The organism is Pseudarthrobacter linnaei (genome assembly GCF_055412825.1).
Genome location: NZ_JBVAYX010000011.1, coordinates 1 through 57493, shown reverse-complemented (window position 1 = coordinate 57493; position 57493 = coordinate 1). Strand labels below are relative to the sequence as shown.

44 protein-coding genes, 2 tRNA genes and 1 pseudogene (1 of these 47 cut by a window edge) are annotated in these 57493 nt (G+C 69.3%); 16 read left to right on the top strand and 31 right to left on the bottom strand.

Features of this window, described 5'->3' with window-relative positions; translation table 11 throughout:
* Window positions 1-519, bottom strand: partial view of a tRNA 2-thiouridine(34) synthase MnmA gene (gene mnmA / locus ACZYZ3_RS11925; protein WP_463964073.1) — the beginning only. Its footprint begins 636 nt before the window's first position; the window shows 519 of its 1155 coding nt (coding positions 1-519); the start codon lies at window positions 517-519; its stop codon lies off the left edge, out of view.
* 378 nt (window positions 520-897) lie between these two features.
* On the opposite strand from mnmA, the gene ACZYZ3_RS11920 reads away from it, so the two are divergent.
* Window positions 898-2142, top strand: coding sequence for an NAD(P)/FAD-dependent oxidoreductase (locus ACZYZ3_RS11920; protein WP_463964072.1), 1245 nt, complete (start codon window positions 898-900; stop codon window positions 2140-2142).
* A gap of 16 nt (window positions 2143-2158) precedes the next feature.
* Here ACZYZ3_RS11920 and ACZYZ3_RS11915 read toward each other — a convergent pair whose 3' ends face one another.
* Complete coding sequence (locus ACZYZ3_RS11915; protein ID WP_463964028.1) at window positions 2159-3391, bottom strand: cysteine desulfurase family protein; 1233 nt, start codon at window positions 3389-3391, stop codon at window positions 2159-2161.
* 50 nt (window positions 3392-3441) lie between these two features.
* Here ACZYZ3_RS11915 and ACZYZ3_RS11910 point away from each other — a divergent pair, with 50 nt between their 5' ends.
* Window positions 3442-4338, top strand: coding sequence for a DMT family transporter (locus ACZYZ3_RS11910; protein ID WP_463964027.1), 897 nt, complete (start codon window positions 3442-3444; stop codon window positions 4336-4338).
* Here ACZYZ3_RS11910 and ACZYZ3_RS11905 read toward each other — a convergent pair.
* From ACZYZ3_RS11905 to ACZYZ3_RS11895, 3 genes are all read right to left on the bottom strand, one after another.
* Entirely contained in the window at window positions 4335-5084 is a 750-nt protein-coding gene (locus tag ACZYZ3_RS11905) for a helix-turn-helix domain-containing protein (RefSeq protein ID WP_463964026.1), read from the bottom strand. The two genes, ACZYZ3_RS11910 and ACZYZ3_RS11905, sit on opposite strands and share 4 nt — an antisense overlap.
* 58 nt (window positions 5085-5142) lie before the next feature.
* Window positions 5143-5877, bottom strand: coding sequence for a hypothetical protein (locus tag ACZYZ3_RS11900; RefSeq protein WP_463964025.1), 735 nt, complete (start codon window positions 5875-5877; stop codon window positions 5143-5145).
* A 120-nt stretch (window positions 5878-5997) separates the two neighbouring features.
* Window positions 5998-6900: a diacylglycerol/lipid kinase family protein gene (locus ACZYZ3_RS11895; protein WP_463964024.1), complete on the bottom strand. Its 903-nt coding sequence runs from the start codon at window positions 6898-6900 to the stop codon at window positions 5998-6000.
* A gap of 124 nt (window positions 6901-7024) precedes the next feature.
* On the opposite strand from ACZYZ3_RS11895, the gene ACZYZ3_RS11890 reads away from it, so the two are divergent.
* From ACZYZ3_RS11890 to ACZYZ3_RS11875, 4 genes are all read left to right on the top strand, one after another.
* A complete protein-coding gene (locus ACZYZ3_RS11890; protein WP_463964023.1) occupies window positions 7025-7981 on the top strand; it encodes a J domain-containing protein in 957 nt (318 codons plus the stop codon).
* Window positions 7982-8002: 21 nt separating this feature from the next.
* Complete coding sequence (locus ACZYZ3_RS11885) at window positions 8003-8470, top strand: tRNA (cytidine(34)-2'-O)-methyltransferase (RefSeq protein ID WP_463964022.1); 468 nt, start codon at window positions 8003-8005, stop codon at window positions 8468-8470.
* Window positions 8471-8701: 231 nt separating this feature from the next.
* Entirely contained in the window at window positions 8702-9307 is a 606-nt protein-coding gene (gene sigK / locus ACZYZ3_RS11880; protein ID WP_463964021.1) for an ECF RNA polymerase sigma factor SigK, read from the top strand.
* A gap of 1 nt (window position 9308) precedes the next feature.
* Window positions 9309-10199, top strand: a complete 891-nt coding sequence (locus tag ACZYZ3_RS11875) for an anti-sigma factor (protein ID WP_463964020.1) — start codon at window positions 9309-9311, stop codon at window positions 10197-10199.
* A gap of 112 nt (window positions 10200-10311) precedes the next feature.
* Here ACZYZ3_RS11875 and ACZYZ3_RS11870 read toward each other — a convergent pair whose 3' ends face one another.
* The 5 genes from ACZYZ3_RS11870 to ACZYZ3_RS11850 all read right to left on the bottom strand — a co-directional run bounded on the left by ACZYZ3_RS11870 (window position 10312) and on the right by ACZYZ3_RS11850 (window position 15456).
* Window positions 10312-10938 (bottom strand): gluconokinase, encoded by a 627-nt coding sequence (locus ACZYZ3_RS11870; protein WP_463964019.1) that lies wholly within the window; start codon window positions 10936-10938, stop codon window positions 10312-10314.
* A 70-nt stretch (window positions 10939-11008) separates the two neighbouring features.
* Window positions 11009-11788, bottom strand: coding sequence for a PIG-L deacetylase family protein (locus ACZYZ3_RS11865; protein WP_463964018.1), 780 nt, complete (start codon window positions 11786-11788; stop codon window positions 11009-11011).
* A gap of 4 nt (window positions 11789-11792) precedes the next feature.
* A complete protein-coding gene (locus ACZYZ3_RS11860) occupies window positions 11793-12746 on the bottom strand; it encodes an electron transfer flavoprotein subunit alpha/FixB family protein (protein ID WP_463964017.1) in 954 nt (317 codons plus the stop codon).
* Window positions 12747-12760: 14 nt separating this feature from the next.
* A complete protein-coding gene (locus ACZYZ3_RS11855) occupies window positions 12761-13561 on the bottom strand; it encodes an electron transfer flavoprotein subunit beta/FixA family protein (protein WP_463964071.1) in 801 nt (266 codons plus the stop codon).
* A gap of 230 nt (window positions 13562-13791) precedes the next feature.
* Window positions 13792-15456 (bottom strand): S1C family serine protease, encoded by a 1665-nt coding sequence (locus tag ACZYZ3_RS11850; protein WP_463964016.1) that lies wholly within the window; start codon window positions 15454-15456, stop codon window positions 13792-13794.
* Between the two features lie 295 nt (window positions 15457-15751).
* Here ACZYZ3_RS11850 and ACZYZ3_RS11845 point away from each other — a divergent pair, with 295 nt between their 5' ends.
* From ACZYZ3_RS11845 to ACZYZ3_RS11835, 3 genes are all read left to right on the top strand, one after another.
* Complete coding sequence (locus ACZYZ3_RS11845) at window positions 15752-17791, top strand: TPM domain-containing protein (RefSeq protein ID WP_463964015.1); 2040 nt, start codon at window positions 15752-15754, stop codon at window positions 17789-17791.
* A 137-nt stretch (window positions 17792-17928) separates the two neighbouring features.
* Complete coding sequence (locus ACZYZ3_RS11840; protein ID WP_463964014.1) at window positions 17929-18714, top strand: PspA/IM30 family protein; 786 nt, start codon at window positions 17929-17931, stop codon at window positions 18712-18714.
* A gap of 165 nt (window positions 18715-18879) precedes the next feature.
* Window positions 18880-20319 carry a cryptochrome/photolyase family protein gene (locus ACZYZ3_RS11835; RefSeq protein WP_463964013.1) on the top strand — a complete coding sequence of 480 codons (1440 nt, stop codon included), beginning with the start codon at window positions 18880-18882 and terminating at the stop codon, window positions 20317-20319.
* A gap of 122 nt (window positions 20320-20441) precedes the next feature.
* Here the strand turns inward: ACZYZ3_RS11835 and ACZYZ3_RS11830 are convergent.
* The 4 genes from ACZYZ3_RS11830 to ACZYZ3_RS11815 all read right to left on the bottom strand — a co-directional run bounded on the left by ACZYZ3_RS11830 (window position 20442) and on the right by ACZYZ3_RS11815 (window position 25277).
* Window positions 20442-20515 (bottom strand) — tRNA-Met (locus tag ACZYZ3_RS11830).
* Between the two features lie 156 nt (window positions 20516-20671).
* Window positions 20672-20745: transfer RNA gene (locus tag ACZYZ3_RS11825), tRNA-Met, on the bottom strand.
* Window positions 20746-20935: 190 nt separating this feature from the next.
* A complete protein-coding gene (locus ACZYZ3_RS11820; RefSeq protein WP_463964012.1) occupies window positions 20936-23956 on the bottom strand; it encodes a UPF0182 family membrane protein in 3021 nt (1006 codons plus the stop codon).
* Between the two features lie 172 nt (window positions 23957-24128).
* Window positions 24129-25277 (bottom strand): YlbL family protein, encoded by a 1149-nt coding sequence (locus tag ACZYZ3_RS11815; protein WP_463964011.1) that lies wholly within the window; start codon window positions 25275-25277, stop codon window positions 24129-24131.
* A gap of 236 nt (window positions 25278-25513) precedes the next feature.
* Here ACZYZ3_RS11815 and ACZYZ3_RS11810 point away from each other — a divergent pair, with 236 nt between their 5' ends.
* Window positions 25514-27022 carry a zinc-dependent metalloprotease gene (locus tag ACZYZ3_RS11810; RefSeq protein ID WP_463964010.1) on the top strand — a complete coding sequence of 503 codons (1509 nt, stop codon included), beginning with the start codon at window positions 25514-25516 and terminating at the stop codon, window positions 27020-27022.
* A gap of 164 nt (window positions 27023-27186) precedes the next feature.
* Here ACZYZ3_RS11810 and ACZYZ3_RS11805 read toward each other — a convergent pair whose 3' ends face one another.
* The 3 genes from ACZYZ3_RS11805 to nudC all read right to left on the bottom strand — a co-directional run bounded on the left by ACZYZ3_RS11805 (window position 27187) and on the right by nudC (window position 31178).
* Complete coding sequence (locus tag ACZYZ3_RS11805) at window positions 27187-27810, bottom strand: M48 metallopeptidase family protein (RefSeq protein WP_463964009.1); 624 nt, start codon at window positions 27808-27810, stop codon at window positions 27187-27189.
* Complete coding sequence (locus tag ACZYZ3_RS11800; RefSeq protein ID WP_463964070.1) at window positions 27810-29900, bottom strand: ATP-dependent DNA helicase UvrD2; 2091 nt, start codon at window positions 29898-29900, stop codon at window positions 27810-27812. The genes ACZYZ3_RS11805 and ACZYZ3_RS11800 overlap by 1 nt, the downstream gene beginning before the upstream one ends.
* Before the next feature lie 210 nt (window positions 29901-30110).
* Complete coding sequence (gene nudC, locus ACZYZ3_RS11795) at window positions 30111-31178, bottom strand: NAD(+) diphosphatase (protein ID WP_463964008.1); 1068 nt, start codon at window positions 31176-31178, stop codon at window positions 30111-30113.
* Between the two features lie 190 nt (window positions 31179-31368).
* Here nudC and ACZYZ3_RS11790 point away from each other — a divergent pair, with 190 nt between their 5' ends.
* Complete coding sequence (locus ACZYZ3_RS11790; RefSeq protein ID WP_463964007.1) at window positions 31369-32802, top strand: macrolide 2'-phosphotransferase; 1434 nt, start codon at window positions 31369-31371, stop codon at window positions 32800-32802.
* On the opposite strand, the gene ACZYZ3_RS11785 is transcribed toward ACZYZ3_RS11790, so the two are convergent.
* The 3 genes from ACZYZ3_RS11785 to ACZYZ3_RS11775 form a co-directional block, all read right to left on the bottom strand.
* The gene (locus ACZYZ3_RS11785) at window positions 32799-36353 is read right to left on the bottom strand and encodes an ATP-dependent helicase (protein WP_463964069.1); all 3555 of its coding nucleotides are present in this window, start codon (window positions 36351-36353) and stop codon (window positions 32799-32801) included. The genes ACZYZ3_RS11790 and ACZYZ3_RS11785 overlap by 4 nt on opposite strands.
* Before the next feature lie 29 nt (window positions 36354-36382).
* A complete protein-coding gene (locus ACZYZ3_RS11780) occupies window positions 36383-39649 on the bottom strand; it encodes an ATP-dependent helicase (RefSeq protein ID WP_463964068.1) in 3267 nt (1088 codons plus the stop codon).
* 125 nt (window positions 39650-39774) lie between these two features.
* A complete protein-coding gene (locus ACZYZ3_RS11775) occupies window positions 39775-40191 on the bottom strand; it encodes an MGMT family protein (protein ID WP_463964006.1) in 417 nt (138 codons plus the stop codon).
* Between the two features lie 153 nt (window positions 40192-40344).
* On the opposite strand from ACZYZ3_RS11775, the gene ACZYZ3_RS11770 reads away from it, so the two are divergent.
* The 4 genes from ACZYZ3_RS11770 to ACZYZ3_RS11755 all read left to right on the top strand — a co-directional run bounded on the left by ACZYZ3_RS11770 (window position 40345) and on the right by ACZYZ3_RS11755 (window position 43865).
* The gene (locus ACZYZ3_RS11770; RefSeq protein ID WP_463964005.1) at window positions 40345-41055 is read left to right on the top strand and encodes a 3'-5' exonuclease; all 711 of its coding nucleotides are present in this window, start codon (window positions 40345-40347) and stop codon (window positions 41053-41055) included.
* Window positions 41056-41427: 372 nt separating this feature from the next.
* Window positions 41428-42363, top strand: coding sequence for a substrate-binding periplasmic protein (locus tag ACZYZ3_RS11765; protein WP_463964067.1), 936 nt, complete (start codon window positions 41428-41430; stop codon window positions 42361-42363).
* 3 nt (window positions 42364-42366) lie between these two features.
* Window positions 42367-43131, top strand: coding sequence for an amino acid ABC transporter permease (locus ACZYZ3_RS11760; RefSeq protein WP_463964004.1), 765 nt, complete (start codon window positions 42367-42369; stop codon window positions 43129-43131).
* Complete coding sequence (locus tag ACZYZ3_RS11755) at window positions 43128-43865, top strand: amino acid ABC transporter ATP-binding protein (protein WP_463964003.1); 738 nt, start codon at window positions 43128-43130, stop codon at window positions 43863-43865. The genes ACZYZ3_RS11760 and ACZYZ3_RS11755 overlap by 4 nt, the downstream gene beginning before the upstream one ends.
* Window positions 43866-43985: 120 nt before the next feature.
* Here ACZYZ3_RS11755 and hemL read toward each other — a convergent pair whose 3' ends face one another.
* The 10 genes from hemL to hemE all read right to left on the bottom strand — a co-directional run bounded on the left by hemL (window position 43986) and on the right by hemE (window position 54977).
* The gene (gene hemL / locus ACZYZ3_RS11750) at window positions 43986-45317 is read right to left on the bottom strand and encodes a glutamate-1-semialdehyde 2,1-aminomutase (RefSeq protein ID WP_463964002.1); all 1332 of its coding nucleotides are present in this window, start codon (window positions 45315-45317) and stop codon (window positions 43986-43988) included.
* 18 nt (window positions 45318-45335) lie between these two features.
* Window positions 45336-46439 (bottom strand): LLM class flavin-dependent oxidoreductase, encoded by a 1104-nt coding sequence (locus ACZYZ3_RS11745; RefSeq protein ID WP_463964001.1) that lies wholly within the window; start codon window positions 46437-46439, stop codon window positions 45336-45338.
* The gene (hemB, locus tag ACZYZ3_RS11740; protein WP_463964000.1) at window positions 46439-47419 is read right to left on the bottom strand and encodes a porphobilinogen synthase; all 981 of its coding nucleotides are present in this window, start codon (window positions 47417-47419) and stop codon (window positions 46439-46441) included. The genes ACZYZ3_RS11745 and hemB overlap by 1 nt, the downstream gene beginning before the upstream one ends.
* On the bottom strand, window positions 47416-48381 hold the full coding sequence (locus tag ACZYZ3_RS11735) for a uroporphyrinogen-III synthase (protein WP_463963999.1): 966 nt from the start codon (window positions 48379-48381) through the stop codon (window positions 47416-47418). The genes hemB and ACZYZ3_RS11735 overlap by 4 nt, the downstream gene beginning before the upstream one ends.
* 20 nt (window positions 48382-48401) lie before the next feature.
* A complete protein-coding gene (hemC, locus tag ACZYZ3_RS11730; RefSeq protein ID WP_463963998.1) occupies window positions 48402-49400 on the bottom strand; it encodes a hydroxymethylbilane synthase in 999 nt (332 codons plus the stop codon).
* Window positions 49397-50719 carry a ferrochelatase gene (locus ACZYZ3_RS11725; protein WP_463963997.1) on the bottom strand — a complete coding sequence of 441 codons (1323 nt, stop codon included), beginning with the start codon at window positions 50717-50719 and terminating at the stop codon, window positions 49397-49399. The genes hemC and ACZYZ3_RS11725 overlap by 4 nt, the downstream gene beginning before the upstream one ends.
* Complete coding sequence (gene hemQ, locus ACZYZ3_RS11720) at window positions 50716-51429, bottom strand: hydrogen peroxide-dependent heme synthase (RefSeq protein WP_463963996.1); 714 nt, start codon at window positions 51427-51429, stop codon at window positions 50716-50718. The genes ACZYZ3_RS11725 and hemQ overlap by 4 nt, the downstream gene beginning before the upstream one ends.
* Window positions 51430-51559: 130 nt before the next feature.
* Complete coding sequence (locus ACZYZ3_RS11715; protein WP_463963995.1) at window positions 51560-52285, bottom strand: hypothetical protein; 726 nt, start codon at window positions 52283-52285, stop codon at window positions 51560-51562.
* Window positions 52286-52395: 110 nt separating this feature from the next.
* On the bottom strand, window positions 52396-53874 hold the full coding sequence (locus tag ACZYZ3_RS11710; RefSeq protein ID WP_463963994.1) for a protoporphyrinogen/coproporphyrinogen oxidase: 1479 nt from the start codon (window positions 53872-53874) through the stop codon (window positions 52396-52398).
* Window positions 53875-53879: 5 nt separating this feature from the next.
* Window positions 53880-54977 (bottom strand): uroporphyrinogen decarboxylase, encoded by a 1098-nt coding sequence (hemE, locus tag ACZYZ3_RS11705; protein ID WP_463963993.1) that lies wholly within the window; start codon window positions 54975-54977, stop codon window positions 53880-53882.
* A gap of 204 nt (window positions 54978-55181) precedes the next feature.
* Here hemE and ACZYZ3_RS11700 point away from each other — a divergent pair, with 204 nt between their 5' ends.
* A complete protein-coding gene (locus ACZYZ3_RS11700) occupies window positions 55182-56519 on the top strand; it encodes a glutamyl-tRNA reductase (RefSeq protein ID WP_463963992.1) in 1338 nt (445 codons plus the stop codon).
* Between the two features lie 204 nt (window positions 56520-56723).
* Here the strand turns inward: ACZYZ3_RS11700 and ACZYZ3_RS11695 are convergent.
* A pseudogene (locus tag ACZYZ3_RS11695) lies at window positions 56724-57493 on the bottom strand (hypothetical protein); the annotation flags it as partial.

Genomic DNA, 57493 nt, shown 5'->3' with positions numbered 1-57493 from the left:
GCGGACCTCGGCCTTGGACGGCGTGTCCGCGAGCGGGAACATGGAGTGTTTGAGCTGCTCATGTGTGAGGACACCGAGAACGTAGCTCTGGTCCTTGGCCCAGTCAGCGGCCCGGTGCAGTTCGGGATTGCCCTTGGAGTCGTTGATCACTTTGGCGTAGTGGCCGGTGCAGACGGCGTCGAACCCCAGGGCGATTGCCTTCTCCAGCAGCGCGGCGAACTTGATCCGTTCGTTGCAGCGCATGCAGGGGTTGGGCGTGCGTCCGGCGGCGTATTCGTCGATGAAGTCCTGGACCACGTCCTCCTTGAAGCGCTCCGAGAAGTCCCAGACGTAATAGGGAATTCCAAGCACGTCGCAGGCCCGCCAGGCGTCGCGGGAGTCCTCGATGGTGCAGCAGCCGCGGCTGCCGGTGCGCAGGGTACCCGGCATCCGGGACAGCGCGAGGTGGACGCCGACGACGTCGTGTCCCGCCTCGACGGCGCGGGCGGCGGCAACGGCGGAATCGACGCCGCCGCTCATGGCTGCAAGAACTCGCATACTGACTTTCTTTGGGGTTCGGGGGGCAGTTACCGGCACCGGCTGCTGCTGCTGCTGCTGCTGCTGCTGGACGCAGAAATAACACAATGCCTGACATGCAAGTCTATCGCCACGCCGAATTCTCACCCAAAAGCCCTTGACGGCCCGGGCACTCCGCTTCTAAAGTCAAGAATAGCTATTTTAGATTCACTGCGGTGATGGATTCACTGCGGTGATGGATTCACTAAGGTGTTGGATTCACTAAGGTGTTGGATTCACTGCGGTGTTGGATTCACTGCGGTGTTGGATTCACCGAGATTTTAAATCCACTACATGGACCGCGGTGCCCCGGTTGTCGGCGGCCCAGGAACCGAGGGCATGATGGCCACTGAAAACATCGTGATCGTGGGCGGAGGACTCGCCGGCGCCACCGCGGCCAGGACCCTCCGCGCCGAAGGGCATGGCGGGCCGGTGATCCTGCTGGCAGCGGAGCGGCACCAGCCGTACCTGCGCCCGCCGCTGTCCAAGGAGTACCTGCTGGGCAAAGCCGGCGACGACGACCTGCCCGTGGTTCCCGCCGGCTGGTACGCGGAGAACGGCGTCGAACTGCGGCTGGGCGCCCCCGTCACGGGAATCAATCCGGCCGCCCGCACCGTGGCGTTTGAGGACGGCCAGACCCTGGGCTACGCCTCACTGCTGCTGGCCACCGGGGCACGTCCGCGGCGCCTTACGCTGCCCGGCAGCGGCCTGGCGGGAGTGGGGACGTTCCGGACCGTGGATGACAGCCTTCAACTGCGCGCCGGCCTGGCCGGTGGCGGCAAAAACGTGGTGATGATCGGTTCGGGCTGGATCGGCCTGGAACTGGCCGCGGCGGCGAGCGCCTATGGAAACTCCGTAACCCTGATCGGGCTGGAAGACGTGCCGTTGGGCGCGGCGATCGGGCCCGAACTGGGCGGCTTCTTCCAATCGCTGCACGAGGCGCACGGCGTCCGGTTCCGGCTCCCCGCCTCCGCCGCCGGGATCACGGGAGAGTCGGGGCGGGTCACCGGTGTTGTCACGGATGCCGGGGAGGTCCTGCCCGCGGATCTGGTGGTCGTCGCCGTGGGAGTGATCCCCGAGGTGTCGCTGGCCGAAGCGGCGGGCATCACGGTGCGGAATGGCATCCTCACGGACCCCTCGCTGCGGACCTCCGCGCCCGGTATCTTTGCGGCCGGCGACGTCGCCAACGCGCTGCATCCCTTCACCGGCGAGCACCACCGCAGCGAGCACTGGTCCAATGCCCTCAACGGCGGCAAGGTGGCTGGCAGGGCCATGCTCGGGCTGGACGCCGCGCTGGACACGGTCCCCTACTTCTACACCGACCAGTTCGACGTCAGCATGGAGTACTCCGGCTTCCCGACACTTACCGCCGGCTGGCCCACGATCCGCGGTTCGCTTGAGGAGAAGGAGTTCCTCGCCTTCTGGCAGCGCGACGGCCAGGTGGTCGCGGGAATGAGCGTTAACTGGCCCCGTTCCGCCAAGCCCCAAAAGGCCATCAAGCAGCTCATTTCAGCGAAAATCCCCGTGCGCCCCGATATCCTCGCTGACCCCGGCGTCCCGCTGGACCGGCTCCTGCCGGACGCCTGAAGGCGCTTGCCCGTCCCTAGTTTGTGCCGCCGGCGGCGTGGCGGGAGAGGGTTCCGGCGGTCTGGATGCTGGACTCGTGCCCGGCCATGCCGGCCTGGCGCGCGCGGGCGAAGGCGCCGGGCAGGGCCGCCAGCAGCGCATCGACGTCGGCGCCGGTGGAGGAATGCCCCAGGCTGAAGCGCTGGGCGCCGCGGGCGGTGTCCTCGTCCAGTCCCATCGCCAGCAACACATGGGACGGCCGCGGAACCCCCGCGGTGCAGGCCGATCCCGTGGAGGATTCCACTCCGGCCAGGTCCAGCAGGAACAGCAGCGAGTCGCCTTCGCAGCCGGGGAAGGTGAAGTGCGCGTTGCCCGGCAGCCGTCCCGCGCCGGGAGCCCCCCGCAGTACGGCGTCGGGCACGGCTGCCCGGACGCCGTCGATCATCCGGTCCCGGAGCCCGGCGATGCGCGCTGCTTCCTCCGGAAGGTTGGCCGCGACGGCTTCGGCGGCCGCGGCAAACGCTGCAACCGAGGCGGTGTCGAGGGTTCCGGAGCGGACGTCCCGTTCCTGTCCCCCGCCGTGCTGGACCGGGGTCAGTTTCACGGCGCGGCCCAGCAGGAGGGCCCCGACGCCGACCGGGCCGCCGATCTTGTGCCCGGAGATGGACATGGCGTCGAGTCCGGAGGCACGGAAATCCACAGGCACCGAACCGAACGCCTGGACCGCGTCGGAGTGGACGGGGACGCCGGCCCGGTGCGCCAGTTCCACGATCTCCGCGATGGGCTGGAGGGTGCCGACTTCGTTGTTGGCCCACATCACCGTGACCAGGGCGATCGATGCCGGGTCCCGGGAGAGCTCTGCCGCCAGCACGGCCGGGTCGACGACGCCTTCTGCATCCACCGGCAGCCAGCAGACCTCGGCACCCTCGTGCCGCTCAAGCCATTCGACGGTGTCCAGCACGGCGTGGTGCTCGACGGCGGAGCACAGGATGCGGGTACGGGCCGGGTCCCCGGCGCGCCGGGCCCAGTACAGGCCCTTAACGGCAAGGTTGTCGGCTTCGGTTCCGCCTGAGGTGAAGATGACTTCGGAGGGATGCGCCCCGGCCGCGGCCGCCAGCACCTCGCGGGCGTCCTCGACGGCGCGCCGGGCGCGGCGGCCGGATCCGTGCAGTGAGGACGGGTTGCCGGTCCGGGCCAGTTCGCGGGTCAGCGCAGCCAAGGCTTCCGGGGCGAGGGTGGTGGTGGCAGCATGATCAAGGTAGACAGGCACAGGGCAATTCTACCTGCGGGCGCTCCGCGGTACTGGTGTAGATTCGAGCGGTGAAAGCGTCCCTGTACCTGGTCCTGGCCACCCTGTTCTGGTCCGGGAATTTCATCGTCGGCCAGGCCGCCGTCGCCTCGATGACCGCCCTGGACCTGACGTTCTGGCGCTGGACCCTGGCCGCCGTGCCGTTGCTGCTTTTGGCCCACTTCGCGGAGAAACCCGACTGGCGCGCGGTCCTGAGCCGCTGGCCGGCGCTGCTGCTCCTGAGCGTGCTCGGCATGAGCGGGTACACGCTCCTGCTGTACGGGGCGCTCGGCCACACTTCCGCCGTGAACGCCGCCCTGATCACGGCGGCCAACCCGGCCCTGATCGTTGTCATGGCCATCGTGCTGCTCGGCGAGAGGACCACCCGGCTGGGCTGGCTCGGCATCTGCCTCGGCCTGCTTGGCGTGCTGCTGGTGCTGACCCGAGGCGAGCTGCAGCGAGCACTGAGTGTTTCCCTCAATATTGGTGAACTCATGATGATCGGCGCGATCATCGTCTGGGGCCTTTACACGATCATTGCCCGCAGGCTGGGCGTCCCCGCCATCACGGCCACGGCCGTGCAGGTGGCAATGGCGGCCGTCACGCTGGCGCCCTTCGCCCTCGCCCTCAATGTGCGGCTACCGGAGACGACGTCCGAGGCCTGGTCGCTGGCTTACATCGTCGTCTTCCCGTCGCTGGGCGCCTACCTGTTCTGGAACATCGCGCTGAAGACCACCCCGCCCGGGATAGCCGGGAACTACCTCAACCTGATCGTTGTGTTTACGGCGGTTATCACCGTGACGCTGGGGACGCCGCTCACCTCCGTCCAGATCGGCGGCGGCATCCTGGTGATTGCCGGCGTGCTGCTGACCGGTCGGAACGGGCAGCCAAAACCCGCGGTCGCCGCCCCGTCGGGCCTTGCAGCCTAGGCTCCGGGTTCCTGGCGCCTGACCCGGGCACAGCACTGCGCCGGCTGCGCGGTTCCCTGCGCGCGGAGGTCTTTGATGGCAAGCGCCTGGACCCGGTCCGGGTCGATGCCGCAGCCGGCCGCGGCCCCGGCCAGGAAGGCCCCGTTCATGGCGCAGACCACGTCGGCGTGGCCCTCGGCAATCCGGTGGAATGGGCAGTTGAGCAGCACCAGGCCACCTGCGCCGTCGTCCTCGGGACGGTAGCCCTCCGCGGCGAGGAAGCCGGCGAACCCGGCTCCCCCGGCTGTCGCCCCGGGATTACCCGGCGCTGCAGCCCCGCCCGCGGCCCGGGCGGCGGCCTCCCCCCGCGCGTAGGCCGTGCGCACCAGCGCGTCGCGCGCGGTACCGCCGTCGGCCGTTGACTCCTCGATGGCCGAGACGAGAAGCTCGGCGGCCAGATCGTAGTTCCGGTCCGGTACCGAGGCCGCGACCTCCCGGACAGCTGCCAGATACAACTTGGCCGGGCGGCCCGAACCAGGCCCTCCCCTGCCGGCCAGTTTCCGGAATTCCACTGCCAGGAGCCCGTCGTGCACCAGCCGGTCCAGCTGGAAGGAAACCGTGCTCCTGGGCAGCCCGAGCGCGCCGGCGGCATCGTCGCGGCTGACCGCGCACCCCGCCGAGGCGACGAAGTCGAACAGCTTGCGGCGGTTCTCGTCCCCCAGCGACGCGACGGCCGCGATCCTGCGGTTCCAAGGGGTACGGATCATGACTTCAGCCTATCTCTAAAAACAAGATCGGCTGCTTAACTGCCGCCCGGCGGCTGGGTCAGCCGGACGGCGGGACGACGGCGATCCACGCCTCGGCGTCGATCCGCGCCGCGGCCAGAGTCGCGGCGTCGGGGCAGGAGGCGGACAGGTACACGGACGAGCCCGAGGTGCTGAACAGTCGCGCGTAGATTGCCGTGGCCCGGGCCCCGGCCCGCTCTCCGCCCGTATACACAAGGACCTCGACGCGCGGAGCCGGCTTGCCGGGTTCTCCGCCCCAGCGCAGGGTCGCCGGTTTCAGGTAGGCCGGAAGAATGCTGGCATCAAGGTACTGGAAGAGCACCTCCGTGGACGCCCTGTCGTCGCCGGAAACAGCGAGGGCCGCTTGGTTGCCCCGGACCTTCGCCGAGACCACACAGCCGTCCTCCTTGACGTACTCACTGGTCCCGGCCACGTTTTCCTTGCCCGGTTTCCACCGCGGCACCTCGCGCAGCCCGTCGGACAGCCGGACGGGCACGCCGGCCGCCAGCGTCCCGCCGGCGGCGAACGGCATGTCCCGCGCCGCAACCGCAGCGGCATCGTGGCCGGGTGTGATGGTGGGCGTGGCCAGGGTCGGTGTCGCCGGCGCCGCCTTCGGTGCGGACGGGTCCGGAACGCCGACGCTGCAGCCGGCCAGCGCTGCCGCGACCGCGAGCGCCAGGAACGCGCGGCTCCCGCGCTTTGTGCGGAGGGCGCGACGGGAGCCGGAGCCCATGCCCGCCATTGCCGTGACGCCGGTTTCCCGCTTGCTTCCCATGCCTCGCTCCGCCCCAATTCGCCATCCCGGCTCCGCATTCCTGCCCGGGCCCCCGCACGAGTCTAGACTCTCGCCGGAAGCATCGCCGGGTGCCGCGGCGACCGGCCCCCAGCCACCGGGCTAAGCCAGGACCCGCACGGCCCCAGGAACCACCTCGATGGTGAGAGGCAACGGCCCGATCCGCTCCCCGTCCGCATAGGCCACCACCGCGTCCGCGGACAGCTCGACCTTGCGGACCCGCCGGATGCGCACGGCCGGATGCCCGAGGTGGCCGCCGGAAAAAACCTTCGGAAAGACCCTCAGCAGGCCCAGCCGGGACAGCGGGCCGACGATGAAGAGGTCCAGGTTGCCGTCGTCGAGCACGGCGTCAGGGGTGATTTTCATGCCGCCGCCGATCGATTGGCCGTTGGCGACCGAAATGAGCATCGCGTCCTGCTGCCAGCGCTCGCCGTCGGCCGTCACGGTGTAGGTGATCGCCCGGAACGAGGCGAGTTCGCGGAGCATGGCAAGGTGGTAGCGGGCCTTTCCGACGGGCCACCGCCAGGCGTTGGCCCGTTCGTTGACGGCGGCGTCGAACCCGGCGGACACGACACCGGCAAACCAGCGGGATGTCCCGGGCGAAGACGCCCGTCCGGCGTCGATCAGCCGCCCGCCGGAGGCCAGGGCAGCGAGCACCACCGCGCAGGCGCCGGGGACGTTGTGCGCCGGCACGCCGAGCGCCCGCGCCATGTCGTTTCCGGTGCCGGTCGGAACAATCCCGAGCGGGACCGTGCCAAGGGGCAGGCCCGATCCGGCGAGGGCATTGACGCCGAGGTGGACCATACCGTCGCCGCCCACCACCACGAGGGCGTCGATTCCTGAGGCCACGGCCTTGTCCACAACCCGGGCCAGCGCGTCGTACGAATCCTCGCTAAGGACCATGACCTCCGCCCCCGCAGCCCGGAAGTACGCGGCGGCTTCGTTGCCGGCGTGCCGCCCGCGGCCGAAGGAAGCCCGCGGGTTGACGGCGACGGCGATCATCATGCGCTGAATTATGCCAGTGGTCGGGAACCTTCCGTGCCGGTACGCTCGTTCTTCCCATGCCGGTTAAATCGGCCAGGCCGGACGTCCAGGATGGGCTTGCACCACCGAGGCAAAGGATTCTTGCTTGACGCAGGGCAACAGCTCGCATTACCAGGTCCTACGAATCCCCGTCACGGCGACGGAAAAGGAAATCAAAGTGGCCTACCGCAAGGCCGCCCGCACCGCGCACCCGGACCACGGTGGCGACCCGGCTGCATTCCGGCGCGTCACACTCGCGTACGAGACGCTGATCGATGCCAAGAGCCGGGCCGACTACGACCGGTCCTACGGCAGCGGCCGCGGCACTTTCGCCGGGCCCGCACCTGACGAAGGGGCCCACTTCGATGCACCGGCGGCCGGCAGCCGCGCCTCGGCCAATGTCCGGCGCCCCAACACGCCACAGAACACGGCCTCCGACGCCCCGGTCTACCTCCCGCCCTTCGAGCAGTATGCCGGGACAGGCGAGGTGCCGCTGATCCCGCAGCGCCTGGCCAGCCAGCAGGTCCACGGGCTGCCCCGCAAGCGCGGCATCTTCGGGGCCGAGGCCCGGATCCAGCGGGAGATGCGGACGGTGCAGCTCATCAGCCGGCAGATCCTCCCCGCCATCCCGGCCGCACGGCTCATCAACGGGCTGCAGTCCCCGGCGGACAACAGCCACATCGACCATGCCGTGCTCGCCGGCTACCGCATGGCAATCATTGGCTCGATGCTGCTGCCGCCGGGGGCCTATGCCTGGAACGGCAGCGCCCTGACCCACGGCGGACGGTCCATCGCACCGCCCCAGCTGGCCCACGTGGTGCGCCGCATGCAGGACATCTTCCCGGAACTGAACGTCACCGGCTGGACCGTAGTCCACAGCAGCGACGGCAACCTGCACGAACCGGTGATCGACCGGCACCGCCGCTCGGGGTCGCACGAGACCGTGCAGGTGGTCAACGCCGCCGGGCTCGCCCGGGGCCTCAAGCAGTTCCTGAGTTCAGGACCGGCCCCCAACACCGTCATCGTCCCGGTGCTGGCCCGGCTGCTGCGCGGGATGCACTAGCTGGCTCGCTAGGATGGGACCGTGTTCCGCATCCTCTTCCACGCCCCAGAAATCCCCGGCAATACCGGCAACGCCATCCGCCTGGCCGCCATCACCGGAGCCGAGCTGCACCTGGTCGAGCCCTTGGGGTTCGATTTCTCCGACGCCAAACTGCGCCGTGCAGGTCTCGACTACCACGACCTCGCCGTCGTGACCGTCCATCCGGACATCAACGCCGCCTGGGCCGCCCTCGCTCCGGAGCGCGTCTTCGCGTTCACCTCCGACGGCGAGGCGTCCTACACCGACATCAGTTACCGGCCCGGGGACGTACTGCTGTTCGGCCGGGAATCGGTGGGCCTGCCGGAGGAACTCAAACACGACCCCCACGTCACGTCCCGCGTCCGGCTGCCGATGCTGCCCGCGCTGCGCTCGCTGAACCTTGCAAACGCAGCTTCGATCGCGGTCTACGAGGCGTGGCGCCAGAACGGATTCGCCGGCGCCAGGCTGTAGGCGCCGCGACTTTTCTCCCCGCCCGGCCCATCCGGTTGCCCGGCCGTCCCGAATCACTGCTGAAGCCCAGTTCCATCCACGGGCGCAGCTTACGGGGGAGGGAGCGAGGAACGGCAGGTGACAACCATGCAGGTGGATAGACGTCCGGCCCGGCTTGCTGCGGGTGGCCACGACCCAGCAGCAGCCCGCCCTGACCCGCGATCGGCGGAGGGCACCTTATGCTTGAAGGTGATGGACACTCCCAACGCCCCGATTCCCGAGGCCGCCGCTCCCCCTGGCACGCCGGCCGACGTGAACCGCCGTCTCGGCGCACTGCTGCAGCAGATTGCCGCCGGCGACCAGGCAGCCTTCGCCGAGTTCTATGAACTCACCTCCCGGCGCGTCTTCGGCATGGCCCGGCGGGTACTCATCGATGTGGAACTCAGTGAGGACACCACCCAGGAGGTCTTTCTCCAGGTCTGGCAGAACGCCTCCAAGTTCAATCCCGACGTCGGCAGCCCGCTCGCCTGGCTCATGACCATCTCGCACCGCAGGGCTGTGGACAAGGTCCGTTCCTCCCAGTCCTCGACCGACCGGGAAGCGAAATACGGCGCCAGCAGCCAGGACATCGACCACGATTCGGTCTCCGACGAGGTCGGCAGCAGGCTGGAGGCCGAGGCTGTCGTCCGCTGCCTGGGGACGCTGACCGATACACAACAGGAATCCGTGCGGCTGGCCTACTATGGCGGCCTCACCTACCGGGAAGTCGCAGAAAAGCTAAACGCTGCGGTACCCACCATCAAGTCCCGCATCCGCGACGGACTAATCCGGCTGAAGACCTGCCTGGGGGTGAGTTGAGATGACTGACACAAACGCACAGAACAGCGCCCGCGTCCCCGGCGGCTTTGCAGCGGATATCGCCACTGACCTCGCCTCGGGACGCGCGGCAGACCTCGCCGAGGTGTATGCCCTGGACGCCGTGGACGACGCCGACCGCGCGGCCATCGAGGGTTACCTCCACTCGGCTCCGCAGGCCGAACGCGCTGCCTTCGACGGACGCGTCCGCCAGGCCCGGGAGACCCTCGCGGCCAGCTTCGCCGCCGAGGAAGAGCCGCCGCCCGGCCTGCTGGACCGGATTCTGGCGTCCCTGCCCAGCCAGGACGCCCCTGCTGTGCCGGGCGCCCACCCGTTCCACGAGGCGTCGGCGGTCCCGCCGGTCGTCGCCCGTCCTGTCCGGGAGCCCTCCGGGCCCTCTGTCACCGACGAACTCGGCGACGCCCGCAAGCGCCGGGAGGAACGACGGCGGCCGCAGGGAATGCGCAACTGGCTCGTCGGCGTCGCGGCCGCAGCCATCATCGCCCTGGGCGGTGTCGGCGTCGGTGCGTACGTGGCGAACCAGAACGATCCGCTGAACCAGGTCCTCCAGGCCGGCGATGTGCGGCAGGCGACTGTCAACGTCACCGGCGGCGGTACGGCGACCGTGACCGTCTCCCCGTCGAAGGACGCGATCGTCGTGAAGATGAACGACGTCCCGGCGCCGCCGGCCGGCAAGGTCTACCAGATGTGGCTGATTCCCAAGGACGGCTCGGCCCCGGTGTCCCAGGGCCTGATGGACGCGGAGGCGTTGTCCAAGCCGGCCGTCGTCAAGGGCATCAGTGCTGCGTCAGCGCTCGGCATCACAGTGGAACCGACCGGTGGATCGGCGTCGCCGACCACCCCGACCGTGGCCGCCGCCCCGCTGGGGGCCTAGCGTCGGGGCCACGGCCCCACCCGCGCACCAAAAGAAGCCGGGCAGGCTTTGGACCTCCTGAAGGTCCAAAGCCTGCCCGGCTTTGCACTGTCCCAGCCAGGTGCCGGTTCGGCTACGGCCCGCCGGCGTCACCCGCGTTGCAGGCGCCGCGGGCCCCCCGTGGCTCGCCGCATCCGGCGGAACCCGCGTTTGAGGCGCCGCGGGCCTCCCGGGGGTCGCTGCATCCGGCGCCGAGGTCGAGCCTGTCGATAATTTCCTGCGCTTCGTCTGCAGGTGCCGAACTCACGCTGAGCGTGATGAAGTTTTCGTCCCCCGCGGGGGCCTCGAGAGCCTCGAACTGGGACTCGAGCAGGGACGGGGGCATAAAGTGCCCGAGCCGGGATGCCAGCCGGTCCGAGATCCGGTCCCTGCTCCCGTCGAGGAACACGAACACCACATCTTCGCCGCGCAGGACATCCCGGTAACGCTTCTTGAGCGCCGAGCAGGTGACGACGCCGGGGACGCCGGAGTCTGTATGCTGCCGGATCCATCCGGCGATGCTTTCGAGCCAGGGCCCGCGGTCCGCGTCGGTCAGGGGCTGCCCGGCGTGCATCTTCGCTACATTCGACGCGGGATGCAGATCATCGCCTTCCGCGAAATCCCAGCCCAGCCGGCTGGCCAGCAGGCCGGCCACCGTCGACTTTCCTGATCCCGAGACGCCCATGATCACGAGCACCGGATGCTGCGCAGTCTTCGCCATCAAAGCCTGCCCTTCTCAAATAAATATGATTTAAACCCCAGCTTAGGGGAGAGGGCAGCTCGGGGCAAGGCTAAAACCCGGCGATGGTCCCCGTTCCGTTGACTGTGACGACGTGGAACGCCTCCGCGCTGCGGCCGGCCGGGAGACTGCCCCGTTCCGCGGTCCGGAGCATCAGCCCTCGGACGGTGCGGTCCATGGCCTCGATGTCCGGGTGCTGGCTGACGTGGATATGGATCGCGGCGAGTTTGGCCTCGACGTGGTCGGTGACATCGACGACGTGGTTTTCGCGTTCCTCCGGCCCGGCGAAGAGCCACAGCCAGGGCAGTTTGTATGCCTCCAGCCCGGCCTCGGCCAGCTCGGGATACGCGAACGGGTTCTCCAGCGCCGGATACACCGCACGGGTCACCGCCTCCCCCACCGCCAGATGGTCGGGGTGGCTTTTCTGGATCCGGTGCCAGTTCCGTTCCGGGTGCATCGAGAGCACGACGTCGGGGCGCAGCTGGCGGATCAGCCGCACCACCTCCCGGATCACGGCGTGCGATGGCTCAAGGTAGCCGTCGCGCTCGTGCAGGTAGTGGATGTCGGTCACGCCGACGAGGGCGGCGGCACGGCGTTGTTCCTCATTCCGCAGCCGGACAATCTCGTCCCGCTGCCCCGGATCAAAACCGCCGGCGTCCCCGTCGGTCATGATGCAGTAGCTGACCCGCACCCCCGCAGCGGTCCAGGCCGCGACGGTGCCCGCGGCGCCGAAGTCGATATCGTCGGGGTGCGCGGCGAAGCAAAGCACCCGTTCGATCCGCTCGTGTTCCGGATCGAACGGGCCGGGCGCCTGTGCGGCGAAGGTGTTCAAGGAATCAGCCCTTGCGCTTCTTGATTTCTGCGGTTGCCTGCGGCAGGACCTGGAAGAGGTCCCCGACGATGCCGAAGTCGGCGATCTCGAAGACGGGCGACTCGGCATCCTTGTTCACGGCCACAATCACCTTGGCGGTCTGCATACCGGCCTTTTGCTGGACGGCCCCGGAGATACCCGCCGAGATGTACAGCTGGGGCGATACGGTCCTGCCGGTCTGGCCGATCTGCGCGTCGTGGCCGATCCAGCCGGCGTCCGTGGCGGCTCGGGAGGCGCCGATGGCGGCACCGAGGGCATCGGCCAGGTCTTCCACCGGGCGGAAGTTCCCGTCGACGCCGCGGCCGCCGGCCACGACAATCCGCGCCTCTGCGAGATCCGGGCGGCCGCTGGCGGCCTTCTCGTTGCGGGCCGTGATCCGGGCCGAAGCCGCGGTGGCGGTTTCCGGCACCTCCACGGTGACGGTTCCCGGCGCGGTGCCGGTGACGGCGGGCTCGGGGGTGATGCTGTTGGATTTGACGGTCAGGACCGCGACCGGCGTCGACGCCTTCGCCGTGGTGGTCCAGGAGCCGGCCAGCACGGACTTGTGCGCGGTTCTGTCCGGGTCCACGGCGACGACGTCGGTGATGACGCCAGCACCTAGCTTAATGCCCAGTCTCGCCGCGATTTCCCTGGCCTCCGCCGAATTCTCGGTCAGCACAACGGTGGCACCAGCGGTCTGCACCGCGGCGGCCAGGTAGGAGGCCTTGGGCCCGACGAGGTAGTCGTCGAGGTCCGCCGCGGAGGGCCGGTACAGCGCCTGGACGCCGTAGGCCCCCAGCGTCGCCGCAACGTCGTCGTGCAGCTCTCCGTTGAAGGCGACGGCCGGTTCGCCCAGGGACCGGGCAATGGTGAGCAGCTCCAGGCTGGCCTTTTTCAGGGCCGGGCCGGGGTTGTCGATGAATACAAGCACTTTTGCCATGTCTGGGAGTCCCCTTAGAGCAGCTTCTGGGCGGCCAGGAACTCAACCAGCTTGATGCCGGCGTCGCCCTCGTCCGTGATGATGGTGCCGGCGGTGCGTGCCGGGCGTATCTCGGCGGATTCGACGACGGTCCAGGATCCGGACCGTCCGACCTGGGCCGGGTCGACGCCGATGTCCGCGAGACTCAACGTGGTGATGGTCTTCTTCTTCGCTGCCATGATGCCTTTGAAGTTCGGGTAGCGGGGGTCGTTGATCTGGTCCGTGACCGAGACGAGGGCGGGCAGGGTGGCCTCGACCGTGTCCGCGTGCAGGTCGCCGTCGCGGCGGGCGGTGAGCTTGCCGCCGTCGAGCTCCAGCGAGGCCGCGAAGGTGACCTGCGGAAGGTCGAGGCGCTCGGCGAGCTGGGCCGGGACCAGGGACGTTTCGCCGTCGGTGGAGGCCATGCCGGTGATGATGAGGTCTGCGGGGGTTCCCGCACCGAGGTGGCGGATGGCGGCGGCCAGTGCCAGGGAGGTGGCGGCGGCGTCGGACCCGGCCAGCGCGTCGTCGCTGAGGTGGACGCCTTCCGTGGCGCCAATCTGCAGGGACTTCTTCACTGCGTTGACCGCACCGGCGGGACCCATGCTCAGGGCAATGACCTTGTTGCCGGCTGCTTCCCCGCCCCGGGCCTCGATCAGCTGGAGTGCGGCTTCGAGGGCGTACTCATCCAGTTCGGACAGGATGCTCTCTGAGCGGTCCGCTGTGTTGCCCTCTCCGGTGAGGTGCCGGTCGAACTGGGCGTCAGGGACGTGCTTGACCAGCACGATGATCTTCAATGACTCTTCCACTGTGTTTACAGCAGCCTTCCATGCGGGTGGACAGCCAGCCGGGTGGGGTCGTGGCCACGGAACGCCCGGGGTGCCGGGTTGATCCTAGCTAACCATATCGGGGAGCACAGGCACGGCTTGGGTTAAGGCCTGTGTCAGGGGCCGGGATGGGACGGCGAAGGCCGGGCGGCGCCTGGTGGTGCCCCCCGGCCTTCGGGTGGTAACGCCGGGTGCTGTCCCTATTGCTCGGCGGCCGCGCCGAGGGTCACGTCCAACTGCTGTTCCTTGCCGTCGCGGAGGACGGTGACCTTGACCGAGGCCCCGGCGGGCTGCTCGCGCACGGCGGCGGTCAGCTGGTTCGGGTCGCTGATCGCGAGGGCCTGGAACTTCGTCACGACGTCGCCGACCTTGACGCCGGCCTTGTCCGCGGCGGAGCCGGACTCCACCGTGGCGACCTCTGCCCCGATGGAGAAGCCGGCGGCCGAGGCGCCCGCGGTCTTCTGCTTCACGCTCACGCCGAACTGGCCATGTGTGGCCTTGCCCGTGCTGATGATCTCCTGGGCGACGCGCTTTGCGTGGTTGATCGGGATGCTGAAGCCAACGCCGATGTTGCCGCTGCTGGCGGCGTTACCGCCGGCGGAGGCGATCGCGACGTTCACGCCGATAATCTCACCCTTGGTGTTGACCAGGGCACCGCCGGAGTTGCCCGGGTTGATGGCGGCATCTGTCTGGATCACGTTGATCGCGATGGTTCCCTGGTTGGCGGTGCTTTGGCTCTGCCCGCCGTCCGGCGGGGCGAACTGGAAGCCCTGGTCGCCGCCCTGCGAGCCGTCGGAGCCTTCCTTGGGCGCGGCCGATGAGGCAACACTGATGGTGCGGTTCAGGGTTGACACGATGCCGTCAGTCACGGTCCCCGTGAGGCCCAGGGGCGATCCGATCGCGACGGCGGTGTCGCCGACGTTCAGCTTGCCGGAGTCACCCAGGACCGCCGGGACAAGCCCGGAGGCGTTTTGGATCTTTACCACGGCGAGGTCGGACAGCGGATCCGTCCCAACGATCTCTGCGCTATAGACCCTGCCGTCGCTCATCCGGACTTCGATCGCGGCGCTGGCCGCCGTACCGTCGAGGGTGACGACGTGCGTGTTCGTGAGGACGTGGCCTTCGCCGTCCAGGATGATGCCGGAGCCCGTCCCGCCCTCGCTGCCGCTCGACGCCTTGATGGTGACCACGCTGGGGGTGGCCTTCACGGCAGCTGCGGTGATGGCGTTCACGTCTTCGCGGTTGTTCACGATGACCGGGCCGGACTGGCTGCTGCTGCCGGACCCGGTGGACGTGGTGGCCGGGCTTTCCAGCAACTGTGTGGCGCCTGCGACCACACCGCCGCCGACCAGGCCTGCTGCGAGAATGCTGGCCACGAGGGTGGGGACGCCGAAGGCAGCCTTGCGCTTCGGCGCGTGGGCGGGGTTGGCTGCATACGGCGACCCTGGCTGGTTGCCCCCATAGCCGCCCTGCTGAGCCTGGCCGTAGGGCCCCTGGGCGTACGGCGGGTTGGCGTGCTGGTCACGCGTTTGCTGGGGCTGGCCGAAGGCGGAGGTGCCGGCCGGCGTGGCGTTCCCGGGGGCGGGCTGCGGGCTGGGCTGACCCGGGGCTTGGCCCCGCTGCGGGTGTTCCTGGGTGGCGCCGAACTGTTGCGTCTCCGGTGCCGGGGGACGGCCGTAGGACGGCTGGTGCTGCGGGTAGACCGGCTGCGGGGGGTTGTCCGCGGCCCGGTCCAGCCGGAGCGTCGGATTCTCGGGTGCTGAGTCCGGCGCGGGGGCAGCCTGCGGGTGCCCCGGAGCGACCTCGTTCGGCGTGGCCGGCTCCCGGTTCTCTGGTGACGCGCCCTGCGCTGGGTTCTCAGTCATAAGACTTCCTTTCATCCTCGTCTCTATATAACTATGGACGATCTCACTGATACTAGGGCGCACGTTTGCTGGGAGATTGCTGGACAAAGGAAGCGTCGTGTCCGGCGTTGCTCCGGTGGTTCAGCGCTTTTCGCTGGTGGCATATTCCCGCCGGTGGACGGCCCAATGGGTGCACCATAGAATCAAATGGAATCGCCACAGCGACCTGCGGCTTTACATCTGCGTGGGGGCGCTGCTGCATTCTGTGACGACCGGTTCGGCCCGAATTGGTCGCAGAAGTGCTGAAGGGTTGCACATGCGGTCTACCTATAAACGTTTCCTCGCCGTTCTTGGCGTCGTCGGACTGCTGGCGCTTCCTGCCGCTCCGGCCCTCGCCGAAGATCCGGTGACCATTCCGTCTGGCCAGAACATCGCGGACAGCGGCAACCTCCTCGGAAGCCGCACAGGTGAAGTCCAGGACGCCATCCAAAAGCTCCTCAAGGACCACAAGTACAACCTCTACGTGGTCACGGCCAAGACCTTTGAGAACCCCACCGACCCGAAAGCCTGGGCTGTCGCCGTAGCCACCAACAAGGGCATGGGCAAGGCCGACGTCATCCTCACGATGTCCGACGACGGCAAGTACTATTTTGCGCCCAACTCGGCCAGCGCCATCGCCTCCAAGACCAGCAACATTACCCAGAACGCCATCGTTCCCAACCTTGCCGGCGGGAAGCGGGACTTCGCCCAGGCAGCCATCGACACTGCTGCTGCCGTAGGGGACGCCGCAGGCGGGGGCAGCGGCTCGGTCTCCTCCGGTGACGGGGCAGGCAGCGCCGTACTTGTCGGCGTGGGCGTCGTTGCCGCAGGCGGAGCGGGCGCCTACCTCTATCTTCGCAACCGCCGGAAGAAAGCTGCCGCGGGAGCGCAGGCAGGCTTCGGCCCGCAGGGCGCCGAGCTGGATCCCCTGGCCGGACTCACCGTCGAGGAACTGCGCCGCAAAAGCGGCTCACTCCTGATCGAGGCCGACGACGCCATCAAGTCCAGCGAACAGGAACTTGGCTTCGCGCAGGCCCAATACGGTGACGCCGCCGTCGGGAACTTCACGAAGGCCCTGGAGGACGCGAAGGGCCACATGTCGGAGTCCTTCAAACTGCAGCAGCAGCTCGATGACCACATCCCCGATACCGAAGAGCAGCAGCGGACCTGGCTCGGTGAGATCATCCGCCGTTCCGAGGCCGCACTGGCCTCCCTGCAGGAGCAGAAGGCCGACTTCGATTCACTGCGCGAGCTTGAAAAGAATGCCCCGCAAGCCCTGGCCGCCGTCAGCGCCGGCGCGAGTGAGGCGGAAGCCAAAATCGCCAGCGCCGAGCGGTCCCTCGCCGAGCTGCGCGCCAAGTACGCCGAAAGTGCCCTGGTCCAGGTCGGCGACAACATCAAGCAGGCCAAGGAACGGCTCGCCTTCGTGCAGAACGCCTCCGTCACGGCCCAGGAGAAACTCAGCGCCGGCGAAGGCAGCCTGGCCGCCGTCGCCGTCCGTGCGGCGGAGGAAAGCCTGCACCAGACGAACGTGCTGATCGGCGCCATCACGAAGGTCGCCGGAAGCCTTGACGAGGCCCGCAGCGGCCTGGAGTCCGCCGTCGTGGACACCTCCCAGGACCTGGCCCAGGCCAGGGCCCTGATCCAGTCCGGGGCGCACCCCGAACTCGCCGGACCGGTCGCCGCGGTGGAAGCCGCCCTGGCGCAGGTCAAGGCCGAAATCCAGGGCGGCAAGATCGACCCGATCGCCACCCTGGAGCGGGTCGAGACGGCGCACCAGTCGCTGGACGGGGCTCTCTCCGGCATCCGCGACCAGCAGGAGCAGACCCGCCGGGCGCAGGCCTCACTGCAGCAAACCATCATGTCCGCGCAGGCGCAGATCAGCGCGACCTCGGACTACATCACCGCCCGCCGCGGCGGCGTGGGCACCGAGGCCCGGACCCGCCTGGCGGAAGCCCAGCGGAACCTCGACTACGCACTGTCCATCTCGCGCACCGACCCCGTCACCGCCCTGCAGTACGCCCAACAGGCGCACTCGCTGGCGGCGCAGGCGGCACAGCAGGCGCAGTCCGACGTCGACCACTTCGGCGACTACGCCAACCAGGGCTACGGCCGCGGCGGGATGTTCGGCGGCGGCGGAGGCGGCGGCCTGGGCGGCGCCATCCTCGGCGGCATCCTGATCAACTCCATCCTGCACGGCGGCGGCGGAGGCGGGGGCTGGGGCGGCGGCGGCGGAGATTCCGGCGGAGGCTGGGGCGGCGGGGACTTTGGCGGCGGCGGAGGGGACTTCGGCGGCGGAGACGCCGGCAGCTTCTAGCTGGCCAGGGACCGGCTGACACGGACACACACAGACTACACGCCAGCGGAAACGCTCCCGCCGGCGGATAGAAGCGGTACATTTCACTGTTCACCGAAATTCAGTGGGAACCACTGAGCAGGACGAAAGGTAACACCATGAAGCAGTCCATTTTCGGCCGCATGGCGCAGCTGGCGAAGGCCAACATCAACTCCCTGCTGGACCAGGCCGAGGACCCGCAGAAGATGCTGGACCAGATGGTCCGGGACTACACCAACAACATTGCCGAGGCGGAGTCGGCTGTAGCCCAGACCATCGGCAACCTGCGAATGCTCCAGGACGATTACAACGAGGACATCAAGAACGCCCAGGACTGGGGCAAAAAGGCCCTCGCCGCGTCCCGCAAGGCGGACGAGTACCGGGCCAAGGGCGACATCGGTGACGCCGAGAAGTTCGACAACCTCGCCAAGGTCGCCCTGCAGCGCCAGATGTCCGCGGAAAACGAGGCAAAGTCCGCCGAGCCGAGCATCGCCTCCCAGACCGAGGTCGTGGACAAGCTCAAGCACGGCCTGGGGCAGATGAAGGGCAAGCTCAACGAGCTCACCAGCAAGCGCAACGAGCTGGTGGCCCGGTCCAAGACCGCCGCAGCCCAGACCCAGGTGCACGATGCCATGAAGAGCATTGACTTCATGGATCCCACGTCCGAGGTGGGCCGCTTCGAAGAGAAGATCCGCCGCGAAGAAGCCAAGGTGCGCGGCCAGCAGGAACTCGCCGCCTCCAGCCTGGACGCACAGTTCAACTCGCTGGAGGACCTCGGCGAGCAGACCGAGATTGAGGCGCGGCTTGCCGCGCTGAAGTCCGGCGGCTCCCCCGCCGCCATCGGCGCCGGTGAAAACCGCGCCGCCGGTTCCACCGTCGACGAGACGGACTTCGACAAGCTGTAGGCACACCCCGGCGTGTTTCCGCCGGGTTAGTAGCACCGGATCGGCGGAGGCCGGGCCCGGACCGTCCACCGACGGTCCGGGCCCGGCCTCCGCTGTGAAACGGACGGTGCCCGCTGGTGCGGCTGTGGTGCGGGCGGGGCGGGGCGCCGCGTGTACCGTTGACCCATGTCTTCGGGAACCCTGTCTTCGACCCTTGTCTGGCTGCGCGACGACCTCCGGCTGGACGACAACCCCGCCCTGATCGAAGCGGCGTCGCTGGGGCAGCCGCTGACCGTGGTCTATGTCCTCGACGAGTCTTCCCCCGGTGTGCGGCCCCTCGGCGGCGCCACGAAATGGTGGCTGCACCATTCGCTGGCGGATCTCGCCGCCGGACTTGGAGCCACGGGATCCCGCCTGCTGCTGCGCCGCGGCGCGGCTGCAGACATCATCCGGGACCTCGCCCGGGAGACCGGCGCCTCGACGCTGCTCTGGAACCGCCGCTACGGCGGCCCCGAACGCGAGGTGGATGCCGACGTTAAGGCGTGGGCCGGGGAACAGGGCCTGACGGCGGCCAGCTTCCAGGCGAACCTGATGTTCGAGCCGTGGACGGTGCGGACCGGGGCGGGCGGGCCGTACAAGGTCTTCACGCCCTTCTGGCGGGCCTGCCTCGACGGTCAGGAGCCCCGGCTCCCCCTGGACGCCCCGGATCGCCTCCCTGCCCCGGCCGTGGACGCCGCGGGCAGGCTCCCCGCCGGCGACCCGCTCGAGAGCTGGGGACTGCTTCCCCGCCGGCCTGACTGGAGCGCCGGCCTCGCCACCACCTGGCAGCCAGGGGAAGCCGGGGCCCACCAGCGGCTGGAGGACTTCCTCGACGGTCCGGCCGTGGAGTATGGCACCGGCCGGGACATCCCCGGGGTCGAGGGAACCAGCCGGCTCTCAGCGCATCTGCGGTTCGGCGAGATCAGCCCCTTCCGCGTCTGGCACGCGCTGCGGGAACACTTTGGGCCCGCGGCGCCGGCCGACGTCGGGATCTTCCGCTCCGAACTTGGCTGGCGGGAGTTCTGCTGGCAGCTGCTCTACGAGAACCCGCAGCTGGCCACCCGGAACTACCGGCCCGAGTTTGACCGCTTCGCCTGGCAGACACCCTCCCAGGCCGAACTCGGGGCCTGGCAACAGGGCCGCACCGGCTACCCCCTGGTCGACGCCGGGATGCGCCAGCTGTGGCAGACCGGCTGGATGCACAACCGCGTCAGGATGGCCGCCGCGAGTTTCCTGGTCAAGAACCTGCTTGCCGACTGGAGGCTCGGCGAGGCCTGGTTCTGGGACACGCTCGTGGACGCAGATGCCGCAAGCAACCCGGCGAACTGGCAGTGGGTCGCCGGATCCGGCGCTGACGCCTCGCCGTACTTCCGGATCTTCAACCCTGTCACCCAGAGCAAGAAGTTCGACGCCGGCGCCCGCTACCTGCGCGCGTTCCTCCCGGAGCTGGCCGGCCTGGACGACAAATCGATCCACGAACCGTGGAAGGGCGATGGTTCGGCAGCGGGTTACCCGGAACCGATCGTCGGGCTGCCGGAGTCCCGTGCCCGGGCGCTGGAGACCTACCAGCGGCTCAAGGACGGCTAAGGCGGGCCCGGGGCCCTATCCGGCCGCACGGAACCGGGGGCAGCCTGGACCCCCAGCACCGGGCAACTGGGGCAACAAGAAAGGCCCGGATCTGTTGATCCGGGCCTTTCTTTCTTCTTCAGTTGCGGGGACAGGATTTGAACCTGTGACCTCTGGGTTATGAGCCCAGCGAGCTACCGAACTGCTCCACCCCGCGTCGCAAGATCAACACTACCGTACTTTTAGCGCCGCCCGGACCACCCCTCCGGACCACTGGCGGCCCACCGTACGGGCCGCGTGCCAGGACACCCGTTGCCGGGTTAAAGCAGAAGGTCCGTCACACTGTCTCCAGCGTGACGGACCTTCTCTTCAGTTGCGGGGACAGGATTTGAACCTGTGACCTCTGGGTTATGAGCCCAGCGAGCTACCGAACTGCTCCACCCCGCGTCGCAAGATCAACTCTACCTGCCGGTGAACTGGAGGCCAAATCGAGGCGGCGTGATGTGCATCTCCCGCCCCGGGGCATGGGACCGTCCGTGTCCGGCGGGAAACGGAAAGGCCGGGTTCACGCTCCGGTGGGAGCGCGAACCCGGCCTTCAGCCGTGCATCGGCCAGCCGTAAACCGGCGGGCCGGGCGTCAGCTGCTCGGTGTCGGGGCCGGGGTGGCCGCCGGCGTGGTGGCATCCGGCGCCGGGGTGGCCGCCGGTGCAGGAGCCGGAGCTGCCGCCGCGATCTTGGCTTCGGCGTCGATGGCTCGTTGCAGGGCCGCGGTCAGCTTCCTCTGCTCCTCGCCGTAGGCTGCGAAGTCGCCCCTCGCGAGGGCCTCCTGGCCGGCCTTGATGGCGGCGTTCGCCGCGTCCAGTGCCGCCTTCAGCTCCGCCTTGGCGTCCGTGCTGCCCGGAGCGGACGGGGTCTCGCCCGGCGTCGTGGGCGTGCCGGGCGTCTGCCCGTTGTTGGCCGAGTCGCCGGCACTGGCTCCGGACTCACCGCCGAACAACTGGTTCAGTGCCTCATCCAGGGTCGGCGCGAAGCCGATCTTGTCACCGAACGCCACGAGGACGCGCTGCAGCGTGGGGTAGGAGGTTTCACCCGTGGACCGCAGGTAGACGGGCTGCACATATGCCATGCCGCCGCCCACCGGCAGCGTCAGCAGGTTGCCGTTCAGCACCGCCGACGCGCCCTGGCGCAGCAGGTTCAACGCCTGCGACACGGTGGGGTCCGAGTTGAACTTGTTCTGCGCCTGGCCGGGACCGGGGATGTTGGCCTCCGGCGGGATCTGCAGGAGCCTGAGCTGGCCGTAGCTCTCGGCCTTCACACCCTTCTCCTTGCCGGCGTCGGAGTCGGCGGCCAGGAAGCCGTAAAGCACGTTGCGGGCGTTTCCGTTGACCACCTGCGGGATGAACGAGGACGTCAACTGGAAGGCCGGGCTGTCCTGGTCAGGCATTTTCAGGGACATGTAGTACGGCGGCTGCTTGACGTCGTCCTGAACGGTCGGATCGTTCGGGACGCTCCAGGCGTCATTGTTGGTGTAGAAGTTATCCGCCTGGGTGACGTGGTAGCGGCCCAGGAGTTCCCGCTGGACCTTGAACAGGTCCTCCGGGTAGCGCACGTGGCTCATGAGGTCCCCGGACATTTCCGAGAACGGCTTCAGCGAGGTCGGGAAGATGTTCTGCCACGCCTTCAGGACCGGATCCTGGTCATCCCAGGCATAGAGGGTCACTTTTCCGTCGTAGGCGTCGACTGTGGCCTTGACGGAGTTGCGGATGTAGTTGACGGAGGTGTTCGGCAGGGAGGCCGTCCGGCCCGCGGTGGTCTGGGAGTCTGCGGTGGCTTCGGAGAGCTGCTCCTGCTGGGAGTACGGGTAGTACGGGCTCGTGGTGTAGCCGTCCACGATCCACTTCACCCGCCCGTCGACGACGGCCGGGTAAGCGTTGCCGTCCACGGTGAGGTACGGGGCAACTTTTTGGACACGTTCCCGGGGGTTGCGGTCGTAGAGGATCTGGGATTCGGCATTCACACCGTCAGAGAGCAAAAGGTCCGAGGACTGGAACTTGATCGCGTAGAGGACCTTGTTGAAGAAGCTGCCCACGTTCGGGCCGCCGTCGCCGGTGAAGGTGTACTGCGTTTCTCCGTCGCCTTCCTTGGCGGCCGGCCGGTCCTGCTCGCGGTTCGGTGCGCCTTCGGGTGCGCCGACGATCGAGTAGTCAGCAGAGTTCTCGCCGAAGTAGATCCGCGGCTGGTAGGTCGAGTCATTGCCGAGCACGCCGGTGGACGGGATTCCGGCCTGCAGGAACTCCGGCTTGCCGTCGACGGTGAACTTGTTGCCCTTGGCGGCGACGACGCCGTAGCCGTGGGTGTAGACGACGTGGCGGTTCAGCCAGGACTGCTGGTTGGCGCTCAGCCCGTCCGGGTTGAGTTCGCGGACGGCAATGACGGTGTCCTGGATCTTTCCGTCAATCTCGTAGCGGTCCACGTTCAGGGCGCGCGGGAACTGGTAGTAGGGCCGGTACTGTTCGAGCTGGGAGAACGCGTCCGAGATCAGGTTGGGGTCCAGCAGCCGGATGTTCGCCGTGGTCTGCGCGTCGGGGGCAAGGGCGCCCGTGGTGGCGTTGGTGGTGGCGTTGTACCGGGTCTCCTGGATCTTGTCGAGGCCGTACGCCGAGCGGGTCATCTTGATGTTGCGTTCGATGTACTGCTTCTCGAGGGTCTGCTCAGAGGGCCGGACCTGGAACTGCTGGATCACCCAGGGGTAGACGCCGCCGGCCAGGATGGAAGTGATGACGAGCATGGCGGTTCCGATGACGGGCAGCCGCCACTTGCCGATCACGGCAGCGACGATGAACAGCACGGCGACGAGGACCGCGGCCACGGCCAAGATGGATTTGGTGGGGATGACGGCGTTGACGTCCGTGTACAGCGCACCGGCCCAGCGGCCGCCGCTGTTCTGCACGGCGGCGTAGCGGTCAAGCCAGAAGTTGGCGCCCAGCAGCAGCAGGAAGACTGCGCCGGAGACGGCGAGGTGGATCTGCGCCGCGCGGCTGGTGAAGATGCCGCGTTCCAGGATCCGGATGCTGCCGTACAGGTAATGCGTCAGGATGCCCGCGACGCCGGCGACGATGGTGACGCTGATCAGGAATCCGGTGACGAAGCCCAGGAACGGCAAGGTCATCAGGTAGAAGCTGATGTCGAGCCCGAACAGCGGATCGCTCTGGCCAAAGGGTTCCTGGTTCAGGAACAGGAGCACCTTTTGCCACTGGCTGGCAGCGGCGCTTCCGGCGAACAGGCCGAAGAGGACCGGCAGCCCGATCATGACGACGCGGCGGATCGGTTCAAGCTGAACCTGGTAGCGGTTCAGGTTGTCCCTGATGTCCGCGTCCGGTGCGTACACGGGGCGGGCGTGGTAGGCGATCCGGATGGCGAAGAAGACGGCGGAGAACATCAGGGCGAATCCGGCCAGGAAGATGGCGATGCGTGCCAGGTTCTCGGTCAGGAAGACTTCGAAGAACCCCAGCTGCTGGTACCAGAGGACGTCCGTCCAGACATTGGCGAAGGAGATGAAGCCCACAACAATCAAGGCCACAACAATCAACGTCGGCGTCAGTGCGCTTCGTCGTTGCTGGGGTCTTCCGGGCGGGACAGTGCTGGCGGGACGGGACAAACTCGGTACCTCATAGCTGGTCGTCAGTTACTGGTTTTTAGTTATCTGTGCGGTGCCTTGATGCAGGAACGTGAGATTGCTGCAGTCTAGCGGCCGCCGGCACCGCCCCAACAGGGCGGCGGAGCCGTCATAAGTGCCACGACTGGCGGCGGATCTTAGTTCCGCCGCCAGTCTAGTTGCTGGAGCAAACCGGAAGCCCGGATGTGTCGGCCCCGGACGCGGCCAGTTCCACCGCTTTCCGTGCATCGGCAAGATTCTCGACCCGTACCACCTGCAGACCGTCCGGAATATGACCGACGACGTCGCCGCAGTTCGCGGCCGGCGCCAGGAACAAAGTGGCGCCGCCGGAGCGTGCGCCGTGCATCTTCTGGCTGATGCCGCCAATCGGCCCGACAGCGCCGTCGGGGGTGATGGTTCCGGTCCCCGCGATGTGCTTGCCGCCGGTCAGGTCGCCGGGTGTGACGGTGTCCACGATGCCCAGGGCGAACATCATCCCGGCGCTGGGACCGCCAACCTTCTCCAGGGAGATCTTGACGTCGAAGGGGAACTTGAACTGGTACTGCAGCAGGACCCCGAGGATGAACCGTCCGGCCTCGGTCCTGGCGGGTGTGATGCTGGTGGCCACATTGCTGCCGTCACGGTCGACGACGACCTCCACCGGGGCGCCGTTGCCGGCGGCCAGCTCAGCCTGGACGACGCTCAGCGCGGTCGCCGGCTTGCCGTTGACGGACACCAGCACGTCGTTTTCCTGGAGCTTGCCGGCGGAGGCGGAGCCCTCCGGGACGCCCGCGATCTGCATTTTCTGCTCGAACGCGATCCCCAGTTCCCGGAGCGCTGAGGCCACGGCGTTCTCCTGCGAGGTGGTCATCGCGACGGCACTTTCCTGCTGGGACTGCTCCTTGGTCACACCGGCGGGGAAGACGAGTTCCTCCGGATAGACGCCCTTCGCGCCGTCAAGCCAGGCGGAAAACGCCTCGAGGACCGTCACCGGCCCGTTGGGGCCGCCGTCGACGTAGACCGTGGTCAGGTCCAGGTTGCCCTGGGCGGGAAAGCTCTCGCGGCCGGTGACGCTGATGACCGGTTGACCGTTGTCATTGCCGAGGGTGTTGAAGGTGGGACCCGGCGATTCCACGACGTACGGGACAGGCAGGCTCAGGGCGGTAATCCCCAGCGCCAGTGCCAGCAGTCCCGAGACGAGCATGGCTGATGAGCGGTTGTCCCGCTGCCGGCCGGAACGTGATCCGGACAGCAAGGCCCTGCGGCCCCGGGTCTGGCCGGCCGCCGGCTCGCTGCCGGGCTGCCCGCCCTGCGTAATCGTCAATGAAGGACCTCTCCGTGCCGGCGCCCGGGGACCCAGTGGACCCCCCGATCAGCGCACCGCGCCCACGCCCTAAGCCGCGGCTGCTGCCTGCCAATATTCCAGTTTCTAACACTACGCGCTCGGCTGCCGGCTGGGCTCTTTGCCTACAGCGAACGTGGCGGGGTTTCGGCAGACAGCCCGCTGGCTGCGCGGTACCGTGAACGTGAGAAGCAGCCACACCGACGATCGGCGGGATCATGACCTCCAACCCACTTAATCCGTCCAATGGCGACGAGGAACCCAAGGATCCGCTGGCAGAAATGCTGAAGAACCTGATGGGTGGCCAGGGCATGGGGAACATCGACCCCGCGGAACTGGCGAAGGCAGCCGGCCTCCCGGACGACCCGAACCTCCTCGCCCAGATGTTCTCCCAGGTCCAGGCCATGATGAGCGCCACCTCGGAGGGCCCCGTGAACTGGCAACTCGCCCACGAAAACGCCCGGCGCGTGGCCGCCAGCGGTTCCGACCCGTCCGTCACGGCGCAGCAGTCGCGCGAGGTCGATGAAGCCCTGCGGCTCGCCGAACTCTGGCTTGACCAGGTCACCGGGCTGCCGGCCACGGGCCTGATCGGCCGCGCCTGGTCACGGGCCGAGTGGGTCGAGGAAACGCTTGGCACCTGGAAGCGCCTGACCGAGCCGGTTGCCAACAGCATCGCAAATGCACTGTCCACGGCCATGACCGAGCAGATGCCGGAGGAAATGAAGTCCATGATGGGCGGAGCGTCCTCCATGCTGCAGAACATGGGCGGGGCGATCTTCGGCATGCAACTGGGTCAGGCCATCGGCGCCCTGTCCGCCGAGGTGGTCAGCTCCACGGACATCGGCGTCCCGCTCGCCGACCTAGAAATGGCGCTGCTGCCATCCAACGTGGCGAAGTTCGGCGAAGGCCTCAGCCTGCCGGAGAACGACATCCGGCTCTTCCTTGCCGTCCGCGAAGCAGCCCACGCCCGGCTGTTCGTGCAGGTCCCCTGGTTGCGGGGGCACCTCCTCGGCGCCATCGAGGCGTACGCCCGCGGCATCCACATCGACACCTCGAAGATCGAGGAACTCGCCCGGGAGCTCGATCCGGGCAACCCGGAGGGCATCCAGGAGGCCCTATCGCAGGGTGTCTTTATGCCGCAGCGCACTCCCGCGCAGGATCAGGCGCTGGAGAAGCTGGAGACCGCCCTCGCTCTCGTGGAGGGCTGGGTGGACGAGCTGAGCTGGGCTGCCACGGAGAAGCTCCTGCCCTCGGCCGCGGCGCTGCGTGAGACGGTGCGGCGCCGCCGCGCCACCGGAGGACCGGCCGAGCACGCGTTCTCCTCCCTCGTGGGACTGGAACTGCGGCCGCGCCGGCTCCGGGAAGCCGCCGCCCTCTGGGCCTCGCTGAAGGACGAACGCGGAGTGGACGGCCGCGATGCGATCTGGCAGCACCCCGATCTGCTGCCCACCGCCGAAGACCTGGAAGACCCGAAGGGGTTCAGCGAACGCCGGAAGCTGGCCGAGGCGAGCGACTCCGAGGTTGACGACGCCCTGCAGAAGCTGCTCAGCGGCGGCTTCGAGGAGCAGGAGGAAGCCCCGGCGACCGGGGAAGACACCGGCGACTCCGGCGACGACACGGGCGAAGCGGGGGAAGTCACCGGTGCATCCGGGGAGGAAACCGGAGGGACCACCGGCGGGACCGGGACTGACGACGCCCCCGGCAATGGCGGGAACCCCAAGTCCTAGCTGATCGGCGGGCCCCGTCCGGAACCCTGGTTCCGGACGGGGCTTTTCCGTGCCGGGGCCTTCCATGCCGGCGCCGCGGGCGCTGGGATTTCGACGGCGCGAGCGGGACAGCGCCGGCCGGGGCAAGCCGGACGGCCCCAATCTGGAGCCGGGTCTTTAGACCGTCAGTGCGTCGCCGCGCCGGCGTCCACGTCATCGTCGTCGCCCGGTGTGAGGCCGCGGGACGTGGCGAAGGAGACGCCCTCAAGGAAAGCTTTGGCCCGGGCGGTATCCGGGTAGGCCTCGAGCAGCCGCCAGAACGCGGCGTCGTGGCCGGCCACCAGCAGGTGCGCCAGTTCATGCAGCAGCACGTAGTCGATGACCCACTGTGGCATGGGCTGCAGCTTGTCCGACAGCCGGATGGTCCCCTCCGACGGCGTTGCGGACCCCCAGCGGGAGTTCTGGTTGCCCACCCAGCGCACGGAGGACGGGACTGCCCGGCCGCCGAAGTACTTCGCGGACAGCTGGCCGGCGTGCGCCGCGAGGGCAGCATCGCTGCGCGGGCGCCGCCGGCCGGCGCCGCGGGTCCCCCGTTCGCCCTGGAGCCGCAGCTTCTCGAGCATCCTGTGCACCCATTCGCATTCCTGGGCGCGGCTGAAGGAGGCGGGAATGGCGACGACGGCGGTGCCGTTCTCCCAGAACGCCGCCACGGTGCGGCGGCGCCGGGCAGAGCGCCGGACTTCCACCGGGGCGCCGTCGGCAGTGGTGAGCGGTGTGCCTGCGGGAACTGTGCGGCTGCTGCCGGCCATCAGAGCGTGGTGCTTTCGACCAGCACTGCCAGCACTGCTTCACCGTATTTCTCCAGTTTGGCCGGGCCCACCCCGGGAAGTTTGGCGAGCTGTTCGAGGGATTCGGGCCGGGCTTCGGCAATGGCTGTCAGTGTGGCGTCGGTGAAGACCACGAAGGCGGGGACGTCGGCTTCGAGCGCTATGTCCTTGCGCCACTGCCGGAGCGCGTCGAAGGTCTGCTCCTCGTAGCTGGGCGGGCACTGGTTGCAGCGGCCCACCTTGCGTTCGGCCCCGGATGAGAGCATCGTCCCGCAGGTCCGGCAGGTGGCCGGCACCGCCGCTTTGCGGCGCGGCGCCGCCCCCTTGCCGCGGACCGAAGAGCTGGCCACGGAGTCGGGGCGCAACCCGTCCAGGAAGCGCGAGGGCTTCCTGTTTGCGCGCCCGCCCGGGGTCCGTGCGGTGGACCAGGACAGGAACAGGTGTTCCCTGGCCCGGGTGATCCCCACGTAGAGCAGGCGGCGTTCCTCGTCCACGGACTCGGGGCTGTCGGCGAAGGAGATCGGCATCAGCCCCTCGCTGAGCCCAACGAGGAACACTGCGTCCCATTCGAGGCCCTTGGCGGCGTGCAGCGAGGCCAGGGTGACGCCCTGGACGGTTGGGGCGTGCTGGGCAAGGGAGCGTTCCTGGAGTTCGTTGACGAAGTCCAGGAGGGTGAACTGCGCGCCGCGGCTGATCACGAGTTCGTCGGCCAGCGCGACAAGCGCTGCGAGGGATTCCCAGCGTTCCCGGAGCGCCCCGCCGCTGTGCGGGGCGGCGTCTGTGTAGCCGAGCGAGGCGACGATGTCGCGGACCAGCTGGCCCAGCGGCTCGGGGCTGGCGGTTTCGGCGACGGCCCGGGTGGCGGCGCGCAGCTGCAGGATGGCGTCCCGGACTTCCTTGCGGGCAAAAAACCGTTCCCCGCCGCGCAGCTGGTAGCCGATCCCCGCCGAAGCCAGGGCCTGCTCGTAGGCCTCGGACTGGCCGTTGGTGCGGAACAGCACGGCGACCTGGCTGGCCGGCGTGCCGGCGTCGAGGAGCGCACGGACCTTCACCGCCACGGTGGCGGCCTCCGCCTCGTCGTCGGAGCATTCGGTGAACTGCGGCACCGGACCGGCCGGGCGCTGCGCCAGAAGCTGCAGCGGCGTCGCCCAGGCGGAGTCGGCGACGGGTCCGCCGCTGCGCCGGCCGGCCAGCAGTTCGTTGGCCAGCCTCACCACCTGCGGGGTGGAGCGGTAGTCGCGGATGAGCTTGACGACGGTCGCCTCGGGGTACTGGGCCTTGAAGCCGAGCAGGTGCTTCGGCGAGGCGCCCGTAAAGGAATAAATGGTCTGGCTGGCGTCGCCGACGACGCAGAGCTCGTCGCGGCCGCCGAGCCACAGCTCCAGCAGCCGCTGCTGCAGCGGCGAGACGTCCTGGTACTCGTCGACGACGAAGTGGCGGTACTGCTCCCGGACGGTGGCGGCGACCTTCGGGTCCTCCTGCAGGATGCCCACCGTGATCAGCAGCACGTCCTCGAAGTCGATCACGTTCCGGTCGGTCTTGACGTCCTCATAGGACTGGAAGACGCGGGCGACGGCGGTCAGGTCAAAGCCGCCCGGGGCGCCGCGGCCCTGGGCTTTTTCCAGATAGTTGGCCGGGGTCAGCATCGACACCTTAGCCCACTCGATTTCAGAGGCCAGATCGCGGATCGAGGCCCGGTCGGTGCTGAGGCGCAGCCGCCGGGCCGCCTCGGCAATCATCTGGGCCTTGTGGTCCAGCAGGTTCGGGAGGACGCCGCCGACCGCCTGGGGCCAGAAGAACTGGAGCTGGCGCAGGGCGGCGGCGTGGAAGGTGCGGGCCTGGACGTTGCCGACGCCGAGGTCGCGGAGGCGGCTGCGCATTTCGGCCGCTGCCCGCGACGTGAAGGTGACGGCCAGGAGACGCTGCGGGTTGTACACACCGGAGTGCACGCCGTATGCGATCCGGTGCGTGATGGCGCGGGTCTTGCCGGTGCCGGCGCCGGCGAGCACGCACATGGGTCCCTGCAGGGTGCTGGCAACTTCGCGCTGTTCGGCGTCAAGGCCGCCGAGAATGCGCTCCTCAAGGGAACGGTTGTCCGGTGCCGCGGCGTCGGCTTCGGGCGCAACCTCGCCGGCCGGGCCGGATAGGCCGGACGGGAAGGCGCTGGACTGGAAGATGTCTGTGTTCACTTCTGCTGCTTAGTCGTTCGAGGGTGTGCGGTGGATGCGCCGCGGTGGTCGATCCGCGGCGCGGGGTTGCCGCTGCGTGTTGTCACGCACGGCTCACGGGTTGTCCGCGCGGTCCTGGATGACCCCGCCGTACCAGTGTTCGATCAGCGCCCGGGCGATGGACAGCCTGCTGGAGATGACGATCTCGCCGCCGAGTACCGCCGCCTGCAGTTCGCTCCGGCTGAACCAGCGCGCCCGCGTGACCTCGACGCCGTCGGGCGTGGCTTCGGTGTCCGCGGTCGAGGCTGTAAAGCCGAGCATCAGGGACGCCGGGAAAGGCCACGGCTGGGAACCGAGGTACTGGCAGGCGGTGACCCGCACGCCGACTTCCTCACCGATCTCCCGGACCACTGCCTGTTCCAGCGACTCCCCCGGTTCGACGAACCCGGCGAGGGTGGAATAGTTCCGGGCATCAAGGGGGCCGCCGCCGCCGAGCAGCAGCCGGCCGTCCGGGCCCACCACCGTGACGATAATGGCCGGATCGGTCCGAGGGTAGTGCTCGGAGCCGTCCGCGGGGCACCGGCGGACCCAGCCTCCGGCCTCCGGCACGGTGGCGGTGCCGCAGCGCGGGCAGTGGGTGTGCGTGGCGTGCCAGTTGGCGATGGCGCTGGCCTCGATGAAGATCGCGGTGTCCGTCGGGTTCAGCGTGGCCGCGACTTCACGGAACCCCGCCCACTGCGCGCCCTCGGGGATGCCGGCAATGTGGGCTTCGAATTCCTCGGCCCGGACCTCGAACTGCTGCGGCAGGAGGAAGAGGACCAGTTCGGTTCCCGCCGCCAGGTCCGAGCCGGGCAGCGCGGAGCCCAAGTAGATCAGCTGTTCCGGGGCGTAGGCCGTGTCCTGCAGGTGCCGGGCGAGTTCGGCGGCGTCCAGCAGCACGAGGCTGCTGCCGTTGATCAGGGCCTGCCGGCCGGAGAGCACCATGGCCCGTGCGGCGCCGGTAGCCAGGAGCTCCCCGAGCATTCCGGGCTCTAGCCGCGCGGCGGAGCCCCTGTCAATCAGGGCCGGGAGTACGGGAAGGACTGTGTCCAGAAGATGGTTGGCGGCCGGGCCGGTGTGCGGGGAGGTTGACGTGCCCGCCTGGGTCTGGTGATTGGACGCCGGTGACTCCGCAAGACTCATGTACCCACCGTACTGACTCCCGCCGACAAATGACATTTCTCCAGGGCGTATGTGGGCATCCGCACGTGCCCGCGGGTGGCGGCAGGGCAGAGCGCAGGGAAAGGAGTCCCGGTGTGCGATTTATTCCCGATCTTTCAGACTCGCCGTGGTGCATCGCCGTCTTGGGCGCCACTCAATCTACCGTGGAAGCGTGAGAAGACAACCAATCGAACTGGCAGCTGTGGCGACCGCGGCAGTCCCCGGACTGACCCCGACCGCCGTCAGCTCTGCGCCCGACGATCCGGCGGACTTCGACTCGGCACTCCTGCTGGATTCCGAAGGCAAGCGCTGGCGGGTCCGCTCGCCACGCCATGCCGAGGCCAGCGCCCGGCTGGAAACAGAATTCCTGGTGTTGCGCGCCTTCCTCCCGGGCATCCGGGCCGAACTTCCCTTCCTTATGCCGACCGTTGCCGGCACCGTGCGGCAGGGCCCGCTGACGACGTTCGTCTACTCGCACCTGGCGGGCTCGACCCGGTCGGTCGAGGAACTCGGCGCCGCATCCCCCGCGGTGGCCCGCGAAATCGGCGCAGCCCTCGCCGCCATCCACGATTTGCCCCACGCGCTGGTCAGCAACGCCGATCTGCCGAGCTACACCCCCAACGAGTTCCGCCAGCGCCGCCTCAACGAACTGGACCAGGCCGCCACCACCGGCATAATTCCGCCCTTGCTGCTTCGCCGCTGGGAGCACGCCCTCGAGGACGTCTCCCTCTGGCGTTTCAACCCGTGTGTGGTCCACGGGGACCTGCATGAGGACAACCTCCTGGTCGACGGCGACCGCGTGACGGCCGTGACGGGATGGACCGATCTGAGGATCGGGGACCCGGCGGACGATATGGCCTGGCTGGTCGCGTCCAACGACCAGGACTTCGTGGACGCCGTTCTGGCGCACTACACCTCATCCCGGCGCGACGTGCCGGACGCCCATCTGCTGCGGCGTGCCGCGCTCTCCGCCGAATTCGCCCTGGCGCAGTACCTCGTCAAGGGCATCGCTGCCGGGAACCAGGACATGATCGACGAGGCCGAGTCCATGCTCACCGCACTCGCCGAGGACGTTGCGGAACACGGCGGGCAGCCGATCAGCGTGGAACCGCTCCCCCAGCCCACGCCTGCTTCCGACCAGGCACCACAGAACCCGGCGCCAGGCAGCGCACCGGGGCCGGCCGTCAGCAAGGTGACCCTGCTGGCGCCGGACTCCGTCTCCGGCCTCCCCGCGGTTCCCTCCAGCACCGCGATGCCGTCCGTTCATGTCGCGCCCATCCCCCTCGCAGCCGGCGGACAAGACGGAGTGGCCGGGACTGACAACGCAGCCGGGGATGCCGGCGCGATTGACGAAAAAAATGCCGACGGGGCCTCCGCGCCGGCGCCCCTCAAAGTGTCCGGTGGTGTCTCCGTCACTGCGGTTCCCGATGACGCGCCAACCGCCGCCGTGTCCTCCGCGGAAGACACCTCAACGCAGTCGATCGCCGTCGTCCACGCCGCTGCGCCGGCCCGGGCAGGCACCGTGGATCCGCCCGAGGCCCCGGCGAACCCGGCAGAGGACACCTCGACGACCGCTCTCACGGTGGTCGAGGCAAAGTCCCGCTAGCCGGTCCCCAGGGCGGTGGCCACAATCCGTTCGAGCCGTTCCGCTGAACCCAGATCGTGCGGCCGGACCACCTGGTTGTCCGCCACGTAATAGAATGCCGCCCTGACCGTCTCCAGCGGAACATCCTTGAGCCTTGCCCAGGCCAGCCTGTACACGGCCAACTGGACGGCTTTGGTTTTCAACTGCGCGGCGGACGGCCGGCGGCCGGTCTTCCAGTCCACCAGGTCCCAGCCGCCGTCGGCATCGCGGAATACTGCGTCGATCCGGCCGCGGACCACGACGTCACCGATCCGGGTCTCCACCGGCACCTCAACGTGGGCCGGTGCGCGGTTGGCCCACTCGGACTGGCGGAACGTCTCCACCATGCTGTCCAGGCCGTACGCTGCGTCGATGTGGTCGTCGGAGCCGGCTTCCTCGCCGAGGTCCAGCATGCCGGCGGCGCCGAAGTACTCCTCCACCCAGGCATGGAAGGCTGTGCCCTTGCGGGCCGACATCCCCGGTTCCCGCGGCACCGGGCGGCGGAGCCGGGCCACGACCGAACCGGCATCGTCCTCCAGATCCACCAGGGTTGACGCGGAGATGTGGCCCGGCAGGTGCACATCGTGGACGGCAGTCCGGCGGGATCGGCGCTCCAGCAGCGTCGCGGCCTCGGATGCCCAGCCGCCGGCGGGACCGCGCAGCGTCCGCCGCTTGTCCGGGCCGGGCGAGCCCGGCCCGGCGGCTGCATCCTGCAGCACGCCGGAGTCCAGGGACGCCAGCACCCGTGCCGCCGCGGACTGCATGGCCGCCCGCCGGCCCGGAACCAGACGCAGCCGGGCCCCGGTGCGCGGGTCGATGGGCCCCTCGAGCGGGTCATACGGCCAGGCCGCAACCTCCAGTTCCGACGTCAGCGGGCTCTCCTCCGGCAATGAATCCTCGCTGACGGACTGCGGGTGGATCGCGGCGGCGCCGTCCGCAACCAGCACCTCGAGTTCGGTCAGGAAGGGCGACATGTCCGCCATACCGGCGCGCGAGCCCACCCAGGCGGCGCTGGATACCCAGAGCACGTGTTTCGCCCGGGTGTAGGCCACGTAGGCCAGCCGCCGTTCTTCGGCCTCGCCATGAACCTGCACGGCGGACTTGAACTCCTTCTCGGCGTCGAGCCAGCCTTTTTGGTCCGGGTGTTCGAGGTCCCATTGCGGCAGGTCCGCGCGGTCCCCGCGCAGCGGCCACGGCAGTGCGGCGCTGCCGCTGCTCCAGCGTGAGTCCCGGCTGCTGGGGAAGGCTCCGGCGTTGAGCCCGGGCACGAACACCACATCCCATTCCAGGCCCTTGGAGGCGTGCACGGTCAGCAGCTGGACCGCTTCGTGGTTCACTTCCGGCGCGGCGGCGTCCAGGCCGTTCTCCTCCGCGGCAGCGGCCTCCAGCCAGGCCAGGAAAGCGAGCACGTCGACCCGGTGGGAGGTGTACAGGAACCCTGCGGCGGCGTCCTGGAACGCATCCAGGTTGCGGCGGGCCTGATGAATGCTGATCCCGGGCCGCGCGGACACCTCGATGTCCAGCAGCATGGCCCGCTCCACCTCGCCGAGCAGGGTAGTGAGGTCATCGCCCATGTAGCCGCGCAGTTGCCGGAGTTCCGCCGAGAGCCGCTGCAACCGCTTCAGCGCCTCGGCGCTGAGCTGGCGGCCGTGCGCGGAGGTCCAGCCTTCGCGCGGCAGCCAGTCGAGGGCTTCGACGAGGCTGGCGGCGTCCGTGAGGTCGCCCTCGATCACGGCCGCCTCCGCGCCGTCATCCGCGCCGTGATCAGCGTCGTCGTCCGGGGCACCGGGGCGGCCGCGGCGCCGGGCGAGGAAACTGGACCAGTCCCGCAGCGCCATCAGATCCGCGGGTCCGATCCGCCAGCGGGCTCCCGCGAGCAGGCGCATCAGCGAGTCGGAGCGGCCCGGATCGGCCAGCACCCGGAGGGTCGCGACGAGGTCGATGATCTCGGGGGTGTCCAGAAGACCGCCGAGGCCGACGAGCTCATACGGGATCCCGCGCACCTCGAATTCCCGGCGGACGCACTCCATCTGGGCGCGACGGCGGCACAGCACCGCCATCGCGGGAGGCTCAGGCTCAGGCTCCCCTGCCGACGCCTCAAAGTCAGTAACCCGGAACTTCAGCACGTCGCCCGCGATGGCCGCGGCCTCGTCCTCGTCGGTGCCAAAACGGCCCATCACCACGCGGCCCTGGACCGCGGCAGGGCTGGGCTGCAGCGGCGGGACCTCGACTCCCCCGGCGGTGTCCCGCTCGCCGGCCGGGCCGGTCCGGGCTGCGGCCTTGCTGAGCGGCGCCGATATGACGTTGGCGGCGGAGAGGATGTTCCGGCCGTTGCGCCACGCCGTGGTGAGGTACGACGTCGGGGCGACGGCAAAGCGCGCCGGGCCCGCAGTGTTGGCAGTGTTGCCGGCGGCAGCAGCGCCGGCAGCGCCGTCGTCGGCCCGGAGCCGCACCGGGAATTCGCGGACGAAGTGGAAGAGCTGGCCGGCGGAGGCCCCGCGGAAGCCGTAAATGGACTGGTTGGGGTCCCCCACCGCGGTGACGGCGTGGCCGTCGCCGAACAGCCGGGAAAAGAGCACGAGCTGGGCATGTGAAGTGTCCTGGAACTCGTCCAGCAGCACCACTTTGTAGCGCTGGCGTTCGGTTTCCGCGGCGACCGGGACCTCGTTGGCGACGCGGGCTGCGAGGGCCACCAGGTCACCGAAGTCGAGGGCGCCGCGGGCGCGCTTGGCGTCGGTGTAGCGTCCCACCATCTCCGCGACGCTGGCCCTGGTGCGCAGCAGCCCGCTGAGCTCGCCCGCGGCCTGGCTGGGGTTCTTCTTGGCGGTGGCGAGATAGGGCAGCGCCTCGAACTCGGCCACCCGGTCCAGCAGCCAGCCGCGGACCCCGGCCGGATCCTGGAGATGCTCAGCGCACTCACCGGCGAGCTGGATGACGGCCTTGACCAGGGTGGATTTGGCGGAACGGAAGTGTTCGTACTCGCCGTCGAAGGCTTCCACGACCTCGCTGGCGAGCTGGAAGGACTGGGCGCCGCCGAGCAGCACGACGTCACGTTCGACGCCGAGCCGGAGCCCGTAGTCGGACACGATGGCGCTGGCGTAGGAGTGGTAGGTGGAGACCTTGGGTTCGAGCGCGTCGGTGCTGAGCAGCCCGGCGGGGAACACCCGGTTCTGTGTGTCGCCCGCGGCGATGCGCTGCAGCGCGGCCAGCTTCGCCCGGATGCGCGTGGCCAGCTCCCCGGCGGCCTTCCGCGTGAAGGTCACGCCGAGCACCTCCTCCGGCCTGACCCAGCCGTTGGCGACGAGCCACACCACGCGGTCGGCCATGGTGGCGGTTTTGCCCGACCCGGCGCCGGCAATGACGAGCCGGGGTGAGAGCGGCGAGGAAATGATGTGCGACTGCTCGTCGGTGGGGCTGTTCTTCTCGCCCAGCAGGGCCGAGAGCTCCTCGGGGGTGAACTTCGGTGTGGGAAGAGGTCCGGGCAGGGGTGCGGGAGGTGCGGCGGGAACACCGGCGGGGCGGGCGGCGGCCATCGCGGCGGGTGCCACGGGTGTCTCAAGGCTCATTCGGTAACCTGCTTTCCCCGCAGGCACAGCGGGCATACTTCGGGCAGGCGGCAGCCGTGGCCGCCGTGGCCGCCCTTGGAGGGATCGTGTCGGGCCTCGAAGGTGTTCCCGGACATGATCCGGGCAGCATCACCGACCATGCCCAGGGCCCAGTTCTCCGCCGGATCGAGGGGAACCTGGGCCTGGATGCCCGGGCTCTTGGTGGTGGTGCCGAGCTGGGCCAATACGGCCCCGCCAGGCAACGGGGGCGGCCCGTCGTCGGGGCCGGCAAAGCCTCCGGCCAACACCGCGGCCTGGTAGGCGCCCAGCTGCGGATGCCGCTCGAGGTCGGCCTTCCCCGGCTGCCGCTTGCCCGTTTTGAGGTCCACGACGACGAGCCTGCCCTCGGCGTCGATCTCCAGCCGGTCGACCTGCCCGCGCAGCACAGCCGGGCGGGCCGGCCAGGCATCGCGATCCGCATCAGGGTCAGCGTCAGCGCCGGTGCCGGTGCCGGTGCCGGTGCCTCCGGCCGGGGGCAAAACGTCCGGGAGTTTGACTTCGAAGTCCAGCTCGACGCCGACCAGGGACCGGCCTTCGCTGCGCATCACCAGCACGTACTGGGCAAGCTTCCGGACCATGGTTTCGGCGCGCTGGAAGTCCAGCTTTCCCTCCCAGTTGTCCTTCATCCCCAGCGTCGGCCAGCGGCGGACGAGTTCAGCCACGTATTCGCTGCCGGAGGCATCCGGCAGGTCCTGCGCGATGGCGTGGACGAGGGTGCCCAGGCTGCGCGCAAAGTCGGTGGCGGCCTCCCCGCCGGCGGCCTGGACAAACCAGTCCAGCGGGGATTTCTGCACGGTTTCCACCTTCGACGGCGAGACGTACACGGTGCCGCCCGGCGGAACAACAGGCGCGTCCGTGGACAGCGCAGCAAGGCCCCACCAGCTCGCGGGGTGCGCGCCGGGCACTGGCGGCTCGGCGGCGGCCAGGGCGCCGAGAACGGAGCTGGCCTCCTGGGCTTCCGGGGTCCCGGCGTCCAGCTGGGCGAACTGGCGCAGTTCGGCGACCAGGGCGCGCAGGGTGAGCGGACGCTCCACCGGGGTGAAGCCGCGCCGGTCCTGGTCCGGGCCCAGCGGCGCCACGTAATCCAGGAACGAGGACGGCTGTTCGTCCTCCGAGGACACGGCGGTGCAGATCAGCATCTGCTGTGCCCGCGACACCGCAGTGGAGAAGCTGCGCAGTTCGTCATAGCGGATTTCGCGCAGCCGGCTGAGGGGATCCAGCTGCAGGGCGTAGGCCACGCCGTGCTCGACGGCGTCCGCGAACAGTGTGCTGCCAAGCAGTTCGCCGCGGAGCCTGGTGTTGGGCCACACGCCCTCCTGCAGGCCGGGGACGATGACCACGGGCCATTCCCGGCCCGCGGCGCTGGCCGGGGTCATCAGTTCCACCGCGTCCTCCAGTTGGGCCCTCGCGGCGAGGGTGTCCATCGGGAGCTCCTGGCTGAGCAGGTACTCCAGGAACTGCTCGGGTCCGGAACCGGGGAGCTGGTCCACGAAGCGCTCGGCGGTGTGGAAGAGGGCCATCATGGCATCGAGGTCCCGGTCCGCCCGGGCACCGGCCGATCCGCCGGCCAGCGCCGCCTCGGTCCAGCGCGCGGCGAGGCCGGTGGAGCTCCACAGCGCCCACAGCACCGTTTCGGCGTTGCCGCCGGGAGCCCGGGCCGCGTCCCGGCCGGCCTGGATCATCCGGGCGATCCGGCGCGCGGAGTGCCCCTCGATGCCCAGCGTCGCCAGCGCGCCCGGTTCGTCCAGGGCCTCGACGAGAAGCACGTCACTGGTGCGGCCGCCGCCGCCCAGGAGTTCCTCCCGGCGCAGGGACTGGCGCAGGCGCCGCAGCTCGATCGCGGTGGCCCCTCCGATCCGTGAGGTCAGCAGCGCCACGGCGGCCTCGGGGGTCAGCACGGCCGGGTCCAGTGCCACGGCATAGGCATCCAGCAGCGGCCGGACGGCGACCTCATCGCGGACGGCGAATTCGGCCACCGGAATCCGGACCGGGATGCCCTGACCCGCGAGGTAGCGCTGCAGCTGGCTGAGCTGGCCGCCGTTGCGGACGATCACGGCGATGTCACCGAGTTCGCGGCCGTCGTTGAGCTGGGCCTCCAGGATCCGTTGGGCCACGTAGCGCAGTTCGTGCACCGGCGACGGCAGCAGGTGCGCCTCGACGGTGCCGCCGGCGGAGCCCTCCTTCTGGGGCTGTTCGAGCCGGCGCGCGGACTGCCCGCCGGCGCGGCTGGAGATCCGTCCGGCCACGGACAGCCAGGCGTCCGCCACCGCCGGGGTGTGGCGGTGCGCGGTCCAGAGAGGCCGTACGAGGATGGCGCCGCCGGCCGGGGCGAGCAGCCGGGGAAGCTCTGCCACAAGGTCCGGGCGGGCGCCGCGGAACCCCTGGACCACGGTGTCCGGCGATGAGGTGACGAGGACCTCCTGGCCCGCGGCGATATCCGCGAGCAGTTCGAAAACGGCAGGGTTGGCCTCCTGCATGTCGTCCACGAGCACGAACTGGAGCCGGTCGCGTTCGGCGGCGAGGAAGTCCGGTTCGTCCTGGAAGATCTGCCGGGCTGCGGTGATGATGCCGGCCGGGTCGAAGGATTCGGGCATGCGCAGGTCCAGCACGTCGCGGTACTCCGCGTACAGCGCGGCCGCGGCCACCCAGTCCGGACGGTGGCAGCGCCGGGCGAGGACCACGAGGTCCTCGGCGGTCCGTCCGGATTCGATGATCCGGTCAAAGAGCTGGCGGACCTCCTGCCGGAACCCGCGAGTCTGCAGGGCAGCGCTCAGGTCCTCCGGCCAGGGCAGTTCGAGTCCGGGCTGCGCGTGGCCTTCGAGGAGCTCCTTGATGATCAGGTCCTGTTCCGGGCCGGACAGGAGCTTCGGCGGGCGCGGCAGCGGCAGGATCCCTTCGGCCTTGGCGCGCCGGATCAGGTCGAAAGCATACGACGCCCAGGTGCGGGCCGGCGTCGTGCTCAAACTGCGGTCCAGCCGCGCGGTGAAGCGGTCCCGGAGGGTGTCGGCGGCGAGGCGTCCGGGGGCGAGGATGAGCATCCGTTCGGGATCGATGCCGTCCCGCAACGCACGCCGGACGGCGGCTTCGACGAGCACGGTCGATTTGCCGGTCCCCGGCGCTCCGGGAATCAGGACCGGACCGGAACCGTGCGGGACGTCGACGGCGGCGCGCTGGTCCGCCGTCAGCACGGGCGCCGCGTTGTGCAGCGTGCGCGGTGGCAGCAGGCGGAGGGCGGAGCCGGAGGCGCGCGGCCTGGCGGGACGGTGCCCGACCTTCGCGGGCTGCGGTGATGCGGGCGGTGTTGGTGTTGGTGTGGGCTGGAGGGGCGGGGGGTTCTTGCTGGGGATGCTCACACAGTCATTTCATCATCAGGGGCCGACAGTTTGCGCAAGGACCGTTCCAGCCGCTCGGCCACGGCGTCGATCCGGTCGAACTCGCCGTCGCTCGGTGCCCAGCGGGCGGCCATCAGGTCCACGCGCCAGCGGCCATCACCGGTACGGAGGTAGTCCGCATGATTTCCCAGCAGCGGGGTTCCTTCCAGGATGTAGAAGGTGAGGGCCTCACGTTCGTGCCCGGGGGGCGCGTCACCGCTGGCCTTCAGGACCCGCCACCACGGCACGGAACTGCCGTGGTGGCTCATGACGGAGCCGACCTGCCGGGCGCCGCCGGAGCCGAGGAGCTCGGCGACGTCGCCGTACGCCACCGCGGCGCCGCCGGGGATCAGTGCCACCACGTCCAGCACCGCCTCCACATACTCCATCCGCATGACACAAGCCTAGCGGCCGCGGCACTGGAACGGCCGGCCGGTGCGGGCCGCCCGCGGCCCTTCGGGCGTTCCTGGGCGGCGGCGCGGGGGGCGCCGGACCGGGCCGCGGGGTGGTGGCGCATTTCTGTCGTTGGCAGCAGGTAGCGTTGAAGCATGAGCACTTGGAACACCCTCCCCCGCGCAGCCTTCGACCTGGAAACCACAGGGCGGAACTCCCGGTCCGCGCGGATCGTCACGGCGTCCATCACCGTGGTGGATTCCGCCGGCGGGATCATCAAGGAACACGAATGGCTCGCCGATCCCGGGGTTGAGATTCCGACCGAGGCCAGCGACATCCATGGCGTCACCACCGAGCGGGCCCGCAGCGAAGGCCGACCTGCCGCGGACGTGACGCGGGAGGTCGCCGCGGTGCTCCAGGAACTCTTCGACACCGGCGTACCGGTCATCGCCTTCAACGCCAGCTACGACTTCACCGTGCTCGCCGCCGAGTCGGCCCGTTACGGTGTCCCGCAGCTGAGCCGCTTCCCGGTATTGGATCCGTACATCATGAACAAGCAGGTGGACCGCTACCGCAAGGGCAAGCGCACCCTCACCGCGCTCTGCGAGGAGTACGGGGTGAACCTGGACAACGCCCATACCTCGGCCGCCGATGCCCTGGCCACTCTGCGCATGCTCGACGCCATGGCCGGGAAGTTCCCCAAGCTTCGGATGCCGGCCAGCCACCTGCACCAGCTCCAGATCGAGTGGGCCTCCGCCCAGGCCTCCGATTTCCAGAGCTACCTGCGCAAGACCAAGCCCGCTGCCGTGATCGAAGGCGACTGGCCGGTGCTGCCGCCAGAGGACGCCAGCCGCGGGGACTTCTAGGGCGCCGCAGCTTCTTAAAACGAAACCTTTGGGTGCAAGTGCACCCGTAAATAGGCGTCCGTGGGCCGAATTTCCAGCGTTTGCGACGGAACTCACACAACCGGGTTGTTCCGGCGGCCCGGGCTGCCACCGGCAATCATTCCGCCCCGCCCGTTCCGCATCGCCCAGATCGCTGCTGATAGCACTCACACGTGAAGTGGATTCGGCGCCGCGGGCAGTTGCCGCGCACTAATTCGGATTCAACCAGTCTTCTCGCCAGGTGAAACACTTATATTTCGCGGGCCTGCCCGCCCCTGCCTGCGCCGAGGCGCCGAGGCCGGGGTCGTTGCGCGGCCCCGATCCCGATTAATGTCCGATGAAAGTGATTGCGTGATGAAAAACAAAGCCATGAAGTGGCTGACGACGGTTCCTGTGGCGATCGCCGTCGCCGTCTCGCTCGCCGCGTGCGGCGGCGGAGCTGCAGCACCGAGCGGAACGCCCACCGATGCCCTCGCCGGCAGCGACCAGACTTCCCTGGACAAGTACACGACCCCGGACGTCACTCCCCTGGACCAGATCGACAAGTCCCAGCTCGGCCTGCTGAGCGAGGGAACCCTCACAGTTGGAACCCTCTCTGACGCCCCGCCGAACATCTTCATCGACGAGTCCGGCAAGTTCACCGGCTACGACAATGAGCTGCTGCGCGCCGTCGCTGCAAAGCTTGGCCTTGAGGTCGAGTTCAAGGCCACCGGCTTCGCGTCGCTGCTCTCCCAGGTCCAGAACAAGCAGTTCGACCTCGGATCCTCCTCGATCTCCACCACGGACGCCCGGCGCAAGACCGTGGGATTCACCAACGGCTACGACTTCGGCTACATGGCCGTCGTCGCCAAGGAGGACGACAAGGTCAAGGGCTTCAAGGACCTGACCAAGGATTCGCGCATCGCGGTCGTCCAGGGCACGGTGCAGGATGACTACGTCACCAACACCTTGCAGATCGAGCCGGTCCGCTTCGAGGACTACAACACCGCCTACGCCAACCTGAAGAACGGCCAGGTGGACGCCTGGGTCGCTCCGTCCCAGCAGGCCACCGGACAGGTCAAGGAAGGCGATGGCACGGTCATCGCCGAATCCATTGTGAACACCCAGAACTTCACCGCGTACGCCGTGAACTCGGATAACCAGGCCCTCATTGATGCGCTCAACTCGGGCCTGGACGCTGTGATTGCCGATGGCACCTGGTCCACGCTGACCAAGGAATGGTACCCGGACCGCGAAACCCCGGCCACGTGGTCCCCGGGTTCCAAGGCTGTCACCGTCCCGAAGTCCTAGTCCATGGATGCACTCGATCAACTCCTCAAGACCTTCTTTGACTGGGAGGCGATGGCAGCTGTTGTGCCGAACATGCTCACGGTCGGCCTGCCCAACACCCTGATCCTGGCGGTTTCCTCAGGCGTGCTCGGGTGCATCCTGGGCATGGTTCTGGCCATCATGGGCACGTCCCGCAACACCGTGCTCCGGTGGCTTTCCAGGATCTACACGGATATTTTCCGCGGCGTACCCGCCATTGTGGTCATCCTGCTCATCGGGATCGGGCTCGGACCCGTGATCCGGGAGCTGACCGGTTCCACGAACCCGTTCCCGCTCGGCATCCTGGCGCTGACGCTCATGGCGTCGGCCTACATCGGTGAGATCTTCCGCTCAGGTATCCAGAGCGTGGAAAAGGGACAGCTCGAGGCGTCCAGGGCGCTGGGGTTCAGCTACAACTCCTCGATGCGGCTTGTGGTGATCCCGCAGGGCGTCCGCCGCGTACTCCCAGCCCTGGTGAACCAGTTCATCTCGCTGATCAAGGACTCGTCCCTGATCTACCTGCTCGGCCTGCTTGCGAGCCAGCGGGAAATCTTCCGCATCGGCAACGACGCTGCAGCCAACACGGGAAACCTGTCCCCGCTGATCGCTGCCGCTGCGATGTACCTGGTGCTGACGGTCCCCCTCACACACCTGGTCAATTACATCGACAAACGCCTGCGCACGGGCCGGCCGGAGAAGCCCCAGCCGGACGACGCCGCGGCCCTGATCGGAAAGGGAGCACGGCCATGAGCGACTTTGCCTCCGGCTCGCTGACCGGCAAGAACCTGCACCTGTCCTTCGGATCCAATCACGTCCTCCGCGGCATCGACCTCCAGGTCGAGAAGGGCACCACCGCGTCGGTGATCGGCCCGTCCGGTTCCGGCAAATCCACGCTCCTGCGGGTGATGAACCGCCTGATCGAACCTGACCAGGGCGACATCCTGCTGGACGGGCGGTCGGTGCTCAAGGACAATCCGGATGAACTGCGCCAGCGCATCGGCATGGTGTTCCAGCAGTTCAACTTGTTCCCGCACAAGACCGTCGTGGACAATGTCTCCCTGGCGCTGCGCAAGCTCCGCAAACTTCCGGCCGAGCAGGCACGGGCCGAGGCCCTTGAGCAGCTCGACCTCGTGGGTCTCAAGCACAAGGCGGATGCCCGTCCGACCAACCTGTCCGGCGGACAGCAGCAGCGCGTGGCGATCGCGCGGGCGCTGGCCATGAAGCCGGAAGTGATGTTCTTCGACGAGGCCACCTCGGCCCTCGACCCGGAGCTCGTCAAGGGTGTACTGGCACTGATGGCCGATCTCGCCAAGGGCGGCATGACCATGGTTGTCGTGACGCACGAGATGGGCTTCTGCCGCAACGTCTCGGATACCGTCACCTTTATGGACGCCGGGGTCGTCGTGGAATCCGGCCCGCCGGAACAGCTCTTCACGAACCCGCAGACGGAACGGCTCCAGGGCTTCCTCTCCGACGTCCTCTAGCGCAGAACGGCAGCTTAAACACTGATGGCACCCGCCGCGGCGGGTGCCATCAATGTTTAACGACGCGGCCGGAACCGGCGGCCGTGGCTATGCAGCCGTCGGTGTTAGGCCTTCGACTATTTAGGCCGTCGCGGCGGCCGCGGCCTTGGCGGCGGCCGGCAGGGCATCGAAGATCCGGTTCATGGCAGCGTCGTCGTGCGCTGCGGACAGGAACCAGGCTTCGAAGACCGACGGCGGCAGGTACACCCCGGAGTCCAGCATGGAGTGGAAGAATGGCGCGTAGCGGAACACTTCCTGTCCCTGGGCGTCGTCGTAGTTGTGCACGCCCCGGGCGGAGGCGCCGAAGGCCACCGAGAACAGGTTCCCGGCACGCTGGATGGAGTGGTCCACCCCTGCCGTGTCCAGGGCCCCCGACAGGGCCGCGGAAAGCTCCAGCGAGCGGGCGTCCACGAAGGAGTAGACCTCTGCGGTGGCGTGCGTCAGGGTCGCGACGCCGGCGGCCATCGCCACCGGGTTCCCGGACAGCGTGCCGGCCTGGTACACCGGGCCCAGCGGCGCGAGGTAGTCCATGACCTCGGCGCGGCCGGCGAGGGCCGCCGCCGGCATCCCGCCGCCGATGACCTTGCCGAAGGTGAGCAGGTCCGGGGTCCACGGCTCGGCAGCGCCGGCCGCGCCGCCGGTGAGTCCCCAATAGCCGGAGTACCCGGTGCGGAAGCCGGTGAGGACCTCGTCGAGGATCAGCAGGGCGCCGTGGTCGCGGGTAATCCGGGACAGTCCCGCGTTGAAGCCCTCACCCGGGGTGACAACCCCCATATTGGCGGGGGCCGCCTCGGTGATGACGGCGGCGATGTTGCCGCCGTGCTTGGCGAAGGCGGCCTCGACGGCGGCGAGGTCGTTGTAGGGCAGCACAAGGGTCTCGGCGGCGGTGGCGGCCGTGACGCCGGCGGAGCCCGGCAGCGCCAGGGTGGCGAGACCGGAGCCGGCCGCGGCGAGCAGCCCGTCGAGGTGGCCATGGTAGCAGCCGGCGAACTTAATGATGAGGTCACGGCCGGTGAAGCCGCGGGCCAGCCGGACGGCGGTCATGGTCGCCTCGGTGCCGGTGGAGACCATCCGGACGCGCTCGGCGGCGGGCACGCGTTCCTGGACGATCGCCGCGAGGTTGGCCTCGTCCGGGGTGGACGCCCCGAAGGACAGCCCGCGGTCCACCGCGGCGTGCACCGCGGCGAGGACCGCCGGGTGGGCATGTCCCAACAGTGCCGGGCCCCAGGAGCAGACCAGGTCGACGTATTCGGCGCCGTCCGCATCGGTCAGGTACGGGCCCTTGGCAGAGACCATAAAACGCGGCGTCCCGCCGACCGAGCCGAACGCGCGGACGGGCGAGTTAACGCCGCCCGGCATCAGTTTGCGGGCGCGGGCAAAGAGTTCCTCGTTGCGAGGATGGCTGGAAGTCATGGTTCCTATTCTTTCAGTTCAGTTCTGCGGGGAGGCCGCGGCCAGCCGGTTGGCCACCCGGGGGGCCACCTCGGTGCCGAACAGCTCGATCGAACGCATCATCGCCTTGTGCCCCAGGGTGCCGTTGCTGTACTTGAGGTCGAACCGGTCCACGGCCAGGTTCTTCTTGAGCAGCACGATCTTCGCAGCCACGGTGTCCGGGGAGCCGACGTAGAGGGCACCCTCGGGGGTGCACATGGCGTCGAACTCGGCCCGGCTGCCCGGGCCCCAGCCGCGCTCGGCGCCGATCAGGTTGCGCTGGCCGAGCCAGTGCGGGAAGAACTCCTCCCGCGCCTCCCCGTCGGTCTCGGCAACATGGCCGGGTGAATGGGTGGCCATCTGCTGCATGGGGTGGCCGTATTTCGCCATCGCGTCGCGATAGAGGTTCGCCAGCGGGGCGAAGGACCGGGGCTGTCCGCCGATGATGGCGAAGATGATCGGGTAGCCGTATTCGGCGCAGCGCAGCACCGATTCGGGCGTCCCGCCGACCCCGATCCAGGCGGGCAGCAGGTGGTGTTCCAGCGGCGGATAGACGCTGAGCCCGTTGATGGCCGGGCGGGTGCGGCCCTCCCAGTGGATGGGCTGCTGGGCGCGGGCCTTGTCGAAGAGTTCGAGCTTCTCCTCGAACAGGACCTCGTAGTCGGCCAGGTCGAGGCCGAAGAGCGGGAAGGACTCGGTGAAGGAACCGCGGCCCAGCATGATCTCGGCCCGGCCGTTGGAGATGGCATCCACGGTCGAGAAGCGCTCGAAGACGCGGATGGGGTCATCGGAGCTCAGGACAGTTACGGCCGAGCCGAGCCGGATCCTTTTGGTCCGGGCGGCCGCCGCGGCGAGGAACACCTCGGGGGCGGACACGGCGAAGTCGCGGCGGTGGTGCTCCCCCACGCCGAAGGCGTGCAGTCCCACGTCGTCCGCGAGTTCGGCTTGTTCCAGCAGCTGGCGCAGCACCTGGGCGTGCGGGACCGGGTGCCCGTCGGGGAAGACTCCGACGTCGCCGAAGGTGTTCAGCCCCAGCAGGATGCGCCCCGCGCCCACCGGTGCCGTGGGGTTGGCCCCGGAGGCCGGGCCGGTCGAGGTGCCCATCAGGATTCCTTCAGCCAGCCGGCGAGTTCGCTCGCCCAGTACGTCAGGACCATGTTGGCCCCGGCGCGTTTGATGCCCAGCACGGATTCGGTGATCGCGGCGCGGCGGTCGATCCAGCCGTTGGCGGCGGCGGCCTCGATCATCGAGTATTCACCGGAAATCTGGTAGGCGGCGACCGGCACGGAACTCATGGCGGCGACGTCGGCGAGGATGTCGAGGTAGCTCATCGCGGGCTTCACCATGACCATGTCGGCGCCCTCGGCGAGGTCCAGCTCGACTTCGAGGATCGCCTCGCGGCGGTTCGCGGCGTCCATCTGGTAGGTGCGGCGGTCGCCCTTGAGCTGGGAATCCACGGCCTCGCGGAACGGCCCGTAGAACGCCGAGGCGTATTTCGCGGCGTAGGCGACGACCGCGGTGTTGCCGTGTCCGGCGTCCTCCAGGGCCTGCCGGATCACACCGATCTGGCCGTCCATCATCCCGGACGGGCCGAGCACGTGGGCGCCGGCCTCCGCCTGGGCCACGGCCATCCGGCCGTAAATCTCGAGCGTGGCGTCGTTGTCCACGTAGCCGTGGGCGTCGAGGACACCGCAGTGCCCGTGGTCGGTGAATTCGTCCAGGCAGACGTCGCTCATGATGACGAGGTCGTCCCCGACCTCGGCGCGGACGTCCCGGATGGCCTTGTTCAGCACGCCGTCGGGGTCCAGTGAGGCGGTGCCGGCCGCGTCGCGGACGGCGGGGATTCCGAACAGCATGATGCCCCCGACGCCGAGGGCCACAGCCTCACTGGCGGCGCGCTTCAGGGTGTCCGTAGTGTGCTGCTGCACCCCGGGCATCGAGGCAATGGGGTTCGGCTGGCTCAGGCCTTCACGGATGAAAGCGGGCAGGATGAGTTCCGAGGCCGAGAGTCGGTGTTCGGCGCTCAGCCGGCGCATGGCCGGCGTGGTGCGGAGCCGGCGGGGGCGGTGGGTCGGAAAGCTCATACGATGTCCTTTGCTGTGGGCTCTGCTGCTGGTGCTGCTGGCTGAGGTGGTGGGGACGGCCGGCCGGCCAGGGACCGGACGACGGCGGCGACCAGGCCGGAGGCGGTGGGTGCCTCGGCCACGGCGGCGACGGTGAGGCCGAGGAACTCAGCCTCGGCAGCGGTGGACCGTCCGATCGCGACGAAGCGGCAGCCGCCCAGCGGGGCGAGGTCCTCGTGGATGCGCCGGGCCGCACTGGGGGAAGCGGCGACGACGGCGGCGAGCCGGCCGGCGCCGATTTCGGCCTTCGCCTGTTCCGGTGTGAGCACGGCGGCCGCATTGTCCCCAGGCGCGCCGGCGGCATTGTGCGCGTGGGGCACGGCGGGCTGGCACGCGGCGAGGCTCCGGCGCGGGTCGGCCGGGTAGTTTACGGTGCGGTACGCGGTCACGGCCTGAACGGAGGCGCCCCGGGCCTGCAGTCCTCGGCGGAGCCGGGGGTCGGCGATGTCGGCCTGCGGCAGGAGCACGCTGCCCTGGTGCTCGGGCCAGATGTCGAGCAGTCCGGCCCCGGACTGCTGGCCCGTGGGCGCCAGGTCCACGGCCACACCCCGGGATTCGAGGAAACGGCGTGTTGCGGGCCCGATCGTGGCCACGAGGAGGCTGCCCGGCAGCCAGCGGCTGAGGGTCGTTCCCCGCTCGGCAGCCTTGGCCTCGAGCGCCTGGACAGTGGTCACGCTGCTGACCACCAGCCACGCGTAGCCACCGGCGCCGAGGGCATCGAACGCGACGTCCAGGGAGTGCTGGTCACTGGCGAGCTCAAAATCGATCAGCGGCAGCAGTAGCGGATCGGCTCCCACCTTGCGCAGCGCCGCGACCAGTTCCCTGGCCCGGTCCGGGCTGCGCGCGATGAGGACCCGCGCGCCCTCGGGCACCCTCATCACGGTGTGGCCCTCGGTGCCGTTGCGGCCGCTGTGGCGTCCCATGACCTGATGGTTGCCGCCGTTCAGGAGGCGGCCAGGTCCGCGATGTCAGCGGCGCCGCGGGCCAACAGGATTTCGGCGAGTTCAATCCCGAGCAGGGTGGCCCCTACCTCGGTCAGTCCGTCGGTGGCCTTCTTATCCCGGACCGAGGCGGTTCCGTCGACGGCGCAGACCACGGCCTCGAGGTAAAGCAGGCTGCCCTTGCGGTACGCGTAGGCGCCCACCGGCGCGGCGCAGCCGGCTTCGAGGCGGGCCAGGAGCGCCCGTTCGGCGGTGATGGCAAGCCGCGTGTCGGGGTCGTCGAGGGCGGCGAGGGCCTGCGCGAGCACGCCCTGCGAGCCTTCGGTGGAACCCGCCTTGCGCGGCGCCTCAGCGGAACGGCATTCGATTGCGAGCGAGCCCTGTCCGGCGGCGGGCAGCATCACCTCGGACTCGAGGTACTCGCTGACGGCATCGAGCCGGCCGATCCGGTACAGCCCGGCGGCGGCAAGAACGACGGCGTCAAGATCGCAGCTCTTGCCCTCAACCACGGCAGATGTCATGTTGCCGGGCAGTCCGGGGACGCGGCCGAGCCGGGTGTCCACGTTGCCGCGGATGTCGCGGATGTTCAGGTCCGGGCGGGCCGCCCGCAGCTGGGCTGCGCGCCGCGGCGAGCCCGTTCCAACGGTGGCTCCGGTGGGCAGGTCCGCGAGCTTGAGCCCGTCACGGGCACAGAGCACGTCACGGACGTCGGCACGTTTCGGCGTCGCCGCGAGCGTCAGCCCGAGAGCTGCCCCCGTGGGCAGGTCCTTGAGCGAGTGCACGGCGACGTCGCAGCGGTCCTGCAGCAGGGCATCGCGCAGGGCAGCGACAAAGACGCCGGTGCCGCCCATCTGGGACAGCGACCCGGTGAGGACGTCGCCGTCGGTGCGGATGTGCACCAGCTCCACGGGGAACCCGCCGACGGCGGCCAGCTGGTCCGCGGTCTGCTGCGTTTGGGTGAGGGCCAGTTTGCTGGCGCGGGTTCCGATCCGGACGCTCACAGTGCGTCCTGATCCGCCGCCGGGGCGGGCGCGCCGGCGGCAGCGGCGGCCGGGTAGGGGTCGTGGCCGGTGCCGGTGGTGGTATCGGCGGCCGGGTAGGGGTCGTGGCCGGTGCCGGTGGTGGTATCGGCGCCCGCGATGGTCGGCTTTTCGCCGCGGAAGTTGGCGCAGCACCCCGGACGGCAGACGTCGTACCACGGGCCGAGCTTCGTCAGGTGCGGGCGGTCGGCAATGTTGTTGGCGTCGGTCCGCTCGCAGATCAGGTCCACGAGCCCGGCCACGAACTTGCGGTGGGTCCCGGGCGTGGGAACCCGCGTTGCGGCCAGTTCCAGCTTGGCGCAGGTTTCCAGGGCCTCGGTGTCGAGGTCCCAGACGACTTCCATGTGGTCGCTGACGAAGCCGAGCGGGACGATGACGATGCCCTTAACGCCCTGGCCGGCGAGTTCCTCGATGGCGTCGTTGATATCCGGTTCCAGCCACGGCACGTGCGGGGCACCGGAGCGGGACTGGTAGACGAGGGACCAGGGGGCTGTGTCGCCGCTCGCGGCCTCGACGCGGCGGATGACCTCGGTGCCGGAGGCAAGGTGCTGCGCGACGTAGGCAGAGTCTTCCTCGAAGTGGCGCGCTTCGGCGTCGGAGCGGCCGGCTGCCTCGGCGTCGCGGGTGGGGATGGAGTGCGTGGCGAACAGGATGTGGACCGGCGCGTCCGGGGTGCCGGCCGCGGCCAGCTGGGCGCGGACGTCGGCGAGGCCGGCGGCGGTGCCTTCCACGAAGGGCTCTACGAAGCCGGGGTGGTCGAAGTACTGGCGGACCTTATCAACTTCGAGACGTCCGTCGAGGCCGGTTTCAGTCAGCGCGAGGCCGATGTCCTCGCGGTACTGCCGGCAGCTGGAGTAGCAGGAGTAGGCGCTGGTGGTGAGCATCAGGACCTTGCGGTGCCCGGCGTCGTAGATGTCCTGGAGGGTCTGCGGGATGTAGGGGGCCCAGTTGCGGTTGCCCCAGAAGACCGGCAAATCGATGCCGCGGGTGGCGAGTTCGGCCGCGAGGCCGGCCTTGAGTTCACGGTTCTGGGCGTTGATGGGGCTGATGCCGCCGTTGGCGCGGTAGTGGTGCGAGACCTCTTCGAGGCGCTCGTCCGGGATGCCGCGGCCGCGGGTGACGTTGCGCAGGAACGGAAGGACGTCGTCCTGGCCTTCCGGGCCGCCGAAGGAGGCGAGCAGCACGGCGTCGTAGGCTTTCGGGGCCATTCTGCCGGCTTCGGTTACCCCGTTGATGGTGGTGTCGGCTGGCACACTGCTCTGCGGACCCAGGGGGCTCATGACAGGACCTCGGCAATCTCGGCGGCACTGACCCTGCGGCCGGTGTAGAACGGGATTTCTTCGCGGACGTGGTGGCGGGCTTCGGTGGCGCGCAGGTGGCGCATCAGGTCCACGAGGTCCACCAGTTCGGGGGCTTCCAGGCCCAGGATCCATTCCCAGTCGCCGAGGGCGAAAGAGGACACCGTGTTGGAGAGGACCTGGGGGAAGTCGCGGCCCAGCAGGCCGTGGTCGCGCAGCATCGCGCCGCGCTCGGCGTCGGGCAGCAGGTACCACTCGTAGGAGCGGACGAAGGGATAGACGCAGAGCCACTCTGCAGGCTCCACCCCGCGGGAAAAGGCGGGCGTGTGGTTTTTGGCGAACTCGGCCTCCCGGTGCACGCCCATGGCGGACCAGGCGATCTCCGTGCCCGTGAACAGCTTGCTGCGGCGGATGTCGCGGACCGCGCGCTGAAGGGCTTCCGGCTGGGGGCCGTGCAGCCAGACCATGATGTCGGCATCCGCGCGCATTGCTGAAACGTCATAGCTGCCGCGGTGGACCACGCCGGCCTCTGCCAGCTGTGCGGTGAGGGCTTCGTATTCCACGGCAGCATCGCCGCTGCGGAGCACGTCGGCGGAGCGCTTGAAAACCGTCCAGAGGGTAAAGAACTGCTCGGCTGATTCTTCGCTGGCTGATTCAGTTTTAGTGACAGTTTCGGCAGAAGTGTGGCTCATGGATACCAGTCTGCCCCTTCCCCTCAATGAAGTCGAAATGAAGCACTTCTACAGCGCGTAGAAGTGCTTCATTTCACATCACGGGGACTTCCGGTGCCGATTTCGGCGGCCCGGGGCGACCTTCGGGATCTCAGACCCGGCGCAGCCGCAGGACCACGACACCGGCGGCGCAGGACAGTGCCACGAGCCCGATGCCCAAGCCGAGCAACGGCTCGGCTCCGGCGGGCTCCCGGGTCGAGGTCGCCTCCATCGAGGTGCTCCCGGAGCGGGGCCTGGCCGACGCCGCCACGGGGCCGGCCGTGGCCGTCGGGGATGCCGTCGCAGTGTTCGACGGCGGCGCCGGGGTTGGCGCTGATGCCGGGGTCTCGGCGGAGGCCGCCGTCCCGGCGGGAACTTCGGCGGCTGGTACCGGAGCCGCAACGGACCCGCCCGGGACTGGAACCGCCGTCGGGGCCGGAGCAGGGGTGGCGGGCTGCGGTCCCGCAGGCCCGACCGGCACTACGGGCTCCGGGGTGACGGGCCGGCTGGGCGACGGCTTGGGACTGCGGCTGGGCTCCGGCTCGTCAGGGTCCTCGGAGGAGGCGGGCTGCGGCAAGGAACTGGAAGGCGTGGGGCTCGGCCCGGGGTGCTTCACCGGCGCCAGCAGGCCGTCAACCCGGCTGGCGAGACCAACGGACTGCAGGTCCGTCGCGCCGGCCACTGAGGCGGAAGCGGAGGCTCCTGTGGCCGCGTGCGCGGCGGGCGCGCCTGCGGAGAAAGCCAGCACCACGCCGAGCGCGGCAGCCGCCGTGCCGCGCCGAAGTCCCCCACGGTGCCCTGTCTGCGTTTTTTGGACATTGGACCTGTGAGTAACCATGGTCACCGACCTTAGCCGTCAGCGGAGGCGGGGAAAAATTTGCCGTTTCCCCCTTTTTATGGGAGCCAGGGCGGCCGGACCGGCGCCCGGATAACGGGCTCCATCACCTCTCAGGGCAGCAGCCGCCGGACCTGGTGCGGGGTGTCGGCCACGATCGCGGCCAGGCCGTTGCCCGACAGCCAGCCGCCCACTATTGCCAGGGTGCCGTCCGCCGCGCAGATGCTGCGCACCGCCGCGACGCGGCGCTTGTGTCCGAGCGCGGCGAACGGCAGGGCACCGCCCCAGCGCACAACGTCCCAGTCCACCACGTCGCCGGCGGTGACCGGCACGGAGAGCAGGGCGGAGGCGTCCTTCAAGGCTGCCTCGAACAGCTCCGTGTCGGTGCCGGGCTCCGGCCGGACGGGCACTCCGTGCCGGGTGTCACCACGGCCGTAGGAGAGCCGGACAACGTGGGTGCCGGGGCCGGTCTGCTCGGCCAGCCACTCCCATTTGGCGGTGGCGTGGGTGAGGGCCTTGGCCTGGATTCCGGGGCTCTGCGGCGCGACCAGGACTCCGGTGCCGCGCGGCCGGGCATCGAGCTGGGGCAGGTCCACCACGAGGGTGACAAGGCTGACGTCGGGTCCGGGCTCGGGGCGGTGGCCTGCCAGCTCCGGCAGGGCGCCAGCGAGCAGTTCGATGGCGGCCGGGCCTTCCACGGCGACGACCAGGAGCCCGGCGTCGTAGCCGGTGCCCCCCGCGGTGACGCGCCAGCCGCCGGCAGTGCGCTCCACGGAGTCGGCCCGGGTGCCGCCGAGCAGCATCACGCCCTCGCGGCGCAGCTCGGCCAGCAGGGCCGGGATCAGGGTGTGCATACCGCCGCGCAGTCCCGCGACGGCCGATCCCGCCTTCTGCAGCCCCGGCGACGGCACCCCGGGGACAGGCCCTCCCCCCGTCGGGGCGCCACGACGTTGCGCCCCGACGGCGGCGGCGAGGGAGCCATGGTCCCGGATCCCGGCGCGCAGGCCGGGGGCCACCATGTCGATGTCCAAGACGTCCGGGTCCGCGGAGTGGACCCCGCCGACGACGGGCGCCACCAGCCGGTCAAGCACGCGCCGGCCCATCCGGGCGCGGACCAGGGCCGAGACGCTTGTGGCCTCCTCCCGGGTCCCCAGCGAGACGGGCAGCAGCTTGTCGAGCGAGGCCCGGAGCGAACCGAGCAGGCCAAGGGATCGGCGGACTTCCGGGTCCCAGGGGTTGGCCGGAATGCCAAGGACACCGGTGCGGGGAAGCTCGCGCGGGCCGTCGGGTAACTGGACCCAGGCGCCGCCCGGCTGCGGGGCGACGATCTTCCCGGCCAGCTCCAGTTCGGCGGCGAGATCCGCGACGGCGGAGGAGCGGGTGGCGAAGGACTCGGCGCCGCTGTCCAGCGTCAGGCCGGCCACGACATGGCTGCCGACGCAGCCGCCCCACGCGCCGGAGGCCTCCAGGACCGTGGTGCGGACGCCTGCGCGGGCCAGTTCGCGCGCGGCCAGCAGGCCGGAGATCCCGCCTCCCACCACCACGGCGGTGGGCGCTGCGGTGTCCCCGGCGGTGCGGCGGGCTGCCTCCACGCGCTTTACTCCGGGGAGATCGAGTGGATGAGCGTGACGACGCGCGTCAGCACGTCGGGATCGGTTTCCGGCGGCACACCGTGGCCGAGGTTCAGCACGTGGCCGGGGGCTGTGGCGCCAGCGGCGATGACATCGCGGACGTGGGCTTCCAGCACCTCCCACGGCGCGGACAGCAGGGCCGGGTCGATGTTGCCCTGCAGCGGCACCGTGCCGCCCAGACGGCGGTTGGCTTCATCCAGCGGCAGCCGGTAGTCCACCCCGACGACGTCGACGCCGACGTCGCGCATGGCGACGAGCAGTTCCGAGGTGCCGGTGCCGAAGTGGATCAGCGGAGCCCCGAGATCACGCACGTGGTCCAGGGCGCGGGAGGAGGCCGGGGCAACGAAGCGTTTGTAGTCGGCCAGGCCGAGGGATCCGGCCCAGGAGTCGAAGAGTTGGCCGGCGGAAGCGCCCGCTTCCAGCTGGGCCCGGAGGAACATGCCGGAGGCGTCCGCGGCCCAGTTGGCCAGTGCGGTCCAGGTCTCCGGGTCGGCGTGCATCATGGTGCGCGGGCCGAGGTGGTCCCGGGAAGGCTTCCCTTCGACCATATAGGCCGCGAGCGTGAACGGCGCGCCGGCAAAGCCAATCAGCGGGGTCTTCCCCAGCTGGGCCACGGTGAGCCGGACGGCCTCGCGGATGGGCTCGAGGGCTTCCCAGGTCAGCTGGGGAAGGGCGGCGACGTCGGCCGCGGTGCGGACCGGCTTCTCCAGCACGGGACCGACGCCGGGAACGATGTCCACGCCGACGCCGGCCAGCTTGAGCGGGATGACGATGTCGGAGAAGAAGATGGCCGCGTCCACGTCGTGGCGGCGGACCGGCTGCAGGGTGATCTCGGAGGCCAGTTCCGGTCGCAGGCAGGAGTCCAGCATCGCGACCCCCTCGCGCAGCTTGAGGTATTCGGGCAGCGAGCGGCCGGCCTGGCGCATGAACCACACCGGACGGCGGGAGGGCTTGCCGCCGCGGTAGGCGGTGATCAGCGGGGAATCCGCGGTGCGGCCGTCCATCAGAGGGTGCCCGGCGTCAAGGCCGGAGAGTTCAGGAGTTGCCGCAGCGCGAGGAGTCATGTCTTCGATTGTGCCGAAAATCAGCCCCAAAAGATAACGACAGCCTGTCACCGACACGGGCAGGGACCCGGGCTGCGACCGGCCTGCGGTCCCGCCACGGTCGGGCCTGCGGTCCCGCCGTGGCGGGAATCACAGCCCCCCGTGTGCAGTCCCACTCCGGGCTGTTGTTCTACGCAGGAACGAAAAAGCTATGATTGGGATGCTGTGGTTCTTTTTTCTCTGGTGGCGACCCACGCCGACATCGACCTCGAGACCGTTGCTCTCCTGAGCACCGGTGCTTCCGAGCTCGCCACATCCGCCCTCGCCGGATCGCCGGCCGTGGCGGGTGCCATTGTGCTTGCCACCTGCAACCGCTTCGAAATCTACGGCGAAGCACACCGACAGGACGACATCGAAGACGCCCGCCAGGCCCTCATCGCCCAGCTCAGCGGCTCCACCGGACTCACCGAACAGCTTGTGGCGCGTTCCTTCAGCACCCGCACGGGCGCGGACGTCACCCGGCACCTGTTCTCCGTCAGCTCCGGGCTGGACTCCGCCGTCGTCGGGGAACGCGAAATCGCCGGCCAGGTCCGCCGGGCCCTGATCACGGCCCAGCACGAAGGCACGGCCAGCGCCGGCCTCGTCCGGCTCTTCCAGGCCGCGTCGAAGACCGCCAAGGACGTCGGGGCGCAGACGGCCCTGGGCGCCCGCGGCCTCTCGGTCGTCTCCGTGGCCCTGGACCTCGCCACCGAGCTGTCCGAAGTCCCCGACTGGTCCACCAAGAAGGTCGTCGTGTTCGGCACCGGCGCCTACGCCGGCGCCACCATGTCGCTGCTGCGTGAACGCGGCTGCACGGACGTGTCCGTGTACTCCTCCTCCGGGCGTGCCGCCGGTTTCGTCGCCACCCGCGGAGGGACCGCGCTGGACGGCGACAGCCTTCCGTCCGCCGTCGCCGCCGCTGACGTCATGATCGGCTGCAGCGGAGCGGACACCCGCGTTGAAGCATCCGAACTATCCAAGGTCCGCGCGTCCTCGCCCCAGCCCCTGATCGCCATCGACCTAGCCCTCACCCACGATTTCGATCCCGCCGTCGGCGGACTCGACGGCGTCGAGCTGCTCACGCTGGAATCGGTCCGCCTGGCTGCCCCGCAGGAACAGTCCGAATCGCTGGCCCAGGCCAGCAGCATTGTGGCCGGCGCCGCAAGTGCGTTCGAGCAGGAACGCGAAGCCCGGTCGGTGGATTCGGCCATTGTCGCTCTGCGCCGGCACACCATGAACGTGCTGGACGCGGAGATGGAAAAGGTCCGTGCCCGCCACGGCTGCACCGCAGCGGCCGAGGAAGTCGAGTTCGCGCTCCGCCGCATGGTCAAGCAGCTGCTGCATGTCCCCACGGTCCGGGCCCGCGAGCTCGCCGCCAACGGCCAGCAGGAAGACTACGTGGCCGGTCTTGAGGCGCTGTACGGCATCATGGTCGAACAGCCCGTGGCAAAAACGGCCGACGCCGGCTGCCCGGTTGAACACCAGGACCGTCCAGCGCCGAGCGGCGCGCGGGAAATCGCCTAAGGGGCGCTTCCCGTCCGGGCAGATAATACCTTCAGCGGCTCAGACGGCCTCCCGTCCTAATTCTGCATCCACGTTTCGATCCGCTCCCTTTGGGCATGCGCCATAATGCCAGTCCGTGACATGCTCCAGCTTGCCAATTGTCACGCATTCGTCAGGAGATCGGCCCTGGTCACCCAGGTGCCAGCAACGTGGTGGATGATCGCGCTAAATACCTAGTTGGATGTCCGCGCCCATGAAGGATGCAGTTGGTCGTTCAGGCACATTGGGACAGGAGGGTTCCGGGTTCGGGTCATCGGAAGACGCTGACCAGCCTTGGTGATCGGCGCCTGCGGGCCAGGGGTGCCCGGCCATGAATTCGTGCCAGTCCGGAAATGGATCTTCGGGCAGGTCCGCATTGGGGTCTGGGTCCGGGGGCAGTTCCAGGTTGGGATCCCGGTCTGGGTCCGGGGGCAGTTCCAGGTGGGGGTCCCGGTCTGGGTCCGGGGGCAGTTCCAGGTGGGGGTCCCGGTCTGGGTCCGGGGGCAGTTCCAGGTTGGGATCCCGGTCGGGGTCCGCGGGCAGTTCCAGGTGGGGATCCCGGTCGGGGTCCGCGGGCAGTTCCAGGTGGGGATCCCGGTCGGGGTCCGCGGGCAGTTCCAGGTGGGGATCCCGGTCGGGGTCCGCGGGCAAATCCTGGCCCGGTCCGTCGTCCGCGGGCGGGCCTTGGTCTAGGCCTTCGCCGGCGGGCAGGAGGTGGGGTGGCCAGTCGGGTGGTTCCCAGTCCTGTTGTTCGCTGGGATAGTTCCGGCCTGAGGGCGAGGTCCAGCCGGGCGGTTTGTTTTTGCTGGCCCCGGCCGGTGTCCAGGAGGAGCCGTGTTTCAGGCCGTGGTGCTTGCGGCACGGATGGCCGAGGTTGGTGATCCCGGTGGTGCCTCCGTCGGCCCAGGCCAGCAGGTGGTCGGCCTCGTTGTCCAGGGACGGGTTGTTACAGCCCG

Bases quoted from the DNA above. Each gene is read 5' to 3' on its own strand.
- ACZYZ3_RS11920 (WP_463964072.1), top strand. From the start codon at position 898: ATGGCCACTGAAAACATCGTGATCGTGGGCGGAGGACTCGCCGGCGCC.
- ACZYZ3_RS11905 (WP_463964026.1), bottom strand. From the start codon at position 5,084: ATGATCCGTACCCCTTGGAACCGCAGGATCGCGGCCGTCGCGTCGCTG.
- ACZYZ3_RS11900 (WP_463964025.1), bottom strand. From the start codon at position 5,877: ATGGGAAGCAAGCGGGAAACCGGCGTCACGGCAATGGCGGGCATGGGC.
- ACZYZ3_RS11895 (WP_463964024.1), bottom strand. From the start codon at position 6,900: ATGATGATCGCCGTCGCCGTCAACCCGCGGGCTTCCTTCGGCCGCGGG.
- sigK (WP_463964021.1), top strand. From the start codon at position 8,702: ATGGACACTCCCAACGCCCCGATTCCCGAGGCCGCCGCTCCCCCTGGC.
- ACZYZ3_RS11875 (WP_463964020.1), top strand. From the start codon at position 9,309: ATGACTGACACAAACGCACAGAACAGCGCCCGCGTCCCCGGCGGCTTT.
- ACZYZ3_RS11870 (WP_463964019.1), bottom strand. From the start codon at position 10,938: ATGGCGAAGACTGCGCAGCATCCGGTGCTCGTGATCATGGGCGTCTCG.
- ACZYZ3_RS11860 (WP_463964017.1), bottom strand. From the start codon at position 12,746: ATGGCAAAAGTGCTTGTATTCATCGACAACCCCGGCCCGGCCCTGAAA.
- ACZYZ3_RS11850 (WP_463964016.1), bottom strand. From the start codon at position 15,456: ATGACTGAGAACCCAGCGCAGGGCGCGTCACCAGAGAACCGGGAGCCG.
- ACZYZ3_RS11845 (WP_463964015.1), top strand. From the start codon at position 15,752: ATGCGGTCTACCTATAAACGTTTCCTCGCCGTTCTTGGCGTCGTCGGA.
- ACZYZ3_RS11840 (WP_463964014.1), top strand. From the start codon at position 17,929: ATGAAGCAGTCCATTTTCGGCCGCATGGCGCAGCTGGCGAAGGCCAAC.
- ACZYZ3_RS11835 (WP_463964013.1), top strand. From the start codon at position 18,880: ATGTCTTCGGGAACCCTGTCTTCGACCCTTGTCTGGCTGCGCGACGAC.
- ACZYZ3_RS11810 (WP_463964010.1), top strand. From the start codon at position 25,514: ATGACCTCCAACCCACTTAATCCGTCCAATGGCGACGAGGAACCCAAG.
- ACZYZ3_RS11805 (WP_463964009.1), bottom strand. From the start codon at position 27,810: ATGGCCGGCAGCAGCCGCACAGTTCCCGCAGGCACACCGCTCACCACT.
- nudC (WP_463964008.1), bottom strand. From the start codon at position 31,178: ATGAGTCTTGCGGAGTCACCGGCGTCCAATCACCAGACCCAGGCGGGC.
- ACZYZ3_RS11785 (WP_463964069.1), bottom strand. From the start codon at position 36,353: ATGGCCGCCGCCCGCCCCGCCGGTGTTCCCGCCGCACCTCCCGCACCC.
- ACZYZ3_RS11775 (WP_463964006.1), bottom strand. From the start codon at position 40,191: ATGCGGATGGAGTATGTGGAGGCGGTGCTGGACGTGGTGGCACTGATC.
- ACZYZ3_RS11770 (WP_463964005.1), top strand. From the start codon at position 40,345: ATGAGCACTTGGAACACCCTCCCCCGCGCAGCCTTCGACCTGGAAACC.
- ACZYZ3_RS11765 (WP_463964067.1), top strand. From the start codon at position 41,428: ATGAAAAACAAAGCCATGAAGTGGCTGACGACGGTTCCTGTGGCGATC.
- ACZYZ3_RS11760 (WP_463964004.1), top strand. From the start codon at position 42,367: ATGGATGCACTCGATCAACTCCTCAAGACCTTCTTTGACTGGGAGGCG.
- ACZYZ3_RS11755 (WP_463964003.1), top strand. From the start codon at position 43,128: ATGAGCGACTTTGCCTCCGGCTCGCTGACCGGCAAGAACCTGCACCTG.
- hemL (WP_463964002.1), bottom strand. From the start codon at position 45,317: ATGACTTCCAGCCATCCTCGCAACGAGGAACTCTTTGCCCGCGCCCGC.
- ACZYZ3_RS11745 (WP_463964001.1), bottom strand. From the start codon at position 46,439: ATGGGCACCTCGACCGGCCCGGCCTCCGGGGCCAACCCCACGGCACCG.
- hemB (WP_463964000.1), bottom strand. From the start codon at position 47,419: ATGAGCTTTCCGACCCACCGCCCCCGCCGGCTCCGCACCACGCCGGCC.
- ACZYZ3_RS11735 (WP_463963999.1), bottom strand. From the start codon at position 48,381: ATGGGACGCCACAGCGGCCGCAACGGCACCGAGGGCCACACCGTGATG.
- ACZYZ3_RS11725 (WP_463963997.1), bottom strand. From the start codon at position 50,719: ATGAGCCCCCTGGGTCCGCAGAGCAGTGTGCCAGCCGACACCACCATC.
- hemQ (WP_463963996.1), bottom strand. From the start codon at position 51,429: ATGAGCCACACTTCTGCCGAAACTGTCACTAAAACTGAATCAGCCAGC.
- ACZYZ3_RS11715 (WP_463963995.1), bottom strand. From the start codon at position 52,285: ATGGTTACTCACAGGTCCAATGTCCAAAAAACGCAGACAGGGCACCGT.
- hemE (WP_463963993.1), bottom strand. From the start codon at position 54,977: ATGACTCCTCGCGCTGCGGCAACTCCTGAACTCTCCGGCCTTGACGCC.